Below are 54,825 nucleotides of genomic sequence, written 5' to 3'. Positions count from 1 at the left end.
GCCTCCCGTCCGCCGCACGGTGCGGACTCCGACACCCGGTGCGCCGTTGCACGCCCCGTGCCGACACACAAACACGCACCAAGCGGGCAAGCCCGCACCAGACGACCATGCACGCACGGTGCGCAGCCCGCGCGCCACGGGCCGGCGAGCTTCGCCCGGACGGACGGGAGGCCCGTGGCGGTGTCGCCACGGGCCTCCCGTCCGTCATCGGCTCACGATCGCGAGCCGCTGGTGTCAGCGGACGTCGCGGGTCGCTTCGGCGAAGTCGGCGTCGAGCGCGGTCGCCATCCGGGCCACGCCCTCGGCGAGCTGCGCGCGGACCGCGTCGCGGTCGGCGTCGAGCCGCTCCAGCTGCGCCGTCACGTCGTCGACGAACGTCGGCTCGAGTGCTGCTTCGATCGGCTTCGAGAACTCCTGCTGGCCCATCTGCTCGAAGAACAACCGGCCCTTGTCGACGTAGTAGAGCACCGCGGCGGGGACGCCGGCGATGGTCGCGACGATCGCGGAGTGCAGCCGGCTCGCCAGGAACAGGCGGCTGCAGGACATCAGGCCCGCGTACTCGGACGGTGAGAACTCGTCGGCCTCGACCACGTGGGTGCGGTCCGCGTGCCGCATGAGGGCGATGACCTCGCGGGCGAAGGCGGCGTCGCCCTCCGACGCCTCCATGTGCATCGGGTAGAACACGACGTCGGCGTCCCAACGGTCGATGACGCGGTCGGCCAGGTCGGCGACGGCCTGGCGGTAGGTGACGAGCTTGTCGCTGTCGACACCGGTCTGCCGGAAGCGCTTCGGCAGGAAGCGGAACGGGATCCAGCCGCTGCGCTTGTAGTGGAACCAGCGGCGGACGCCGAAGCCGATCGAGCCCTCGAGGCGCTCGGCGGTCAAGCCGGTGGTGCGCTCGAGCCGTTCGAGCACGTCGGCGTCGGGCGTCGTGACGGTCCCGACGACGGCCGGGTCGAACGACGACACGATCGGCGTGCGGACGCCCCACGCCAGGAGCTTCTCGCGGGACTCGTCGTCGCGGACGGCGAACGAGCGGCACAGGTCGACGGTGGCGCGGATCAGGCGCTTGCTGACGCCGGCGGTGGTCGGACCGATGCCCTGGAAGGCTCCGATCAGGTTCTTGTTCACCGCGCGGACGAGCAGCATCTTGCCGAACCAGTACACGAGGCCGAGCTTGTTCGTGTAGTCCTTGAGGATCTCGCCGCCGCCCCACAGGACGACGTCGGCACTGCGCGCGGCACGCAGCAGGGCGAACAGGTCGCCGATGCCGGTGCTGTACGGCGAGACCGGCAGGAACCGGATCCCGAACCACGCAGCGTCCCGCTCGGGGTACTGCGACAGGGAGACGATCTCGGCGTCCGGCCACCGCCTGCGGACCAGCTCGACGTTGCCGGCGAGGATCGCCCGGTCCCCGCGGTTGTGGGGCGAATCGCTATTGTGGATCAGAACGCGCACGGGTGGAGAGCCTACCGGACCGTCCCCCGCGACCCCCGGAAAGGCACGATGTCCCGCCCCACCCCCTCCGCCCGTCCCCGCCTGCTCGTCCTCGGCTCGACGTTCCCGGCCCGTCCGGACGACGGCGTGCCGGCGTTCGTGCTCGACCTCGCGCACCAAGAGGCACTCGAGTTCGACACGATGGTGCTCACGCCGCGGGTCCCGGGCGGTGCCACCACCGAACGCATCGGCGACGTCGGCGTCCGGCGGTTCCCGTACTTCCCGAAGGCGTTCGAGGACCTGGCCGACGGCGCGATCCTCGACAACCTCAAGGAACGCCGGTCGCGCATCGTGCAGGTGCCGGCCCTGGTGCTCGCGCAGTGGTTCGCGATCCGCCGCGTTGTCCGCTCCGCGAAGCCCGACGTCATCCACGCGCACTGGGCGATCCCGCAGGCACTCGTCGCGACGCTGGCGGCCCCAGGTGTCCCCATCGTCGTCACGACGCACGGCGGGGACATCTACGCGCTCCGTGCCGCTCCCCTGGTCCGCCTGAAGCGCTGGGTGTTCGGCCGCTCGGCGCACGTCACGACCGTGAACTCCGAGATGCGCGAGAGGCTGACCGAGTGGGGCGTGCCCGAGGCCCGGTCGACCGTGATCCCGATGGGCGTCGACCTCGGCCCGGCCCGTGACACCCGCGCCCGCGTCCCCGCACAGGAGCACCACGTCGTGGCGGTCGGCCGCCTCGTCGAGAAGAAGGGCTTCGGCAACCTGATCGAGGCGCTGCGGGGACTCGGCGAGGACGTGCCGTGGCGACTCACCGTCGTCGGTGACGGTCCGTACCGGGCACAGCTCGAGCAGCAGGCCGCCGGACTGCCCGTGACGTTCCTGGGCCAGCGCGGGCGCACCGAGGTGCTCGAGACCCTGGCTGCGGCCACCGTCGTGGCGGTGCCGTCGATCCCCGCGGCGAACGGCGACCAAGAGGGGCTGCCCGTCACCCTGCTCGAGGCCGCTGCCGTCGGTGCCGCGATCGTCGCGAGCGACCTGCCCGGCATCCGCGACGTCGTGCAGGACGACGTGTCCGGGGTCCTCGTGCCCCCCGGTGACGTCCCCGCGCTGCGGACAGCACTGCAGCGCGTGCTCACCGACGACGCCGCACGGGCGCGCTACCAGGAGCAGGCCGTGGTGTCGGCGGCGGAGTTCTCCACCGAACGGATCGGCGAGCGCTACCGGGCGGTGCTGCGCGCGGCCATCGCGTAGGCCACCAGCATCCCGGCGGCGCACACGACCGCCGCTGCGAACGCGACCACCACGACGGCGCCGGAGTGCCCGACGAGCTCGGAGCCCTCGAACCGGACGAGCGACCACGTCGGCACGACGGCCGCGGCACCCCACACCAGCACGAGCCACGTCGCCGCACGACGCCAGGCGAGGAAGCCCGCCGCCATCGCGAACGCGATCGGCAGCAGCACCGTGAGCGTGTACCGGTTGAGCGGTGCGCCGCCCCCCGCGGTGTAACGGATCTCGACGACGACGAACAGCAGCGTGACCACGACGAGCATCGCGACGACGAGGCGGCGCGGCCACCGGTCGTCGTCGGCGGGTGCCCAGGGGCGCAGGCGCCGCAGCACGAGGGCCGCGACGAACAGCAGCACCGGGACGAGCAGGAGCACCCACGGCAGCGGGCTCGCGATCGGCAACGAGCCGCGGAACAGGGCGAAGAGCTGCCGCCAGAAGCCGAGCATCGAGACGACCTCGGCCTCGGAGTAGTGCGGCCTCGGGGTGTACCCGGGCCAGGCGGTCGGCCGACCGCTGAACGAGCCGGTCAGGGCCTGGTTCCGCAGCCAGAACCACCCGGAGGCGGCTGCGGCGGCGAGCACCGGGACCGCCGCGACGACGACGCGGGCCCAGACACCGCGGAGCCGGCCGAACCGGACCGTGCGAGCCAGTGCGAACGCGACGACGATCGCCACGAGCCACAGGGCGAACGACAGGCGGGTGGTCGTGCCGGCCGCCGCCACGAGCGCTCCCCCGACGGCGAGCCCCGGTCCCACGCCGGACCGCAGCGCTGCTCCGGCGACGCCGCACGCCAGCGCACAGGTCAACGCTGCGAGCGAGTCGTTGTACACGACACCGCCCTGCACCACGAGGACGCTCGTCGACGCGGTCACGACGGCCACGGTGCCCGGGAGCCGCACGACCCCGGGGAAGCACCTGGCCGCAGCCCACGCGGCGACCGGCACGATCGCGGCGACGAACACGGCGTTCGCCAGACGGCCGAGCACCACGGCCTGCACCGGGTGCCCGGCGTCGACGAGCGGGCCCATCACCGGGGCGAGCAGCAGGTAGTAGAGCGGCGGGTGCTGTGCGACCCACTGGACGGGCGGTGTCCCACCGAAGCCCGGACGGAACCGGATGCCGTCGGACAGGACCGGCAGCTGGCCGTGCCAGACGCGCAGGACGTAGTCGACGTGGGCCGACTCGTCGACGCTCGCGAGCGGCATCGACGAGAACGTCCGCGCCACCGACGCCGTCAGGACGAGCAGGGTGGCGGCGAGCACGACCGGGGTCGCCCAGTCGCGCCCGCGGAGTCTCCCGGCGGGACGCAGCACGCCGGAGGACAGCCGCCGGAGCCGGTCCGCGACGATCGGCGTCAGCGCCCCATGCCGCGGTACGTGAAGCCGGCGGCGGTCCAGGCGTCCCGGTCGAGGCAGTTGCGGCCGTCGATGACGACCGGGCTCGACACCAGGGACGCCACCGTGGTCGCGTCGATCTCGCGGAACTCGGTCCACTCGGTCAGCACCAGGACCAGGTCGGCGCCGGACAGCGCGTCCGCCGCCGTCTCGACGAAGTCGAGCTCCGGGTGCACGCGACGTGCGGTGACGACGGCCTCGGGGTCGTAGGCGGACACCGTGGCACCGAGCTCGTGCAGGCGCGCAGCGATGTCGAGGGCGGGCGAGTCACGGACGTCGTCCGAGTTCGGCTTGAAGGCCAGACCGAGGACCGCGACGCGCTTGCCGCCGACGACCCCGCCGAGCAGCTCCTGCGCCAGCTCGACGACGTGCGCACGACGACGCAGGTTCGTGGCGTCGACGTCCGCCAGGAACGCCAGGGACTCCCCGACGCCGAGCTCGTTCGCCCGGGCCTGGAACGCCCGGATGTCCTTGGGCAGGCACCCGCCGCCGAACCCGAGGCCGGCGTTGAGGAACTTGCGGCCGATGCGGGCGTCGTGGCCGATGGCGTCGGCGAGCGCGGTGACGTCGGCGCCGGCGACCTCGGCGATCTCGGCCATCGAGTTGATGAACGAGATCTTCGTGGCGAGGAACGCGTTCGCGCTGATCTTGACGAGCTCGGCGGTGGGCAGGTTGACGACGAGCCGGGGGGTGCCGGACGCGAGCGCCTCGGCGTAGACCTCGTCGAGGGCGTCGACGGCGGCCTGCCCGGCGTCACCGTCCGGCACACCGTAGACGAAGCGGTCCGGGCTGATGGTGTCCTGCACGGCGAAGCCCTCTCGCAGGAACTCAGGGTTCCAGACGAGCGTCGCCCCGGGCACGGCCTCGGACACCTCGGCGGCGAGGCGTGCGGCGGTGCCGACCGGGACGGTCGACTTGCCGACGACGAACTCATCGGCCGACAGGTACGGGGTGAGCGCGGCGACCGCGGCGTTCACGTAGGTCATGTCCGCGGCACCGGTCGGGCTCTGCGGGGTTCCGACGGCGAGGAAGTGCACGCGGGCACCGGCGACCTCGGCCATGTCGGTGGTGAAGCGGATCCGGCCGGACGCGAGCGCCTCGGTCAGGATCTCCGGGAGCCCGGGTTCGAAGAAGGGGGCTTCGCCGGCAGCGAGCCGCTCGATCTTCGCCGGGTCGACGTCGACGGCGACGACCTCGTGTCCGAGCTTGGCCATGGAGGCGGCGTGCACGGCACCGAGGTACCCGCAGCCGATGACAGAGATACGCACGACGAAGAAGGTACCGGTTTCTCGTGGGAGTTCCAGCACCGCGGTACCCAGGGTGTCGCGGCGGCGTCAGGCGCGGACGTCGCCCCACGGCGGTCGGTCCGGGCCGCCGACGATCTCGTCCCAGTCCGGCTCGCGGTGCCGCCGCCGGGCCTCGTACGCCTCGACCAGGTCGTGCAGGACGGCCACCACGAGGTCGGCGTGCGGGACATCCGCGAGCACCACGGCGGGGTCGTCGCCCGGGAACACCAGGACGTCACCGGAGCGGAACACGCCCTGGAGCCCGCGCCGGCGCACCGTCACGTCGTACCCGCGGGAGTGCAGGAGTTCCTGCCGGGTACGGGTGCCGAGCCCGTGCACGACGACGAGCCGCCGGGTCGTGACGACGTACCGCTCGGACATCCAGCGGAAGAGCGGCACGGCGCCGCCGAACACCACGAGCACCACGACGAGTCCTGCGACGACGGCGTTCAGCCACGCCAGCTGCGCCTGGAACACCCCGAACCCGAACCCGCCGGCGACCACGACCAGCACGACGAACACCGCCGGGCGCACGAGCCGACGAGCGTGCGGTCGCAGGCGAGCGACGACGCGTTCGGGCGGCGGCTCGGCGGTCATGCCGTCATGCATACCGCAGGTGGGTGACGTCCCCCACGGCGACGCCCCTGGAGTCACCCGCTCGATCCCGGATCGTGATGCGGCCCTCGTCGTCGATGCCGGTGGCGTCGGCCTCCTCCACGGTGCCGTCGGGCAGCTCGAGGCGGATGCGGCGACCGATCGTGCCGCACGCGGCGCGGACGTGGGACCGGACCGACTCGGCGGCGGGACCACCGGCGACCAGGCCGGCCACGGCCTCCAGGACGGCTGCCAGGAAGGCGGACAGGACCGCGTCGGCCAACGCGGGGGCGTCGTCGACCGCGCCGGCCACGAGCAGCGACGTCGACGTCGGGGTCGGCAGGCGGTCGGCGGGGATCGTGAGGTTCACGCCGGCGCCGACGACGATGCTGCCGTCGGAGGCGACCTGGCAGAGGATGCCGCACACCTTGTCGCCCGCGACCTGGACGTCGTTCGGCCACTTGACGGCGACGTCGGCGCCGGCGGGCAGCACCCGTGCGATCGCGTCACGCATGGCGGCGCCGGCGACCAGGGGCAGCCATCCACGGTCGTGGTCGGCGAGGTCGGCGCGCACGAGCAGGCTCGCGGCCAGCGCCTCGCCCGCCGGTGCACTCCACGTGCGGTCGAGTCGCCCCCGACCCGCGGTCTGGTGGAGCGTCGCGACCACGCTGCCGTGCTGCTGCTCGGGTGCCACGGCGAGCAGGTCGGCGTTGGTGGAGCCGGTCTCGTCGGGGACGGTGAGGGTCGCGCCCGCCGACCGGACCGCCTCGCTGGTGGCGGGGAACGACGACGACGGGGATGTGGACATGCACGCAAATGTACGGGCAGGAACCGTGGGGGTCCTCCAACCGGCCCCGACCCCGCCGCCGGTAGGGTGAGCGGGTGACTTCAGGAGACACCCCCGATCTCTCGACGACGGCAGGCCGGCTGGCCGACCTCCGCGAGCGGTACCACGAGGCCGTGACCGCTGCGGGCGAGTCCGCGATCGCCAAGCAGCACGCCAAGGGCAAGGGCACCGCGCGCGAACGCATCGAGCAGCTGCTCGACGAGAACTCCTTCGTGGAGTTCGACGAGTTCGTCCGCCACCGCACCACCTCGTTCGGGATGGACGCCAAGCGCCCCTACGGCGACGCGGTCGTCACCGGCGTCGGCACGATCCACGGCCGCAACGTTGCCGTGTACGCGCAGGACTTCACCGTCTTCGGCGGTTCGCTCGGCGAGGTCGCCGGCGAGAAGATCATCAAGGTGATGCAGCACGCGCTGAAGACGGGCGTGCCGATCATCGGCATCCTCGACTCCGGCGGGGCCCGGATCCAAGAAGGCGTGGTCGCGCTCGGCAAGTACGGCGAGATCTTCCGCCTCAACACCCAGGCGTCCGGCGTCATCCCGCAGCTGTCTATCATCATGGGCCCGGCGGCCGGCGGCGCGGTGTACTCCCCCGCGCTCACCGACTTCGTGATCATGGTCGACAAGACCAGCCACATGTTCGTCACCGGCCCCGACGTCATCAAGACCGTCACCGGCGAGGACGTCGGCTTCGAGGAGCTCGGCGGCGCACAGACCCACAACGCGGTCTCCGGCGTGGCCCACTACCTGGCCGAGGACGAGACCGACGCGCTCGACTACGCCCGCTCGCTCATCGGGTTCCTGCCGGACAACAACCTGTCCGACGCCCCCGCCTACGACGTCGCCCCGGAGCTCGAGACCACCGACGCCGACCACGAGCTCGACCTCGTGATCCCGGACTCGACGAACCAGCCGTACGACGTCACGACGATCATCGAGCACGTCGTCGACGACGGCGAGTTCCTCGAGGTCCAGCCGCTCTTCGCGCCGAACATCCTGATCGGCTTCGGCCGGGTCGAGGGCCGCACCGTCGGCATCATCGCGAACCAGCCGCAGGCCATGGCCGGCACGCTGAACATCGACGCCGGTGAGAAGGCAGCCCGCTTCGTGCGGTTCTGCGACGCGTTCGGCATCCCGATCCTGACCCTGGTCGACGTGCCCGGCTACCTGCCCGGCACCGACCAGGAGTGGACCGGGGTCATCCGCCGCGGCGCGAAGCTGCTGTACGCCTACGCCGAGGCCACCGTCCCGCTCGTCACCGTCATCACGCGCAAGGCCTACGGCGGCGCGTACATCGTGATGGGGTCGAAGCAGCTCGGCGCCGACATCAACCTGGCATGGCCGACCGCCGAGATCGCGGTCATGGGCGGTCAGGGCGCCGTCAACATCCTGTACCGCGCCGAGATCAAGCGCGCCGAGGAGTCCGGCGAGGACGTCGCTGCGGTCCGCACGAAGCTCGCGAACGAGTACACCTACAACGTCGCGTCGCCGTACCTGGCGGCCGAGCGCGGTGAGCTCGACGGCATCATCCAGCCGCACGCCACCCGCGTCTCGGTCATCAAGGCCCTGCGTGCCCTGCGCGGCAAGCGTGCGACGCTGCCGCCCAAGAAGCACGGGAACATCCCCCTCTGATGGGTGCGCACTGATGGGTCGTCACGCAGCACCGGTCCCCTCGGACGAGCCCGCCTCGGTGGCCGACGTCCGGGTGGTCTCCGGTGAGCCCACCCCCGAGGAGCTCGCAGCGGTCGTCGCCGTGCTGCAGCGCCAGGCCGACGAGGCCGCAGCAGCCGGTCGCGCCGAGGTCGTCGACGAGCCGCGCACCGGGTGGCAGGCCTCGGCCCGCGGCCTGCGTCGCCCGCTCGACCACGGCCCCGGCGCCTGGGGCCGTTCGCTCCGCTGACGGACCTTGGCCTCCCTGTACCCCTGGTGTCCCCGACCCGGCGGACGTTGCAGGCTGCACTTCCCGGTCGGTATCCCCTCGCACGGGGGACACGAAACGCCGAAGAGGACCGGAAATGCCGAATTTGTCCCCCATAATGACGACTGACACAGGGGTTGTGGGTTGGCATAGTTACTGGTGTTCGGTGTCCTTCAACGAAGAACATCGCAGGTCGGTGGCCGACTAGGGTACGACGCCACCGCCCGCTGCGAGGCAGGGCGACATTCGGGTTGTCGCTCAGCCTCGGGTCGTGAACGGGCCGGTCGGATACGACCGGCCCGTTCCCCGTTTCCGGGGCGTGCGCGCGCACCCCGTTCGCGACGCTCCACGCGTCGAACGACTCGTGTGTTGTCGGAATGGTCGCGTCAGCCGTCGGCGCCAGCCCGGCGCGACCACGGTGCGGCCGGGAGGCCCGTGGCGGCGCCGCCCCGTGCCTCCCGGCCGGCACGCCCCGCGTCCACCGCCGCGCGCGCCACTTTCGCGACACTCCACGCGTCGATCACCTCGTGGTCCGTCGGAACATGCGTACGCACCGGGCGCAGCGCGCCTCAGGCGGGCTCGTGCCGCGGGATCTCGAGCCAGAGGGCCACGGAGTCGTCCTCGTCGCCGTCGTCGTCCTCCATGCCCGCTCCGAGGGCGGCGGACTCGCTCGCGGCCGTGTCGAGCTTGAGCCCGACGACCGTCACCGCGGCGTCGGACCCCTCGCTGACTGTGCGGACGATGACGTTGTCGGCCTCGCGGGCCTGGCGGAGCGCCTCGGCGATGCGGGCGTGGATGCGGCGGACGTCGTCGACCTCGAGCTCGTCGAGACCGCCGTCGTCGTGCAGCTGCACCGTCGCACCCCGGCGGCGCAGGCGCATGACCTCGTCGCGGACGTCCTCGGACAGCAGGGAGCGACCGCGGATCTCGTCGCGGATGGCCTGCTCCAGGTGCAGGCACTCGGCCCGGTCCGCGTCGTCGAGGTCGCCGCACGAGTCGATGATCCGCTGCAGCATCGGCAGGGCCATCCGCGTGGTCTGGCTCAGGCGGAACTGCCGCTCGAAGACGTGGGCGTCCTGCGCCGCCTGCCAGTCGGCGGTCTCCTGTTCAGCGCGCATGAGCTCGCGGGTGTTCCGGATGGCGCGGTTCATGGCGATGGCGAACACCGTGGCGATCGCGACCCAGGCCACGCTGCCGAGCACCCCGAGTGTGCCGAGCGCATCGAGACCGGCCCAGGCGACCGTGTACACGGCGAGGAACAGGACCCCGGCCCAGGCGAACGGGCCGCGTCCCCGCACGACGAGCACGACCATCAGGGTGCCGACGGCGGCGATCCACCACGTGGCGGACCCCGGGCCCTTCGCCAGGTCGACGACCGGCGCCGCGACGAGCGGCATCATGATCGCGGTTGCGAGTGAGAAGCACGCCGTCCAGACCGGCAGGACCTTGCCGGGCACGAACAGCGCGGTGCCGGTGGCCGCGGCGTAGAGGACCATGCAGGCGATCACGGGGCCGACGTCGTGCACGCGCTGCAGCGACGCGACGGCGAGGACCAGGTGGTAGACGGAGAACAGCGACGCCAGGCCGAGCGCGATGCTCGCGGGCAGGGAGACCTTCACGCTGCGGCTCCCGTCGTCGTGGGCGTGGACGGCGTGGTCGGCGACCAGCTCAGCTCTATTCGCGTGCCCTCGCCCGGGGCGGTGTGCACCTCGGCACGGCCGTCGACGGAGGCGACGCGCTCGATGATCGACCGCCGCACCCCGAGTCGTTCGGACGGGATCGTCGCGACCTCGAACCCGCGACCGTCGTCACCGACCTCGATGTGCACGCCGTCGTCGTGCTGCTCGACGCGGACCCACCGGGCGACGTCGGGCCCACCGGCGTGCTGGACGCTGTTGACGGCCGCCTGCAGTGCTGCTGACGCGAGGGCGTCGGCGACCGACGCCGGCAGCCGGACCGACCCGGACGGGGCAGGGACGAGCCGGACGGGCGCCGCGAGGGCACCGATCGCCTCGCCGATGCGGGTGCGGAGGTCGGCGAGCGTGACCGGGGTGTCGTCGTCCGGGCCGTCGGCCGCTGCGGCCTCGAGGTGGTCGATGGCGTTCCGTGCCATGCGGGCGGCGAGGGTCTTCGCCTCGAGCGTGTCGGCCCGTGCGGCAGAGAGCAGCGTCGTCAGCACGCTGTCGTGCACGATCGCGTCGACCTGCACGCGCTCCACCTCGACCGCGTGCTCGCGGATGGCGAGCGAGTACCGGCGGACCGCGGTCGACTGCGCCGTGTCGACCGACGAAGCGGCACGGCGCAGGACCACGGCGATGACGAGCACCGCACCGCTGAGCAGCGCCGTGTAGACGCCGTCGAGCAGCGCACGGACGAGCCCGGCGTCGCCACCGACCGGGGTGAGGCGGAGGACGACGTAGATCGCCGGCACGAGTGCGGTGTAGATCGTGGCCCGCCAGGTGGCGAAGCCCATGGCCGCCGCGGTCGAGCCGACGGTGCAGAACCACCACGGCCACGGCTGCTGCGTGGACGGGATCGAGTCCTGCACCGTGAGCGGCCACGTGGTCAATGCGACCAGGAAGAGCAGGGCGCACAGGATCTGCGCGAACTGCGCCACCCGCGGCACGAACGCCGAGACCCCGACCAGGACGAACGACGCCCCGAGCGCGATCGCGACGACCGGGCCCCAGAACGGATCGAGGTACGGCAGCTGGGCGAGGACCGCCGGGGTGTCGACGATGCCGAGGCCGACCGCGGTCATCGCCAGCAGGATCGCGAAGGCACGCTCCACCGACGCCTGCGTGATCGACGCGCGGACGCTGCGCGACGGGTCGGCGCCGAACGGCGCGCCGTCACCGAAGCCGACCGGGTCGCCACCGGGAGCACGGCCCGAGCCTGCTGAGACGCGGCCGGCATGGCCAGACGCCGCACCAGTGCCGCCCGACCCACGGCCGAACCACCGACCGGTCCCCCGACCGGTCCCCGGGCCGCTCCCCCGGCGCGACGCCGGCTCAGCCGCGCTCGCCATCGTGTTCAGCGACCGTCACCGTCGGGGTCGATGCCCGAGTCGAGCCCGGGGAGGATGCCGTCCTCGACCGCCCGCCGCAGGAGGTCGACCTTCGTCGGGGCCGGGCGACCGACCTCGACGTACTTCACGCGGATGCGGTCGAGGTACTCACGAGCCGTGGAGTACCCGATGCCGAGTTGCTGCGCCGCCAGCTTGAGCGGCAGGCCCGAGGCGTACAGGTGCAGGATCTCGCGCTCGCGCCGGCCGAGCTGGGCCTTCGCGAAGTCGCGGTCGGCGTCGATGGCGCTCGCCCACTCGAGGTTGTTCAGCACGTCGCCGCGGGCGACGGTGGCGACCGCTGCCATCACCGTCTTCGTGGCGGACGACTTCGGGATGACACCGGCAGCCCCTGCTGCGAGTGCCTCACGGACGTTGGCGACGCGGTCCGCGATGGAGTGCACGAGCACGGCGGAGCCGGTCCCCTGCACGCCCTTGACGTTCTCGGTGACGGTCGAGCCGTCACCGAGGGACAGGTCGAGGACGACGACGTCGACCTCGCGCCCGTCGAGGTTCTGGACGTACTCGGGCACGCTCGCGGCGGTGAGCACCACCTCGAAGCCCTCGTTCTGGCACGCCGCCTGGATCCCGAGTCGCACGGACTCGTGGTCGTCCACGATCGCGACCCGGACCGGCCTGGTGGCCGTGCCCGACGTCTCGGCTGCGGTTGTCGTTCCTGCTCCCACTGTGGCCTCTCGTTCCGATGTGCGTCCCCGGCCCCTGAAACCGGATCGCCATCAGCGCCCAGGATACCCAGGCTGGACTCAGGTCCGGGGAAACCGGACGCGCCACGCGGACGAAACCGCCCGGTTGCCCGTCAGCGCGCGGGCGTCAGGCGCGCCACGGCCTCCATGTGGTGGGTGTGCGGGAACAGGTCGAACGCCCGCAGCGCCTCGAGCTTGTACCCCAGGTCGGCGAACGTCGCGACGTCGCGGGCGAGCGCGACCGGGTCACAGGCGACGTAGACGACCTGCGACGGGTGCAGGGCCGCGATCTGCTCGACGACCTGACGACCGGCACCGGCGCGCGGCGGGTCGAGGACGATCGTGCCGGCGCGGAACCGGTCCTTCTCGGCGCGCGAGGCGTTCGCCACCGTGTTCGCGAGCCAGCGGTCGACCCGGCCGGTCTCGGCGCGCGCCCCGAGCCACTCGGCGAGGTTCTCCTGCGCGTGCTCGGTCGCGCGTGCGGCGCTCTCGACGCTCGTGAGGCGCGCCTTCGGGCCGACGAGGTCGCCGAGTGCGGCGGCGAGCAGGCCGACGCCGCCGTACAGGTCCAGGTGGGTGCCCTCGGGGTCGAGTCGGTCGCGGTCGACCAGGTCCTGCACGGCCTCGGTGAGCACCGACGCCGCGGCACGGTGCACCTGCCAGAAGCCGTTGTCGTCCACAGCGAAGGTGCGCTCCCCCACGACCTCGGTCACCACGGTGGGCTTCTGCTCGTCGATGACGAGGCGCGCCCCCTCGGAGCCGCTCGGTGCCAGCACGTCGATGACCGACGAGCCGGGCATCACGCCACGGCCGAGCGGCGCGCTCTCCTGCACGGCGTCGTTCGCGAGCGGCAGGCTGGTGACGGGGATGACGGAGTGCGAGCGCGCGGCGAACGGGCCGGCGGTGCCGTGCTCGTCGACGTGCAGCCGGACCCGGGTGCGCCAGCCGAGGCCGTTCGCGGCGTCGTCACCGGGTGCGGCCTCGACGACGACGTCCGAGCCGAGCACCGATGCCAGGTCCGTGTGCGCGAACCGTGAGAACGAGTCGACGAGCACGTCGTGCTTCAGCGTGCGCTGGTGTGCGAGGGCGATGTGGCCGAACTCGGCACCGCCCGGGCGCGTCTCGGGGTCGCGGTCGAGCGCGGCCTCGGCCCAGACGTGGTCGACGCGGTGCTCGCTCGGGGTGACGACACTGACGGTGTCGGCGCGCCAGAACGACTTCTTCCGGTCCTCGGTCACCCGGGCGACGACGCGCTCCCCGGGGATCGCGTCCGTGACGAAGACCACCCGGCCTTCGTGCCGTGCCACCGAGATGCCGCCGTGGGCGATCCCGGTGACGTCGAGTTCGAGCAGCGTTCCGACGGATTCACCCATGGTTCGATGGTCCCATGCGTCTGTACCTCGCGAGTACATCCCCCGCCCGCCGAGCACTCCTCGCCCAGTCCGGGATCGAGCCCGTGCTCGTGTCGCCCGGGGTCGACGAGGACGCCGCGGCGTCCGCGGCCGCCGCCGCGCTCGGCCGTGACCTGACCGGCCCGGAGCTCGTGTCGCTGCTGGCCGTCGCCAAGGCGTCGGCCGTCGCGGACGCCGACGTCGCCGGGTCGCCGGTCGACGGCTTCGTGTTCGGCGGCGACTCCGCCTTCGAGGTCGACGGGCGCCTGTACGGCAAGCCGCACGACCCGTCGGTGGCCCGGGAGCGCTGGCGGCAGATGCTCGCCGCCGGCGGCGGGACGCTGTGGAGCGGACACTGCGTGATCGATCGACGACGCGACGACCGGCGCCGCGACCTGGACCCGGCCACGGGACGGACGGGAGGCCCGGATGCGGCCCGCCCCGCGCCTCCCGTCCGCAGCCTGGTGACGTCTCCTGCCGGCGTGCCGGAGCTGGGGGACGTCGCGCCCGGCGGCTCGGCCCTGGCCGCCGGTGGCGACCGCGTGGTCGCCGTGGACAGCGCCGTGCTGACGTTCGCCGACGACCTGTCCGCCGAGGAGATCGACGCGTACGTGGCGACGGGCGAGCCGCTCGAGGTCGCGGGGGCGTTCACCATCGACGGGCGGGCGGCGGCGTACATCTCGCGCATCGACGGGGCACCGTCGGCGGTGGTCGGGCTGTCCCTGCCGGTGCTGCGGTCGATGCTGCTCCACGGCTTCGGCGTCCGCTGGCACGAGTTCTGGTCACTGTAGACATCCGCACTTGTTCGGCACGGTTCTTTGTGGGTGCCAGTCAATTCGTGCTCCCGTTGCACGAATACGCTGATGTCTCATGCCCCGTATCAGCAAGGTCCTCATCGCGAACCGCGGCGAGATCGCCGTCCGCATCATCCGCGCGGCCCGCGACGCAGGCAAGGCATCGGTCGCCGTCTACGCCGACCAGGACCGTGACGCCCTGCACGCCCGCCTCGCCGACGAGGCCTACGCGCTGAACGGCACCACGAGCGCCGACACCTACCTCGTCATCGACAAGATCATCTCGGTCGCCCGACGGTCCGGCGCAGACGCCGTGCACCCGGGCTACGGGTTCCTTGCCGAGAACGCCGACTTCGCCCGTGCCGTCATCGACGCCGGACTGACCTGGATCGGCCCGTCGCCCGACTCGATCGAGCGCCTCGGTGACAAGGTCTCCGCGCGCCACGTGGCCGAGAAGGTCGGCGCGCCGCTCGCGCCCGGCACCATCGAGCCCGTCAAGGACGCCTCCGAGGTCATCGCGTTCGCCGACGAGGTCGGCCTGCCGGTCGCCATCAAGGCGGCCTTCGGCGGCGGTGGCCGTGGCCTGAAGGTCGCACGGACGCGCGACGAGGTCGCCTCGCAGTTCGAGTCGGCGACGCGCGAAGCCATCGCTGCGTTCGGTCGGGGCGAGTGCTTCGTCGAGAAGTACCTCGACAAGCCGCGCCACGTCGAGACCCAGTGCCTGGCGGACGAGCACGGCAACGTCGTCGTCGTGTCGACGCGTGACTGCTCGCTGCAGCGCCGGCACCAGAAGCTCGTCGAGGAAGCACCCGCGCCCTACCTGACGGACGCGCAGCAGGAGCGACTGTACGAGTCGTCGAAGGCGATCCTGCGGGAGGTCGGCTACGTCGGTGCCGGCACGTGCGAGTTCCTGATCGGCGCCGACGGCACGGTGTCGTTCCTCGAGGTCAACACCCGCCTGCAGGTCGAGCACTGCGTGTCCGAAGAGGTCACCGGCATCGACCTGGTGCGCGAGCAGTTCCGCATCGCCGAGGGCGGCGTGCTCGACTACTCCGACCCGACGCCCCGCGGGCACTCGTTCGAGTTCCGCATCAACGGCGAGGACCCGGGCCGCAACTTCTTCCCCGCGCCAGGCCCCGTACACGCGTTCAACGCACCGTCCGGCCCCGGCGTCCGCGTCGACTCCGGCGTCGTGAGCGGCGACGTCGTGTCCGGTTCGTTCGACTCCATGCTCGCGAAGCTCATCGTCACCGGCGCCACCCGTGCCGAGGCGTTGGAGCGCTCGCGTCGTGCACTGGCCGAGTTCGAGGTCACCGGCCTGCCGACCGTGCTCCCCTTCCACCGTGCGGTCGTGTCGGACCCGGCGTTCGCGACGGACGACTCCTCGCCGTTCTCCGTGTACACGCAGTGGATCGAGACCGACTTCGTCAACGAGATCCCGGCGTGGAGCGGTTCTCCTGAAGAACTGCCGGCGCCGGCTTCGCGCGACTCGGTGGTCGTCGAGGTGCAGGGCAAGCGCATCGAGGTCACCATGCCGTCGATCGTCGGTGGCGGTGCCGCCGCCGGTGTCGCCGGTCGTCGTCCGGCCGGTCCCTCCGCTCCCCCGAAGCGCCGCTCGTCGGCGGTCAAGGGCGGCATCGCGAAGTCCGGCGGGTCCGTCGCATCGCCGATGCAGGCGACCGTCGTGAAGCTCGCGGTCGCCGAGGGCGACACCGTGGTGAAGGGCGATCTGCTCGTCGTGCTCGAGGCCATGAAGATGGAGCAGCCCGTGCAGGCCCACAAGGACGGCGTCGTCACCGGCCTGAACGCCCCGGTCGGCCAGACGGTGTCCTCCGGTCACGTGCTGCTCGAGCTGGCGTAGGGCGCGCGCGGCGGGGTTCGCCCCGCTCGGGTTGCGCCCCGCTGTGGTCATCGCACCCCGACTCTTCGGGGCGCGATGACCGTCAGAGGGCGCGGCTCGCAGCATGACGCCAGGCAGTACCCCAGTTCGGACCGAGCGGCACCCCGGCGTCGTGCAGGATCCGTGGGAGCTGCCCCGCGGGCATCGCGTCCGACCACATCACCCGTGCGAAGCCGTTGACCCCACGGCGGCGGCGGAGACGGTCCTCACGGCGCTTCTCGTCGACCAGGGCGTCTGCCGCTGTGCGTCCTCGCCGCGGGTCGTCGTACTTCACCCGGCCGTCGAACTCGACGATCACCCCGGCTTCCGCGAACCACAGGTCCACCCGGTCGTGCAGCAGGCCGTCGTGCCGGAACTCCTGCTGCAGTACCGGGTCCGGTGCGCCGAGCACGTGCGCACCCCACCGTGTGATGCTCTCCCCCGGTGACTCGGCGAGCGGATCCGCGTACTCGACCAGTTCCCGTGCGCGTCGATGCCCGCGAGCACGGCGACTGCCGAGCGCTTCGAGGATCGTCGCCCGCTCGACGCCGCGCCGCAGGACCGCGTCGAGCACGACGATGGCACGCCACGGGTGTTCGCGAAGGGCGACGTCGACCGCGGTCTCGGTCAACGTCGTGACGGGTACACCGTCGACCTCGACGGAGGACGGTCGCCTGCCGGCGCTGCCGATGCGCTGGATGCTCCGCTTGACCTGGCCCCGGTCCCGGGACGGGTCGGTCACGGTGACACGCTCGCCGAACGCCCCGATCCACGGCAGTCCGAGCATGGCGACCGCTGACCGGTGCGACACCACGACGGAGCCCGTCCCGCCGGCGAGCACACTCCGCACGAGCATGAGATGTCGTTCGCGTTCCGTCATCGACGCCCACTCGCCCGACCCGATGTACGTGCCACGGTGCACCCGGACGAGGGCGCCGGCATCCGCTGCGCGACGGATCACCGACGCACGACCGGGGTCCTGCGCGAGGCCGACGGTCGAGATGGGTTCGTGTTCCATGCTCCGATGATCGCGACGCCCGGTCCGTCGCGAGCGGGGTCTGCGCGATCTGTGGACAGGCCACGGGGCAGCGCACCCGCTTGCGGGCATCGCGCCCCGAAGAGTCGGGGCGCGATGCCCGCAGCGGGGCGCAACACGAACGAGCGCTACCGGGGCGCGACGCGAACGAGGGGGGCGGCGGGCGGCGGCGCTACGAGACCAAGGGGCGGACGGACTCCGCGAGGGCGTCGACGAGGCGCTGGGCCTCGGCGGGGGTCTCGGCGACGGTGTCGATGTAGACCTTGACCTTGGGCTCGGTGCCGCTCGGGCGGACGATCACCCGCGCGTCACCGGTCAGGTCGTACCGCAGGATGTCCGACGGCGGGAAGCCCTCCACCCCGTCGACGTAGTCCGTCACGGCGAGGACGTCCAGGCCGCCGAGCGACGACGGCGGCGCGGACCGGAGCGAGGCCATGATCTCGCCGATGCGGGACAGGTCGTCAACGCGGGTCGCGACCTGCCCCGACGCGAACGCCCCGAACTGGGCAGCGAAGGCGTCGAGCTGCCCGGCGATCGACGATCCGGCAGCGGCCAGGTCCGACGCCAACGACAGCAGCGACAGTGCCGCCGAGATGCCGTCCTTGTCGCGCACGACCGACGGGTCCACCAGGTAGCCGAGAGCTTCTTCGTACCCGAAGAGCAGCCCGGGGACCCGGGAGACCCACTTGAAGCCGGTCAGGGTGTCGCGGTACTCCAGGCCGTGGCGGGCGGCGACGCGGGCCAGCGCCGGCGACGAGACGATCGACGCCGCGAGGGTGCCCGTGGCGCCGGTCTCCGACGCACGGACGGCAGCCTGCCACCCGAGCAGCCACCCGACCTCGTTGCCCGACAGGCGGCGGTAGGTCGGAGCCCCGGAGTCGGACACCGTTGGGATCGCGAGCGCGAGCCGGTCGGCGTCGGGGTCGTTCGCGATGACGAGGTCAGCGCCGACGGCGAGCCCGCGGGCGATCGCCAGGTCCATCGCGCCGGGCTCTTCGGGGTTCGGGAACGACACGGTCGGGAACGCACCGTCCGGCTCGATCTGCTCCGGGACGACCGCGGGCGACGCGAACCCGGCGGCGGCGAACACCGCGCGTGCGGTCTCCCACCCGACACCGTGCATCGCCGTGTACACGACCTTCGGCTGCTCCTGCGGCGCCAGGGTCGGGGCTGGCACGATGGCGGCCGTCGCGGCCACGTAGGCATCGAGCAGCGCGGACGACGCGACGGTGTAGTCGGTGCCCCGGGGCAGGTCCGTGATCGACCCCGCCGCGACGGCGTCGATGGCGTCCGCGATTCGGCCGTCGACCGGCGGCACGATCTGCGACCCGTCGTCGTCCTGTCCGAGGTAGACCTTGTACCCGTTGTCGCGGGGCGGGTTGTGGCTCGCGGTGACCATCACCCCGGCGCCGACGTCGAGGTGCCGCACGGCGAACGCGAGCACCGGCGTGGGCAGGGCGACCGGCAGCAGCGTGACCTCGAGCCCGAGGCCGCGCATGACCTCGGCGGAGTCGCGTGCGAAGACGTCGGAGTTCACCCGGCCGTCGTAGCCGATCACGACGCTGCGCGACCGGCCCGTGTCGATCAGGAAGCGTGCGAGACCGGCAGCGGCCTGCGACACGACGACCCGGTTCATGCGGAGCGGGCCGTAGCCGAGCTCGGCGCGGAGTCCGGCGGTGCCGAACTGCAGCCGGCCGCCGAACCGCGCGGCCAGGGCCTGCACGGCCGGACCGGAGCCGTCGGACGCGGCCTCGATCGCGGCGGTCAGCTCGTCGCGGGTCTGCGGATCCGGGTCCTGCGCGAGCCAGGACCGAGCGGTCCCGAGCACGTGGTCGAGGTCGATCTTCACGACGCCGGCTGCCCGAGGGCGGTCACCACGCGGGCGAGCAGGTCCGCGATCACGGGCTCGGCCTGCTTGCCGGCCTCGAGCACCTCGGTGTGCGACAGCGGCGTCTTCTGGATGCCGGCGGCGAGGTTCGTGATGAGCGAGAACCCGAGGACCTCCATGCCGGCCTGTCGGGCGGCGATGGCCTCGAGCGCGGTGGACATGCCGACGATGTGTCCGCCGATGGCCTTGGCCATCTGGACCTCTGCTGGGGTCTCGTAGTGCGGGCCGCGGAACTGCGTGTAGACGCCCTCGTCCAGGGACGGGTCGACCGACCGCGCCACGTCACGCAGCCGGGACGAGTACAGGTCGGTGAGGTCGATGAACGTCGCGCCCTCGAGCGGGCTGTCGGCGGTCAGGTTGATGTGGTCGCTGATGAGCACGGGCGTGCCGGGCGTCCAGTGCTCCTTGATGCCACCGGCACCGTTCGTCAGCACCATGACCGTGGCGCCCGTGGCCGCGGCGGTGCGGACGCTGTGCACGACCCGGCGGACACCGTGGCCCTCGTAGTAGTGCGTGCGTGCGCCGATGACGAGCGCGTGGCGGCCGTCGGCGAGGCGGATCGACCGGATGGTGCCGGAGTGTCCGGGCACGGCCGAGGCGCTGAACCCGGGGACCTGGTCCGCCGGGATCTCGGACACGGTCTCACCGATGATGTCGGCGGCCTTGCCCCAGCCCGAGCCGAGGGTCAGGGCGATGTCGTGCCGCTCGATGCCGGACTTCGCGGCGATGACGGCGGCGGCGTCCCGCGCGACCTCGAACGGGTCGGCAGCGGGGTCGTTCAGCGGGTTCTCGGTGCTCATGCCCCAACTCTAAAGGGCCGACGCCCGCCGCAGCGGCCGCCGCCGCGGCCGCCGCCGCTCCCGCCCCAGCGGCCGCCGGCGCACCCGCCTCAGTGCTCGCCGAGCGCCCGGTCCACCGCCGCCGTGATCTCGCCCTGGTCGAAGTGGTTCCGGATCACGATGACCTCGGCGTAGGTGTCGCCGATCGCCTCGACGAACTCCTGGCTGGTGAGGATCACGTTGGCGTCGTCGGACACGTCGCGCACCGAGGCCACGTCGGCTGCGACGACCGATGCCTGCAGGCCGAGGGCCGACAACGCCTTCTCGGCGTTCACCTTGAGGATCCCGCTCGAGCCGATGCCCGCGCCGCAGATGGTCACGATCTTCACGCGGACACCCCCATGATCGTGCGGACCTCGTCCGCCGTCGTCGCGTCGGCGATCCGCCCCGTGACGGCCTGGTCGTTGAACAGGTTCGCGATCTCGCCGATGGACTCGAGGTGCGTGCCGACCCCGGCGACCGCGAGCCCCAGGACCACGCGGACCGGGTCGTTGTGCGGGTGGCCGAACGCGACCGGTGTCTCGAGGGTCACCACGGCGAGCCCGTCGCGCAGGACCGCGCCACCCGGTCGGGCGTGCGCGAACGCCAGACCCGGGGAGATCACGATGTACGGCCCGTGTTCCTCGACCATGCCGATCATGGCGTCCGTGTACTCGTCGGTCGCGGCTCCGGACGCGACGAGCGCGCCGCCGGCCAGGCGCATCGCGTCACGCCAGGTGGGCGCGGTGGCCCCGAGGAGCACGGCGGCGTCCGGCAGCGGCGGCAGTCCCATGCGTCAGGCCTCCGAGTACCCGGAGGTGATGGTCGCGATGATCTCCTCGCGGTCCTCGAGCGGCAGGAAGGAGCCGAGCGCCGCGTTGATCTGGAACGCCGCCAGGTCGTCGAGGTCGTAGCCGAACGTGCCGGCGAGCAGTGCGAGCTCCTTCGACAGCGACGTCCCGCTCATCAGGCGGTTGTCGGTGTTCACCGTGACCCGGAAGCCGAGCTGGTAGAGCACGTCGAAGGGGTGGCCGGCGAGGTCGTCGCCCCAGGCCGCGATCGCACCGGTCTGGAGGTTGGAGGACGGCGAGACCTCGAGCGGGATCTCGCGGTCGCGGACCCACGACGCGACCTCGCCGAGGGAGGCCAGCGTCGAGCCGTCACCGGCGTCGGAGAGGGTGACGTCCTCGAAGATCCGGACGCCGTGCCCGAGGCGCAGCGCGCGGCCGTCGACGAGCGCGGACCGGATCGAGGCGAGCCCGTCGGCTTCGCCCGCGTGGACGGTGACGGGGAACAGCTCGGATGCGAGGTAGTCGAACGCGGCACGGTGGTTCGACGCCGGGAACCCGGCTTCGGCACCGGCGATGTCGAAGCCGACCACCCCGTTGTCGCGGTGCCGGACGGCGAGCTCGGCGATCTCGAGCGAGCGGTCGGCGTGGCGCATCGCGGTGACGAGCTGGCCGACCCGGATGCTGCCGCCGGCGGCGTCGACCGCTTCCTCGATGCCGGCCTGCACGGCCTCGACCGTCTCGTCGAGCGTCAGCCCGCCCTGCAGGTGCTGTTCCGGGGCCCACCGGACCTCGCCGTAGACGACGCCGTCGGCGACCAGGTCCTCGACGAACTCACGGGCGATGCGCGTCAGCTGCGGTGCCGTCTGCATGACCGAGGTGGTGACGTCGAACGTCTTCAGGTACTCGACGAGCGAGCCCGAGTTCGACTGGTCGGCGAACCACTGCCCGAGCTCGGACGGGTCGGTGGTCGGCAGCGTCACACCCGAAGCAGCAGCCAGCTCGACGATCGTCGCGGGGCGCAGGCCGCCGTCGAGGTGGTCGTGCAGCGAGACCTTCGGCAGGTCGTTGATGACCGCTCCGGCGTCGGGCAGGCGGTAGGTCGGGGCGTCGGCGCTCATGCGACCAGGCTATCGGTGGTCACCGACCACGCGCAGGCACCTGTGCACAACAGACGGACGAACCGACTGGAGGCTCTCCACACGTGTGCAGAGAGCCTCCAGTCGGTCGGACGGTCGCGTTCAGCCCGCGATGCGCTCCCGCACGATCGGCCCGCGGGCCGCCACGGCAGCATCGGACGAGCCGATCGACCACGCACCCTCGAGCGACTCGAGCGCGCGCGGGATCCGCGACGCGTCGTCGGTGTGCAGCGTCCAGAGCGGCTGCCCCTCGGTCACGGTGTCACCGGGCTTGACGTGCAGCTCGATGCCCGCCCCGGCCTGCACCGGGTCCTGCGCGCGGGCACGACCGGCACCGAGGCGCCAGGCCGAGACGCCGAACGGCAGGGCGTCCTGCTGCGCCAGCACACCGGACGACGGCGCCGTGACGACGTGCTGCTCGCGGGCGACCGGCAGCGCGGCGGAGGGGTCCCCACCCTGCGCGGAGATCATCCGACGCCAGGTGTCCATCGCCCGGCCGTCGGCCAGTGCAGCCGCAGGATCGGCGTCCGGCATCCCGGCGAGCGTCAGCATCTCCGAGGCCAGTGCCAGGGTCAGCGAGACGACGTCGGCAGGTCCGCCACCCTCCAGTACCTCGATGGACTCCCGCACCTCGAGTGCGTTGCCGATCGTCAGGCCGAGCGGGACCTCCATGTCGGTCAGCAGCGCCGAGGTCTTCACCCCGGCGTCGTTCCCGAGGTCGACCATCGTCTGCGCGAGCTCGCGCGACGCCTCGTACGTCGGCATGAACGCACCGGAGCCGAACTTCACGTCGAGCACGAGCGCACCGGTGCCCTCGGCGATCTTCTTCGACATGATGCTCGACGCGATGAGCGGGATGCACTCGACGGTGCCGGTGATGTCGCGCAGGGCGTACAGCTTCTTGTCGGCCGGTGCGAGACCCGAGCCGGCGGCGCAGATGACCGCACCGACGTCGGACAGGATCTCCATCATCCGGTCGTTCGACAGCGCAGCCTGCCACCCGGGGATCGACTCGAGCTTGTCGAGCGTCCCGCCGGTGTGACCGAGGCCACGACCGGACAGCTGCGGCACCGCGACGCCGAACGACGCCACCAGCGGTGCGAGCGGCAGCGTGATCTTGTCGCCGACCCCACCGGTGGAGTGCTTGTCGACGGTCGTCTTGCCGAGCGACCCGAACGACATCCGCTCCCCCGACGCGATCATCGCGAGCGTGAGGTCCTTGACCTCGCGCCGCTCCATCCCGTTCAGGAAGATCGCCATCGCCATCGCGGCCATCTGCGGGTCCTCGACGTAGCCGCGCGTGTACGCGTCGACGAGCCAGTCGACCTCGGCGGTGCTCAGGGCGCCGCCGGATCGCTTCGTGCGGATGAGGTCGACGGTGTCGAACGGCTCGACGGCCATGGGGATCAGTGCTCCTGCTGGTAGGTGGCGAGGGTGCGCGGCCCGAACGCGTCGGGCAGGACCTCGTCGATGGTGCGGATGCCCGAGACCGTCTCGAGGAGCATGCCCTCGGTCGAGTGCTCGAACAGCAGCTGGCGGCAGCGGCCGCACGGCATGAGGGTCGCCCCGTCGCCGTCGACGCACGTGAACGCGACGAGCTTGCCGCCGCCGGTCATGTGCAGCTGCGACACGAGCGAGCACTCCGCGCAGAGCGTCACCCCGTAGCTCGCGTTCTCGACGTTGCAGCCGGAGACGATCCGACCGTCGTCGGTGAGCGCCGCGGCGCCCACCGGGAACGACGAGTACGGCGCGTAGGCGCGCCGCATCGCGGCTGTGGCGGCGTCGCGGAGAGCGCCCCAGTCCACGTCGTCGACCGGGAGGCCCGTGGCTGCGTCCGCCCCGTCGGCGGCGGTGTCGCCGCCTCCCGCGCGCAGGGCCGTGGCCGGGTCCGTCCAGGCGATCGCGTCGGTGGACGCGGCCGTGCCGTCGTCCGCAGCGTGCGTGTCGGTCATGTGCCGTGCCTCCTGGCCGTCAGCTCTTGATGTACGGCTTGCCGGACGCGGCGGGACCGCGCGACTGCCCGACCAGGCCGGCCACCGCGAAGATCGTCACCACGTACGGCAACATCAGCAAGAACTCGCTCGGCACGGGCGAGTCGATCGCCCCGAGCGTGTTCTGCAAGTTCGACGCGAAGCCGAACAGCAGCGCCGCCAGCGTGGCCTTGATCGGGTCCCAGCGACCGAAGATGACGGCGGCCAGGGCGATGTAGCCGGCGCCCGCGGTCATGTCCTTCGTGAACGGTCCGACCGCGTCGAGCGTGAAGTACGCGCCACCGAGGCCGGCGATCGCGCCGGCGAGCGACACGTTCCAGAACCGGGTGCTCGTGACGTTGATGCCCACCGTGTCGGCCGCCTGCGGGTGCTCGCCGACCGCGCGGAGGCGCAGGCCCCAGCGGGTCTTGAACAGGCCGAAGGTGACGACCGCGACGGCCACGTACGCCAGGTAGACGATGACGCTCTGCTCGAAGAACACCGGACCGATGACCGGGATCTGGTGGAGCAGCGGGATCTCGAACTTCGGGAACCGGACGCCGACGTTGAGCGTGGTCTCGTTCGGGGACAGCACCTGCGAGTACAGGAAGCCGGTCAGCCCCGAGATGAGGGCGTTGATGACGACACCGACGATGACCTGGTCGACGAGGTACTTGATGCTGAACGCGGCCAGGATGAACGAGACGAGCACACCGGCGACGAGCGCGCCGACGAGCCCGACCCACGCGGAGCCGGTGAGCGACGCGATGAGCGCCGAGGTGAACGCACCCGCGAGGAACTGGCCCTCGATGGCGATGTTGACCACGCCGACCCGCTCGGAGATGACGCCGCCGAGGGCACCGAACACGAGCGGGACGCTCAGCCCGAGTGCGCCGACCAGCAGGCCGGGCAGCGGGATCGTGGCGCCGGCCGCTGCCCACGTCAGGAAGCCGACGACGAAGACGATCGCGAAGACCGACGTGACCCAGAGCGGGACGTGCCGGTAGGCGCGGACCTCGACGAAGGCGTAGACCGTGGCGATCGCCAGGAGCACGACCACGACGTAGCCGGTCGGCGCCGCCGACAGCGGGACGTTCGGCAGCGCGACGAAGTCGCCGGCGTTCGCGAGCCGGAAGGTGGTCGTGCCGGCGCGGCTGAGCAGGACGAAGAACACGACCGCGAGCAGCGTGAACACCGCGTACCCGATCGGGAGCTTCCAGCTGCGGGTCGTCTCGACCGGACGGTCGGACAGGGGCGACGCGGGCGCCGCGGTGGGGCTGAGGGTGCTCACGCGGCGACCGCCTTCTTGCTGTTCTTGCTCGTCTTCGTGCGCTGGCGGGCTCCCGGCTGCGGGATCCGGAAGATCGCGCGGACGAGCGGCGGCGCCGCGATGAACAGGACGATGAGGGCCTGGATGACACCGACGATGTCGATCGGGATACCGTTGGCGGCCTGCATGGCGTAGCCGCCGTTCTTCAGCACGCCGAACAGGATCGCGGCCCAGAACACGCCCCACGGCTTCGAGCGGCCGAGCAGCGCGACGGTGATCGCGTCGAAGCCGATGCCGGCGTCGATGCCCGAGGTGAAGCCCGTCGTGACCGCACCCTGCACCTGGTAGGCACCGGCGATGCCGACGAGGGCACCGGAGATGACCATCACCCAGATCGTCAGTGCCGGCACGCTCATGCCGGCGACACGGGCGGCACGGGGGTTCTCACCGATGGTGCGGAACCGGAAGCCGAGCGACGACTTGTTGACGAGCCACCAGACCACGACGACGGCGATGATCGCGACGATGAAGCCGAGGTCCACGCCGTACCGCACGCCGAACAGCTGCGGCAGCAGGGCGCTGTCCTTCGTGGCCGGGGAGATCGGGTTGCTGCTGCCCGGAGCCTGGAGCAGACCGGGAGTCCGGAGCAGGTAGCTGACCAGGTAGAGCGCGACGTAGTTGAGCATGATCGTGACGACCACCTCGTTCGCACCCGTGCGCGCCTTGAGGACACCGACGATTCCTCCCCAGACCGCACCGCCGACGATGCCGGCGACGATCGTGAGCGGGATGTGGATCGCGGCAGGGCCGTCGAACGAGAACCCGACCCAGCCGGCGGCCGCGGCCCCCATCAGGATCTGGCCCTGGCCGCCGATGTTGAACAGCCCGGCGCGGAAGGACAACGCGATCCCGAGTCCGGCGACGACGAGCGGCACCGCGTAGTCGATCGACCGGGTGAGCGGGGCGATCGCCTGCTGGAAGCTGGTGGCGCCGAAGTTGACCACCGAGCCCTGGAACAGCGAGGCGTAGGCGCCGCCGACCGCGGTGCCGATGGCCTGGAGCATGTCAGCGGGACGGGCGAAGAAGTAGCCGGCCGTGGCGCGGACGTTCTCGTCGGTCAGCGCGATGAGGATGCCGCAGGCGACGAGGGCGAGCACGACCGCGAGGACCGTGACGAGTACGGAGCCGTTCAGGATGCTCTGCATCGCGGCGTGCCAGCGATCGGTGCCGGGGGCGCCGTTGCGGCGCTCGGTGTCGTCCGCCGAGTCCGTCATCAGGTGCGGGGTCTCCGGGGCCTCCTGCAGACGGTCGTCGGTGAGCGGGGCGTCTGCCTCGGTGCCGGCAGTGGGCTGCGTGTTGTCTGGGTCCTGCGCGGTCACGCTGCCAGCTCCGTTCCGGTCGTGGATGTGGCTTGGATCTCGCCGGCCGAACCGGTCATGCGGCCAACTCCGTTCCTTCTGGGATCTCGCCGGCCATCATGAGGCCGAGGACGTCTCGCGGGGTGGTCGCCGGCACGATCCCGACGATGCCGCCGCGGTACATGACGGCGATGCGGTCGGCCAGTGCCACGACCTCGTCGAGCTCGGTGGAGACGACGATGACGGGCACACCGGTGTCGCGGGTGGCGACGATGCGCTTGTGCACGAACTCGATCGACCCGACGTCGATGCCGCGCGTGGGCTGCGCGGCGACGAACAGCCGGAGCTCGCGGCTGAGCTCCCGGGCGAGGACGATCTTCTGCTGGTTGCCGCCGGACAGCCGACCGGCAGCGGTCGCGCGGCCCGGCGTGCGGATGTCGAACTCGGCGATCTTCTCGTCGGCGAAGGCGTCGCGCTCGGCGGCGCGGATGGTGCCGGCGCGGACGAACGCGTCGTGGTCGGACCGGTCGAGCATGAGGTTCTCCGCGATCGTGAACTCGCCGACCAGGCCGTCCTCCTTGCGGTCCTCGGGCACGAAGCCGACGCCGGCGTCGAGCACCTGCTTGACGCTGCGGCCGGTGAGCTCCTTGCCGTCCAGCGTGATGCGGCCGGCGTGGACGGGCTCGAGACCGAGGATCGCCTCGGTCAACTCGGTCTGTCCGTTGCCCTGCACCCCGGCGATCGCCAGGACCTCGCCACGACGGACCGAGAACGACACGTCGTCGACGAGCACGATGCCGGACGGGTCGGTGACGGTGAGGCCCTCGACGACCAGGGCGTCCTCGCCACCGGTCGACGGCGTCTTGTCGACGACGAGGGAGACGGCGCGGCCGACCATCATCGCGGCCAGCTCGTTGTTGGTCGCCGCGGGCGAGGCCTCGCCGACGACCTTGCCGAGCCGGATCACCGTGATGCGGTCGGCGACCTCGCGGACCTCGCGGAGCTTGTGGGTGATGAAGACGATCGCGGTGCCGGCCTCGCGGAGCTGCCGCATGATGCCCATCAGCTCGTCGGTCTCCTGCGGGGTGAGGACGGCCGTCGGCTCGTCGAACACCAGCACGGAGGCGTCGCGGGAGAGCGCCTTGATGATCTCCACACGCTGCTGGACGCCGACGGGCAGGTCCTCGATCTTGGCGTCGGGGTCGACGTCGAACCCGAAGCGGTCGGAGATCTCCTTGACCCGCTTGCGGGCGCCGGCCAGGTCGAGCCGCCCACCGAAGGTGGTCTGCTCCTGACCGAGCATGACGTTCTCGGCGACGGTGAAGACGGGGACGAGCATGAAGTGCTGGTGCACCATGCCGATGCCGGCGCGCATGGCGTCACCGGGGCCGTCGAAGTCCTGGACCACGTCGTCGAGCAGGATCTCGCCCTCGTCGGCGTCGTACAAGCCGTAGAGGACGTTCATCAGGGTGGACTTGCCGGCGCCGTTCTCACCCAGGAGGCAGTGGACCTCACCCGGCTCGACGGTGAGCGAGATGTGGTCGTTGGCGACCAGGGCGCCGAACCGCTTGGTGATGCCGCGGAGTTCGAGCTTCATGTTCGGGAGTCTATTTCTGTCTCGAGTGCGCCACGCGGGCGCACGGTCGCGTGCACCGCTCGGGCGCACGGTATCGCGTGCACCGCTCGGGCGCACGAGAACGCGGGCGAGGGAAGCCCCTCGCCCGCGTTCGTCGGGTCAGGACTGGGTCTTGACCTTGATCGAGCCGTCGATGATGCCGGCCTTGATGTCGTCCAGTTCGCCCTGCAGGCCCTTGTCGACCTTGGACTCGTAGTCGTGGAACGGCGCGATGCCGACGCCCTCGTTCTCGAGCGTGCCCACGTACGGGGTCTTCGAGAACTTCTTGTCGGCAGCCTGCTCGACGACGTCCTTCACGGCCGGGCGCATGCCCTTCTCGACCGAGGTGAAGGCGATGTCCTTGTAGCGCGGGTCGGCCTCGTAGAGGTCGCTGTCCGCACCGATCAGGACGGAGCCGTTGTCGGCGTCCTTGATGGCCTCGGCAGCCGACTGGTAGATCGGACCGCCGACGGGCAGGATCACGTCGGCGTCCTGGTCGAGGAGCGTCTGCGCGACCGACTTGGCCTGCGTGCCGGCCTCGAAGCCACCGGTGAAGGAGCCCTTGCCGGTGTCGACGTTCCAGCCCTTGACCTGGACGTCCTTGTCCTTCTGCTCGTTGTAGTACTTCACGCCGTCCGCGAAGCCGTCCATGAAGATGGTGACGGTCGGGATCTGCATGCCGCCGAAGGTGCCGACGACGCCGGTCTTCGAGTAGGACGCCGCTGCGTAGCCGGCGAGGAACGCGGCCTGCGAGGTGTCGAACGTGATCGGCTTGACGTTCTTCGCGTCGATCGAGCTGTCGTCGATGATCGCGAAGTCGGTGTCGGGGTTCGCCGCGGCCTGCTTCTTCGTGGCGTCGGCGAGGTTGAAGCCGACGGTCACGACGAGGTTGCAGTTCTGGCCGATGAGCTGCTGGATGTTCGAGTCGTAGACGGTGGCGTCCTTCGACTCGGCTTCCTTGTAGGTGGCACCGAGGTCCTTGGCGGCGTCCTTCATGCCCTCGTAGCCGAGCTGGTTGAACGACTTGTCGTCGAAGCCACCGGCGTCGGAGACCATGCAGGGGCGGAAGTCGGTCTTCTTGGCGGTCGTCGTGTCGGACGGCGCCGAGGCGCAGCCTGCGAGGACGGCGGCGGTGCCGAGGAGCGCGAAGCCGCTGAGGACGACGCGTCGGGTACGAGATGTCACGGGTGGGTTCCTCCGGGGAGCGTGCCCGGACCACGTGCGTTCCGGGCGATCGTGGCGACAGTACACGACCGCCCGGCCGGTACAGGACCCGTTCTGAGCACCGGACGGATCAGTTACGGGATCGCGACCGCGCCGAAACGCGCCCGTAACGCGAGGTCACGCTCGGACCCCCAGTTCGAGGGGTTTGTCGGTGGAGCGCTACAGGACGTCGCCGCGGCCGCTGATCTTGAGAGCATCCACGACGCCCTTGACCCGCTGTGCGTTCGCGCTGGTCGTCACGAGCAGCGCGTCGGGGGTGTCCACGACGACGATGTCCTCGACCCCGATGAGCGAGATGAGCCGCTGGCTGTGCGAGATCACGATGCCGCTCGACGAGTCGGCGAGGATCCGGGCGCCGTCACCGAGCACGGCGAGGTTGTTCGGGCGACCACCGGACTGCAGCTTGGCGAGCGAGGCGAAGTCGCCGACGTCGTCCCAGTCGAAGTCACCGGGGACGACCGCCATGCGGCCGGCCGCGGCGGCTGGCTCGGCGACGGTGTAGTCGATCGCGATCTTCTCGAGCGTGGGCCACACCGCGTCGACGACCGCACCGCGGGCCGAGGTGTCCCAGGCGTCCGCGAGCTCGTTGATGCCGGCCAGCAGCGTCGGGTTGTTCCGGCCGATCTCCTCGAGCAGCACGTCGGCGCGGGCGATGAACATGCCCGCGTTCCACAGGTACGTGCCCTGTTCGACGTAGGAGCGTGCGGTGTCCAGGTCGGGCTTCTCGACGAACGACCGGACGGCGTGCGCGGTCGGTGCGCCCTCGATGTCCAGGGTGTCGCCGTGCGCGTGGATGTACCCGAAGCCGATCGCGGGCTCGGTCGGCGTGATGCCGATGGTGGTGATGTACCCGGCGCGGGCGACGGCGACGGCCTCGCGCACCGAACGGCGGAAGCCGCGGGCGTCACCGATGACGTGGTCGGCGGCGAAGGAGCCGATGACGACGTCGGGTTCGCGGCGCACGAGGATCGCCGCGGCGAGGCCGATGGCCGCCGTGGAGTCCTTCGGCTCGCTCTCGAGCACCACGTTGTGGTCCTCGACCCCCGGCAGTTGCGACTCGACGGCGACGCGGTGCGCCCGTCCGGTCACGACCATGATCCGCTGCTCGCCCGCGAGCGGGGCGAGCCGGTCCCAGGTCTGCCGGAGCAGCGAGGTGCCGGACCCGGTCAGGTCGTGCAGGAACTTGGGTGCGTCCGCGCGCGACAGCGGCCACAGGCGCGATCCGATGCCCCCTGCGGGGATGATCGCGTAGAAGTCTTCGAGAGCGTCAGCCACGCGCTCACCGTACCGGTCCTGCCGCGCGGATCCTGGGTGGTCTCCGCACGATTCCCGCATGCGGGCTCCCGCAGGGCATCGTCGGCGTGCGCGCGGCGACGGCGTCGCGTTGTTCACCCGTCGCCTCCGCCCCGTTCACGTCGTCGGCCCCGCGGGGTCACGTGACGCCCGGAGCATGGGCAGCACCATGAGCGCACGCAGCGTGGAGCGCGGCACGTCCCCCCGGACCGTCGCCGTCGTGACCGAGAGCTTCCTGCCCACCCTCAACGGCGTGACCACCAGCGTCCTGGCGGTCCTCGACCACCTGGAACGCCGAGGCCACCGCGCGGTCGTGATCGCACCGGACACCCCGGGGCTCGCGCAGTTCCGGTCCCGCAGCAGTGTCGAGCGCTACCGCTCCTTCGACGTGCACCGGATCCCCGCCGTCGCGTACCGGCAGTTCCCCGTCGCACTCCCCCACCCCGTCCTCGACACGATCCTCGCCGCCTCCGGCGCCGACGTGCTCCACGCCGCGAGTCCGTTCCTGTTGGGCGGGCGCGCGATCACGGCAGCCGGGAGGCTCGGCATCCCCTCCGTCGCCGTCTTCCAGACCGACGTGGCCGGTTTCGCCCGCCGCAACGGCTTGACGGCGACCGTCCCGTTGGTCCGCAGGATCCTCGGCCGCATCCACGCCGGCGCCTCGCTGACGCTCGCGCCGTCGAGCGCGACCGCCGCGATGCTCGCCGAGGACGGGGTCCCCCGCGTCGCCCGCTGGGGGCGCGGGGTCGACACCGAGCTCTTCCACCCGGCCCGACGGGAGTCCGCCCACGTCCGAGCGCTCCGACGCCGGATCGCGCCGCACGGCGAGACGATCGTCGGCTACGTCGGACGGCTGGCCCCGGAGAAGGAGGTCGAACGGCTCGCCGAGCTCGGCGGGATCCCCGGCATCCGCGTCGTCGTGGCCGGCGGTGGACCGTCCCGCGCGCTGCTCGAACGGCGACTGCGGCACCTCGACGTCACCTTCACCGGACCGTTGCGCGGCGACGCCCTCGCCGACGCGTACGCCTCGCTCGACCTCTTCGTGCACACCGGTCCGGCCGAGACCTTCGGGCAGACCCTCCAGGAAGCGCACGCCTCGGGGCTGCCGGTGATCGCGCCGGCGTCGGGTGGTCCGCTCGACCTCGTCGCCCCCGGACTCGACGGCGAGCTCTACGACACCGACGCACCACAGGCCCTGCGACAGGCGGTCCTGCGGCTCCACCACGACCGCGCACTCGCGGAACGGATGGGATCGGCGGGCCGTCTCCGGGTCGAGGGCACCACGTGGGAGGCCGTCGGCGACCAGCTCCTGGGGCACCACGACACGGCCAGGAACATCGGCGCGCCGCCCGTGGGTCGGGGCCTGCGGGCCGGTCGGGACGAGAAGGTCAGCACCCGCGCATAGGATGGGACGTGTTCCACACGAACACGAACGGCAAGGGCTCGCCGATCGGGCGAGCCCGTCCTATGGAAGGACGAGCTCATGGCTGAGCCCACCGGCGGCGGTACGGCGACCGCCGTCCCCGACGTCACGATCGAGGCGCCCCGCGCCTCTCGGAAGCTCGAGGGCACGCTGTACCGCGGATCGACCGGCATGTGGTCGTGGGTCCTGCACCGGATCACCGGTGTCGCGATCTACTTCTTCCTGCTCGTGCACATCCTCGACACGGCACTCGTGCGCCTCTCACCCGAGGCGTACAACGCGGTCATCGGCACGTACAAGACCCCGATCATGAACATCGGCGAGATCGCCCTGGTGATGGCCATCGTGTTCCACGCGTTCAACGGGCTCCGGATCATCCTCGTCGACTTCTGGTCCAAGGGGCCGAAGTACCAGCGGGCCATGTTCTGGGTCGTCATCGTCCTGTGGGCGATCGCGATCGCGGGCTTCCTGCCCCGCCAGCTCATGAACCTCTTCGCGGACTTCAACTAGAGGGGCACCTGATGACCACGCAGATCGTCGAACCTCCCCGTTCCGCCTCGGCCGCCCGCCGCTCCACCAACTGGGAGAAGTGGGGCTGGATTTACATGCGCGGCTCGGGCGTCCTGCTCGTCGTGCTGATCTTCGGCCACCTCTTCGTCAACATGGTTGCGGGCGAGGGCGTCAAGCAGATCGACTTCGCCTTCGTCGCCGGCAAGTGGGCCAACCCGTTCTGGCAGGTGTGGGACTCCCTCATGCTCGTCCTGGCGCTCATCCACGGCTCGAACGGCATGCGCACGATCGTCAACGACTACGTGTCGAAGCCGGGCATCCGGAAGACGCTCCTCGCCGCGATCCTCATCGCGTGCGTCGTGCTGATCGTCCTCGGCCTGCTCGTCTGCTGGACGTTCGACCCGTGCCCCGCCGGCGCAGCCGCCGCGGACCTGCCCTCCTTCTGCCCGGCGCAGTAGCACCATCCCCGCTGCCGACCGCCTTCCCACCGTCTACGGAAAGACCCCTGTGACCGAGACCACCGTGCACCACCACCAGTTCGACATCGTCATCATCGGCGCAGGAGGCGCGGGCATGCGTGCCGCGATCGAGGCCGGCCCGAAGGCGAAGACGGCCGTCATCTCGAAGCTCTACCCGACCCGCTCGCACACCGGTGCGGCGCAGGGCGGGATGGCCGCGGCCCTCGCGAACGTCGAAGAGGACTCGTGGGAGTGGCACACCTTCGACACGATCAAGGGCGGCGACTACCTGGTCGACCAGGACGCCGCCGAGATCCTGGCGAAGGAAGCCATCGACGCCGTCATCGACCTCGAGAACATGGGCTTGCCGTTCAACCGCACGCCCGAGGGCAAGATCGACCAGCGTCGCTTCGGCGGCCACACCCGCGACCACGGCAAGGCACCGGTCCGTCGCGCTTGCTACGCGGCTGACCGCACGGGCCACATGATCCTGCAGACGCTGTTCCAGAACTGCGTCAAGCTCGGCGTCGAGTTCTACAACGAGTTCTACGCGCTCGACCTCATCATGGTCGACGTCGTGGGCGAGGACGGCGTCACGCGCAAGCAGCCGGCCGGCGTCGTCGCGTTCGAGCTCGCCACGGGTGAGCTGCACGTGTTCCACGCCAAGGCGATGATCTTCGCGACCGGTGGCTTCGGCAAGATGTACAAGACCACCTCGAACGCGCACACCCTGACCGGCGACGGCGTCGGCATCGTGTGGCGCACGGGTCTGCCGCTCGAGGACATGGAGTTCTTCCAGTTCCACCCGACCGGCCTCGCAGGCCTCGGCATCCTGTTGACCGAGGGTGCTCGTGGCGAGGGTGCGATCCTGCGCAACGCCTCCGGTGAACGCTTCATGGAGCGCTACGCCCCCACCATCAAGGACCTCGCCCCACGCGACATCGTCGCCCGGTGCATGGTGCAAGAGGTTGCAGAGGGCCGCGGTGCCGGCCCGAACAAGGACTACGTCCTGCTCGACTGCACGCACCTCGGTGCGGAGGTCCTCGAGACCAAGCTCCCGGACATCACGGAGTTCGCCCGCACCTACCTCGGCGTCGACCCCGTCGTCGAGCCGGTGCCCGTGATGCCGACCGCGCACTACGCGATGGGTGGCATCCCGACGAACACCGACGCACAGGTGCTCTACGACAACACCACCGTCGTCCCCGGTCTCTACGCCGCCGGCGAGTGCGCCTGCGTCTCGGTGCACGGCTCGAACCGTCTCGGCACGAACTCGCTCCTCGACATCAACGTCTTCGGCAAGCGCTCGGGCAACAACGCCGCCGAGTGGGTCAAGACCGCCGAGTTCCTCCCGCTGCCCGAAGACCCCGCTGCCGGCGTCCGGGCGATGCTCGACCAGCTGCGCGCCTCGACCGGCACCGAGCGCATCGCCGTCCTGCGCAAGGAGCTGCAGGACGAGATGGACAAGAACGCCCAGGTGTTCCGCACCGACGAGTCCCTCGCCCGCGTCACCGAGACCATCCACACGCTCCGGAACCGCTTCATGCAGGTCTCCGTGCAGGACAAGGGCAAGCGGTTCAACACCGACCTGCTCGAGGCCGTCGAGCTCGGGTTCCTGCTCGACCTGGCCGAGGTGGTCGTCTACTCGGCCCGCAACCGCAAGGAGAGCCGCGGCGGCCACATGCGCGACGACTACCCGAAGCGCGACGACGAGAACTACATGCAGCACACGATGGCGTACCTGACGGGCGACCCGCACTCGTCACTCGCCGACGACCACATCACGCTGGACTGGAAGCCGGTCGTCGTGACCCGGTACCAGCCGATGGAGAGGAAGTACTGAGATGACCGACACCCTGGTCTCCGACGCACCCCGGACCGACACCACCGACGCGCCTCCCGGGTCCTTCTCCGTCACGCTCATCATCCGGCGCTTCGACCCGGACGTCGACGACGAGCCGCGCTGGCAGGACTTCGACGTCATGATGCTGCCGACCGACCGCATCCTCGACGCCCTGCACAAGATCAAGTGGGACCAAGACGGCTCCCTGACGTTCCGACGTTCCTGCGCCCACGGGGTCTGCGGCTCGGACGCGATGCGCATCAACGGCCGGAACCGGCTGGCGTGCAAGACCCTGATCAAGGACCTCGACGTCTCGAAGCCGATCTACGTCGAGGCGATCAAGGGCCTGCCGCTCGAGAAGGACCTCGTCGTCGACATGGAGCCCTTCTTCAAGTCCTTCCGCGAGGTCCAGCCGTTCCTGCAGCCGAAGACGGCGCCCACCCCGGGCAAGGAGCGCATCCAGTCGGTGGCCGACCGCGCACGCTTCGACGACACCACGAAGTGCATCCTCTGCGCTGCGTGCACCTCGTCGTGCCCGGTGTTCTGGACCGACGGGCAGTACTTCGGCCCGGCCGCGATCGTGAACGCGCACCGCTTCATCTTCGACTCGCGTGACGACGCCGCCGAGGTCCGCCTCGACATCCTCAACGACAAGGAAGGGGTCTGGCGCTGCCGGACCACCTTCAACTGCACCGACGCCTGCCCCCGTGGCATCCAGGTGACGAAGGCGATCTCCGAGGTCAAGCAGGCCGTCATGCGGGGCCGCGCCTGACACTCGGGGTCGTCCAAGACTCGACATCGACTCCACCGATAGGCTCCGCTCCATGACGTTCGCGGCCACCCGCCCCATCCTCGACCAGCTCGGCTACACGATCCGCTACGTGCAGCTCCCCGGAGAGACCCTGCACGAGCCGCCGGTCGAGGGTGCGCTCCGCGTTGTCCCGGCCGAGGCGTCCGACGAGTTCGCGCTCGAGGTCGTCGACTACGGCACGGCTCGTCGCCTCGCCACCGCGCGCGGTGAGGAGGACGCGGTCGAGATGCTCCGTCGGTTCCTGAACCGGCCGTTCCCGGCTCCGCGCGACATCGCCCGGCACGAGCTCGACGGGCTCCGTGACCGTGCGGCGTCGACGTACCCGCAGCTGGCGCAGCAGGTGTCGCAGGTCGGAGAACAGGGGTTGACCATCCAGATCCCCGCGGGCGTCCCCGTCGACCGCATCGGTGGTCCGGACGGCTACCTGCTGCACCCGCTCGACACTCCGCTGCCGAGCCGGTCGCTGCCGCCGCACGTCGCCGGCGTCCCGGAGACCCACCGCTACCTGGTCGAGCGTCCGTTCATGGTGAACGTCCGCTTCGTGCAGCCGTGGTTCGAGCAACCGGGTGGCGCGCTCCGCTTCCAGATCGCCGACCCCACGGTCACCGTGCGCGACCTCGTCGTCGATGGTGCACTGGCTCGACTCCGCGTGGTCTGACACCCCGCACGACGAAAGTCGGCCCGCACCGCGCTTTCGCGCAGTGCGGGCCGATTGCCGTTCAGTGTTGCTACGCCTGGTCCGGGCGGTCGTACTGCGCACCAGCCGGGTTCGGCGGCAGGCAGCCGAACACGATCGCGGCGATGCCGACGAACATCCCGATGAGCCAGAGCGGACCGGCGAGGTTCGCGTCGTGCACGCGGCGCCACCCCAGTGCGATGTTCGGGATGAGGGTCGCGAGCCACCAGAGGCCGTACAGGACGAGCAGGATGAAGATCCACGCCGGGGGTGCACCCTCGGTCTGGGTGTAGCCGTACTCGTCGGTGGTCGAGGCCGAGACGCTCCACGAGATGATGCCGGCGATGAACCCGCCGTACAGAACGAGGGTCACGATCGCGTTCGCCAGGATCCAGTACCAGTACTCACTGCGGCTGGCGCGCCCGTCGAACCGGGCGTACTTCTTGAAGAAGCGCGTGAAGGCGTCGAGGAAGCCGGCACCGTAGAAGGGTGCCCACAGCGGTGGAGCTCCGTCGGGCCCGACCGGGATCGGCGGACCGGCCTGCGGGTACGGGTCGGCGTACTGCTGGCCGTACCCGGGCTGCTGGCCGTACTGGGCAGGCTGCTGGCCGTACTGGGCAGGCTGCTGGCCGTACTGGGCAGGCTGCTGGCCGTACTGGGGCTGCTGACCGTACGGACCAGGCTGCTGTCCGTAGGGTCCGGGCTGCTGCCCGTAGGCACCAGGCTGCTGCCCGTACCCCGGCTGCTGCTGCCCAGGGTCAGGCTGCCCCGACGGCTGGTCGCCGCCGGGCTGGCCCCACTGCGGTGTGTCGTTGCTCATCGAGCGCCGGTCGGTCGGTCGTAGCGCTCGCCCTGCGGGTTCGAGGGCAGCAGGCCGAACACGATGCCGACGATGCCGACGAAGATCGCGATGATCCACAGGGCACCGGGCAGGTTCGCGTCGTGCAGGCGTCGCCAGCCGAGGGCGAGCGTCGGGATGATGATCGCGAGACCCCAGAGCCCGATCAGGATGCCGGCGATCACGAAGAGCGCTGACGGGCTGGTGACGGTCGACTGCACGCTCGCCGAGGTCGCGGTCGACATCGACACCGTCGAACGCTCCGACGTGGCGATGCCGATGCCGTACAGGATGCCGAGGACGATGCCGACGATCGCGTTCGCCAGGTACCACCACCAGAACTCGCTGCGGCTCGCGCGGCCGCTGAAGGTCGCGTACTTCTTGAAGAAGCGTCCGACGGCCTTGCCGAAGGAGATCCCGTACCAGGGGGCCCAGATCGGCGGCTCGCCGTTCGGGCCGGTCGCCGGCTGCTGGCCGTACTGCGGCGTTCCGTTGTACGGGTTCGGCTGGCCGCCCGGCTGCTGGCCGGACGGGTTCTGCGGGTACTGGTCACTCACGGTGTCCCCCTCGATCGTTGGCTGGTAGTCGGGTCCGAGTCAACCAGAACCGTCGCGCGGCCGTCGCTCGCTACCCGCGGTGGGGTTCGTCGTACCGCTGCCCCTGCGGGTTCGAGCCCATCAGACCGACGATGAGCGAGAACAGGACGCCGAGCGGCGGGATGATGAAGAGGAAGGCGAAGTACCCGCTCAGGTTCACGTCGTGCAGTCGTCGCACCGTCAGGGCGATGAAGCCGAGGGCGCAGGCCAGGGCCCAGAGCCCGCTCAACCCGTTCGACGCGTCGTCGAAGAACGGCAGCACGTTGAAGAACCCACCGACGATCCCGGTGGCCGCCGAGCCGATGACGTACCAGAGGGCCCAGAACCAGAACTCCGACTGGCTCGCGCGGCCGTCGAACCGGACGTACTTCTTCCAGAAGCGCGGGAACGCCTGCACGAACGGGATCCCGTACCAGGGCGCCCACAGCGGGGGCTGGCGCGGGCCGGTCGGCTGCTGGCCGTACGGTCCGGGCTGCTGGCCGTACGGTCCGGGCTGCTGGCCGTACGGGTTCTGCGGCGGGTACTGGTCACTCACTGGTTCGTTCCTTCCGAGGCCGACTGCGATCACCGTCGAGTCTGGCAGCGGCGGCGGCAGGACGCGTCCCCCCAGCGGAGGACAGCGCAGCGACTGCGCTCCCACAGCGCTCCGACCGGCGCTCCGACCGACTCAGGGCAGCAGCGCCAGCTTGCCGCCGGGGTGCCCGGACTCCAGCAGCTCCGCGGCCGCCTTCGCCTCGGCGAGCGGGAACGTCCGCGCCACCGGGACCTCGAGCTGTCCGGCCCCGGCCAGGTCGATCAGTCGCTGCCGCACCGAGTCGCGGAACGCCTTGCTCGCGGGCTGCGCCCCACCGACGGCGGCGAACCCCGCCGCGGCGGCGCGCGCCTGCGCGGCGATCGTGACGATCCGGTCCCGGTCCGCGACCACCGCGAGCGAGACGTCGACGGCCTCGTCGGTGCCCACGCAGTCCAGTGCCACGTCGATGTCGGAGGGTGCGAGCGACCGGACCCGTGCCTCCAGGCCGTCGCCGTACGCGACCCACTCGCCGCCGAAGCGTCGCACGACGTCCGCACCCCGCTCGGAGGCGGTGCCGATGACGCGCGTGCCGAGCAGGCGGAGCTGCTGCAGCAGGCTGACGCCGACTGCTCCGGAGGCGCCGTGCACCAGCACGGTGTCGCGCCCCGCGGCACGGGTGACGCGCAGCATGTCGGCTGCGGTGGTGCCTGCGAGCAACAGGTTCGCCGCCTCGGGGAAGCCGAGCCCGGCGGGCTTCGCGAAGACGTCCGCGGCCGGCACGGTGAGGGACGACGTCCAACCGCCGGCGACCCGGAACGCCAGGACCTCGTCGCCGACCGCTCCCCCGCCGGACGCGATCGTGGTGTCCGGTCCGACCGCGGTGAGCACGCCGGCGACCTCGTAGCCGACGGGCACGGGCAGGTCGGCCGGGTCGCCCTGCCGCGTGTGCTTCGTGTCGGCGGGGTTCATACCGGCGGCGCGGACCGCGATGGTGACCTCACCGGGTCCGGGTGCGGCGACCTCGGTGTCCGCGAACTCGAGGACCTCGCTGCCGCCGAACCGCGGTGCCACCCAGTGCTTCGTCATGCGGCCGACGCTACGCCCCGATCCGCCGGCGGCGTGCGTGGAGGGTCCGTGCACGGAGCACCATCACGGCGATGCCGCCGAGCAGCATCGCTCCTGCCGCGGCGAGCGGGATCGTCGGGTCGCTGCCGGTGAAGGCCAGTTCCGTCGTGCCGCCGCCGGTGTCGCCTCCACCGATGACCGGGACCGCGGGTGCTGTCGACGTGGGAGCGGTGGGCACGGGAGCCGTTGCGGTCGGCGTCGCCGTGGGCGTCGGTGCCGGCGCACGGACGGTCACGACGTAGGTCTCGGTGTCCGGCGGTGCCGTGCCGTTGTCCACCGTGATCGTCACCGTCGTGGTGCCGGGCGTGGTCGGCGTGCCGGAGATGACGCCCGTGTCCGGGTTGATCGTGAGTCCGGGCGGGAGGGTTCCGCCATCGGAGTACGTCGGTGCCGGGTTGCCCGTCGCGGTGACGGGGAACGAGTACGGCGTGCCGGCGGTCGCGTCGGTCGGGGTGCCCGAGGTGATCGTCGGTGCGACGCTCTCGGACGGCGTCCCCGCAGCCGGGCAGTTCGTCGGCCGGGTGATGGTGTTGTCGTCGAGCGTCACCGCTGCGTTCCGGGCGAGCAGTCGGCCCACGACCGTCGCACCCGTCGTGGCGGTCACGGACTGGTCGGCGAGGACGGTGCCCTGGAACTGGGCGGCGCTGCCGATGGTCGCTGAGCTGCCGACCTGCCAGAACACGTTGCACGAACTCGCGCCACCGGTGATGACGATCCTCGTGCCGGACCCGATGGTCAGGGTCGACGCGGCCTGGAACACCCAGACGGAGTCCGCGCTGCCGGCCAGGGTGAGCTGGCCGGTGTTCGCGAGCTGCAGCGTGTCGCCGTTGTAGACGCCCGGGCTGAGGCTGAGCCCGTTGAGCTCCTGGAGGCCGGTCTGCGTCGGCGTCAGCGAAGCGGCCACGTTGTAGGCGGTCGTGGTGTCCGACTGGGCCTGCGCGGCCGCCGCGTCGGTCTGGTGCACGGTGCCGTTCACGGTCCCGTTGCCGGTGCCGCCGAAGCCGGTGATCGAGGTACCGGGCGAGACGCCGAGGTCACCGTTGACCACGGTCGGCCCGGTGTTCGTCACGGTCTGCGCGCCGAGGACGCCGTAGCTCGCTGCGGTCCCGAGACCGACGGGGCCGTCGATGATGGTGGCGGCGGACGCGGCTGAGGAGGCGCCGAGGGCGAGCGCTGCGGCCAACCCGATCCCGGTGCTGACGACGATGAGCGGACGGAGGATGGGCGTTCTGGCCACGGAGGCCCCTGCCTGAGATGGCGAAGAGCCGATCGGGCATCGGAGACACCCGGCGTTCACCGTGTCCCGAGTGTGTCCGGATCGCATGTGTTCCGAGGTCCTGACTCCCAGGTTCGCCCGGATCAGCCGATACCGGACAGGACCCGTCCGTTCCGGTCGACGACGGCTGTTCGGTATCGTCCTCACATGCCGCGCGCCGCGATCGTCGTCAACCCGTCCAAGGTCGACCTGCGGGTGCTCCGCAACACCGTCGCGGCTGAGGAGGATCGGACCGGTTGGGCTCCCACGACCTGGTTCGAGACCGCGGCGTCCGACGACGGCCGTGCCGCTGCGGTCGACGCACTCGCCACCGCGCCGGACGTCGTCCTGGTCGTCGGCGGCGACGGCACGCTGCGCGTCGCAGCCGAGGTGCTGCACGGCTCCGGTGTGCCCCTCGCCGTGCTCCCCGTCGGCACCGGGAACCTGTACGCCCGGAACCTGCGCATCCCGCTGAACGACGTCGCCGGCTCGGTCCGTGCCGCCTTCACCGGGACGGATCGACGGGTCGACCTCGCGTTCGCCGAGCTCACCGACCCGCAGGGCACGACGACGCGCCACGCCTTCCTGGTGATGGCGGGCATCGGCCTCGACGCGAACATGGCGGCCAACACCAACGCACGCCTCAAGAAGCGGTTCGGGTGGCTCGCGTACTCCGACCCGATCATGCGGTCCGTGATCGGCAACCGGCAGATCGACCTGCGGTACCGCCTCGACGACGGTGACACCCGGACGATGCGGGCGCACACCGTCATCGTCGGGAACTGCGGCACCCTGACCGCCGGCGTCCTGCTGCTGCCCGCCGCGAAGCCGGACGACGGCGTGCTCGACGCGGTCGCGTTCCGCCCCGGTCGGACGGTCGGCTGGGCCGGCGTCGGCTACGGCCTGTCGCTGAACCGCTTCTTCCACCGGACCGGGTTCGGCCGGTTCCTGTCGTGGCTCATCCCGGCCACCCGGACGCTGCGGTACACGAGCGCACGGGTCCTCGACCTCGAGCTGGACCAGCCCGAGCAGGTCCAGCTCGACGGCGACCCCTTCGGCACCGTGGTGGCGGTGCGGCTGACGGTGGACCACGGCGGGCTCACCATCCGGGTGGGGCCGTCGCGGTGACCACGTGAAGACGGGAGGCCCGGTGCCAGCTGGCACCGGGCCTCCCGTCTTCACCGGGCCACGTCGAGAGCGTCAGCCGCGCGCGACACGCACCCGGTCCGCGAACGCTGCGTGCAGCGGGTGCTCCGCGGCCAGGCCGGTGATCTGCGTCACCACGTCGGCATCGGACGCGTCCGAGGCCAGGAGCGCCTGCAGCTCGACGCTCTGCTCGTCGTCGGCGACGTCGAAGCGGAGTGCCGCGCCCATCGCGTCGAGCAGTGCGGTCGGCTCGGTGCCGTCCTCGGCCAGCGCCGCGGCGGGCGAGACGAAGCGCTCGTCGCGCGACAGCTTGCGGAGCGGCTGCCGGCCGACGCGCGTCACCGTGTCGGGCAGGTGCGGGTTCTCGAACCGGGCGATGATCGCCTGGACGTAGGCGCGGTGCACCTCGGGGTCGAGTTCGTGGCGGCGGACGAGCAGGTCGCTCGTCTCGGCCAGGACGGACTCCAGCTCGGAGCGCACCGCGGGGATCGCGATGGCGTCGGAGATCTTGTCGGCCCCGGCGACGAAGCCGTGGTACGCGACGGTGGCGTGCCCGGTGTTCACCGTGAAGAGCTTGCGCTCGATCGAGGCAGCGAGGCCGTCGACGTAGTGCGCGCCGGGGATCTCCGGCTCGTTGCCGCCGAACGGCGTGCGGTCGATGGCCCACTCGAAGTAGGTCTCGACGGTGACGTCGAGGCCGGCGCCCTCGGGCTGGGCCGGCACGATGCGGTCGACGGCGGTGTTCGCGAAGACGGCCTTCGCGAGTGCCGCGTCACGGCCCTCGGCCGGGAGCGCGTCGACGATGAACTCGCGAAGACGGTCCGTGGCGTTCAGGGCGTTCTCGCACGCCATCACGGCGATGGGCGCAGCGTCCGCGTCGCGCTGCTGCAGCGCCCGCGCGATCACCGGGGCGATGAACTTCAGGACGTTCGGGCCCACCGCGCAGGTGACGATCGCGGCAGTGGCGATCTCGGCGACGACGCCATCCTCGTCCTGCGCGCTGTTCAGGGCGCGGAAGTTCGTGACCTCGTGGTCCTGCGCTCCGGTGCCGACCTCGTGCACGGTGTACGAGTCGGCGGCGGCGAGGGCGTCGATGAGCGGCGCGGCGACGTCGGCGAAGACGACCTCGTAGCCCGCTTCGTGCAGGAGGAGCCCGACGAAGCCGCGGCCGATGTTGCCGGCACCGAAGTGGACGGCGGTGCCCCGGTCGGTGGTGCTCACTCGTTGACCTCGCCGAGGATCGACAGGATCGCGCTGGTGTCGGCCGCGTCGGTGAGCTTCTGGACCTCGTCCTCGTCGGAGAACACGATCGCGATCTTGGACAGGATGTCGAGGTGCTCGTTGTTCACGCCGGCGATGCCGACGACGAAGCGCACGGGGTTGCCGTCCCAGTCGATCGGGCTGGCGTAGCGGATGAACGACAGCGCGGACGACTTGATGGCGTCCTTCGCGTCGTTCGTGCCGTGCGGGATGGCGAGGAAGTTGCCCATGTACGTGGACACGCTCTTCTCACGCTCGAGCATCGCCGGGTAGTAGTCAGCGGTGACCGCGCCCGCAGCTTCGAGGATCTCGGCCGCCTCCTTCATCGCCTCCGACTTGGTCGGCGCGGTGTCCTCGGTGTGGATCCGGATCTGGCTCTCCTGCAGGACGGGCATCGTGGTTCTCCTTGGTGTTCGAGGACGTGACGGAGGGGACGGGGATGTCCCCGTCCCCTCCGATACTGCACTTCGTTACTGGTGGTGGCGTTACTGGTTCTTGAGCTGGTCGACGACCTGGTCGTACTGCGGCGCGTTCATGAAGTTGCCGACCGACACGTGCTGCGCGTTCGGGTTCTTCTGCTTGGCGCGGTCCGTCAGTTCTTCCTGCGTGATGATCAGGTCCTCGTCACCGGACAGGTTCGCGATCGCCTTGTTGGTGACCGTGACCCCTTCGATGCCCGCCTTCTTGATCTTGTTGCGCAGGACGCTGGCGCCCATGGCGCTCGACCCCATGCCGGCGTCGCAGGCGAACACGAGGTTCTGGACCTTCGTCGCGGTGGCGGTGGTGCCGGCGGCGGCTGCCTCTTCCGAGTTGGCCGGGGCGGTGCCGCCGAAGAGCCCTGCGGTCGCGGCGTTCGCGTCGCGGCCCTTGGTGGCCTGCATCTTGTCGAACGCTGCGGTCATGTCGCCGCCGCCGTTGGCGAGGTCGCGCTTGCGGCTGGCCAGCAGGAAGAACGACGCGACTGCGAAGGTGACCGCTGCGGACAGGATGACCGACAGGATGACGCCGACGTAGCTGTCCTTCGCCGTCGCCGTCAGCACGGCGAAGATCGATCCGGGCGAAGCCGGGGCGACCAGGCCGGAGCCGAACAGGACGTTCGTGCCGACGCCCGTCGCACCACCGAGGATGACGGCGATGAACAGGACCGGCTTCTGCAGCACGTACGGGAAGTAGATCTCGTGGATGCCACCGAAGAACTGGATGAGGATCGCACCGGGAGCGGTCGAGCGGGCGATGCCGACACCGAAGAAGGTGAAGGCGAGCAGGATGCCCAGACCGGGGCCGGGGTTCGCCTCGAGCAGGAACAGGATCGACTTGCCGGAGTCCTGCACCTGCTGGGCGCCGAGCTGGTCGAGCACACCGTGGTTGATGGCGTTGTTCAGGAAGAACACCTTGGCCGGCTCGATGATGACGCTGGCGAGCGGCAGCAGCGAGTGCTGGACGAGGAAGTTCACCGCGTCGCCGAGGCCCTCGGCGATGAGCTTGAACAGCGGGGCGAGCCAGAAGAACCCGACCATCGCCAGCCCGAAGCCGAGGATGCCGGCCGCGTAGTTGTTGACGAGCATCTCGAAGCCCGGCTTGATCTTGCCGTCCCAGATCTTGTCGATCTGCTTGATGAGGTACGCGCCGAGCGGCCCGCAGATCATCGCGCCGAGGATCATGATCGTGCCGTTGGCGCCGAGGATGACACCCATCGCCATGATCGAGCCGACGACGGCGCCGCGGGTCTCGTAGATCATCCGGCCGCCCTGGAAGGCGATCGCGAGCGGGATCAGGTACGTCAGGATCGGGCCGACGAGACCGATGTTGGCCACACCGTCCGTCTCACCGAACCCGCCGAGGATCCCGACGGGGGTCCATCCGGTCTCGATGAAGAAGGCGGTGATCAGGCCCCACGCGATGAAGATCGCGATGTTGGGCATGACCATGCCGGAGAGGAACGTGCCGAACTTCTGAACGGCGACGCGTGCGCCGCCCCGCGACTTCGCGGGTGCGTCGGGCGCTGCAACGGACGACGTTGTCATGTGCGGTGACTTTCTGTGTGGTGGAGCTGCTGCTGGTGCGGACGGGGTGTTGGGGATGGTGCGGCTCAGACGGCGTGCGCGGCCGCTGCGGCGGACTTCGCGGCCGCCGCCGTGGACGCGGCGAGTGCCGCCTGGGCCATCTCGCGGGCCTGCTCGAGCGTGTGCTGACCGAGTTCGGCGCGCACGTCGGCCAGGGCCGCGGGGGTCATGGAGAGGGTGGTGGCGCCGAGGCCGACGAGCACGACGGCGAGCAGCGGGTCGGCTGCGGCCTCACCGCAGATGCCGACGGGCTTGCCCGCGTCGGCACCGGCCGCACCGAGCTGCGCGACGAGGCGCAGGACGGCGGGGTGCCACGGGTCCTGGTAGGACGCGACGGTGCCGAGCATGCGGTCGGCGGCCATCGTGTACTGGGTCAGGTCGTTCGTGCCGATCGACACGAAGTCCGCGTTCTGGAACACCTGTTCGGCCATCAGGGCGAGCGACGGCACCTCGGCCATCACGCCGGCGGTGCGGATGCCGAGCTCGCGAGCCAGGGTGACGAAGTACTCGGTCTCCTCGGCGTCGGCGACCATCGGGGCCATGACCCAGAGGTCGGCCTCGGTCGCGGCGTCCGCCTGGGCCAGTGCGACGAGCTGGTCGCGCAGCACCTCGGGGTGGTTGCGCAGCGCACGGAGCCCGCGACGGCCGAGCGCCGGGTTCTCCTCGTCCTTGTCGGTGAGGAACGGCAGCGGCTTGTCGGCACCGGCGTCGAGCGCACGGACGACGACCTTCTTGCCCGGGAACGCGGCGAGGAGCTGACGGTAGGACTCGGTCTGCTCGTCGACGGTCGGCGCCTTCGGCGAGTCGAGGAAGAGGAACTCGGTGCGGAAGAGCCCCACGCCCTCCGCACCGAGAGCAACGGCGCCCGCGGCGTCGGCGGGGCTGCCGAGGTTCGCGAGCAGGGGCACGACGTGGCCGTCGGCCAGGGCACCGGCGGTGAGCGGTGCGGCCGCCGCGGCGAGCCGGTCGGCGATGCGCTGCTCGACGTCGGCCACCAGGGCCTCGGACGGCTCGGTCACGACGGTGCCGGCGACGGCGTCGACGACGATCGGCTGCCCGTCGGCCAGGTCGTCGGCACCGGTGACGCCGACGATCGCGGTGATGCCCTTGGCGCGGGCGAGGATCGCGGTGTGCGAGGTCGGGCCGCCGTCACGGGTGACCAGCGCGAGGACCTTGTCGAGGTCCAGCAGTGCGGTGTCGGCCGGAGCGAGGTCACGGGCGACGAGGACGAACGGGGTGTCCGACTCGGGGACACCGGGGGCGTGCACGCCGCGGAGCTTCGCGATGATGCGCTGGGCGACGTCGTCGAGGTCGGCTGCGCGCTCCCCCATGTAGCCGCCCATGCCGACGAGCAGGTCGCGGAACTGCGCGAACGCCTCGTACACGGCACGCTCGGCGTTGGTGCCGCCGTCGATGCGCGTGTGCACGTCGTCGAGGAGGGTCGGGTCCTGCGCCATGAGCGCCTGCGCCTCGAGCACGGCCTGGGCGTCGCCGCCGGCGAGCTGTCCGCGCTTGTTGAGGTCCTCGGCCACCGCGGCCAGTGCGTCGTGCACGGCCTGCTTCGCGTCGTCCGCCGAACCGGTCAGGGCGTCCTTCGACGGTTCGCCGAGCGGGTCCGCCATGCGGAGCACGGGGCCGTGGGCGACGCCGCGGCCGACGCCGGTGCCGAGCAGTTCGGACATTCGAGACTCCTTCATCTCACACGCGCTTGCGGTGGGGTGTTCGTTCGGTGCGCGCACGGCTGAGACGGGACCTCGCCGGTGCGGCTGAGCAGCACACTACCCCGATCCGCGTTGACAAACAAACACATCCGGGGATAAAAATACAGAAACAGATGCCCGTTTGCGTCTGGCGGCCAGCCGCTCCGGCTCGGTTCCGTCAGGTTCGTGTCCGGTCATGTCCGTTCCGTTCCGACCAGGAGACGACGAGGTCCGATGTACGCACCAGAACGCCACCAGCGCATCGTCGAGCAGGCGCGCGCGCAGGGGCGGGTCGACGTCAAGGACCTCGCCGAGCTGCTCGAGGTCACGCCCGAGACCATCCGCCGCGACCTCACCTCGCTGGAGCGACGGGGACTGGTCCGACGCGCCCACGGCGGCGCCATCCCGGTCGAACGCATCACGATCCACCCCGGTGTCGGCGACCGGGGCGGCATCAACCAGGCCGAGAAGATGGTCATCGCCGAGGCCGCGCTCGAGGAGCTGCCGGAGAACGGCTCGATCATGATCGACGCCGGCACCTCCACCATCTGCCTCGCCGAGATGCTGCCGACCGACCGCGGACTCACCGTCGTCACCCACTCGCTCCCCGTCGCGATGGCCGTCGCGAACCGGCCGGGCATCGACCTGCACCTGCTCGGCGGCAACATCCGCAGCGACTCCCTGGCCGGCGTCGGCACGTGGACGCACCAGCTCATCGGCATGGTGAGCGTCGACGTCGCCTTCGTGAGCATCAACGGGATCACCCCGGAGCGCGGCCTGACGACCCACAACATGGCCGAGGCCGCGGTGAAGTCGGCGATGATCAAGTCCGCCCGCCGGAGCATCCTGCTCGCCGACCACACCAAGTTCGGCCGTGAGGAGTTCGGCCGCGTCGCACCCCTCGCCGCCATCGACACGATCATCACCGACCCCGCCGTCAACCTCGACCTGGTCCGCGAGGTCGAAGCCGCCGGCACCGAGGTGTTCTGGCCCGGTCGACCCTGACCGCTCGCCCGACCCGCCCATCCGGCGCTCGCTAGCATGAGCGCACCACCCATCGACAGGAGTACATCGATGTCCGAAGCCACCCGCACCGTGACCGTCGCCAGCGCGTCCGGCCTGCACGCGCGCCCCGCGTCCCTCTTCGTCCAGACCGTGACGGCCTCCGGCCACCAGGTCACGATCGCCAAGGGCGACAAGTCCGGCAACGCCGGCAGCATCCTCGCCCTGCTCGGCCTGGGCATCGAGAACGGTGATGAGGTCAGCCTCACCGTGACCGGCGACGACGCCGAGACCACCGCCGACAGCCTGGTCGAGTTCCTGCAGACGGACCACGACGCGGCCTGACGCCGCACTGCGACGGACGGGAGGCACGGTGCCAGCTGGCACCGTGCCTCCCGTCCGTCGTGCGGTCCCCCGCACTGCCGGGCCCGCGCCCGCCCCGTCCGTCCGGCCCGTCCGGCCCCGCCGGGGTTCCGAAATCTCGTCATCTCGGCGTCCCCCACGTCGGTCCGTGGAACCCCGGCGAACGGCACGCGGCGAGTCGTGGAACCTCGAACCGGTGCGGTCCGGGGCTGTCGGCGCCCGCCGATAAGGTGGTCGGCATGACACGCCTGCGCCTCGCATCCGTCAACGTGAACGGCGTCCGCGCCGCCTTCCGCAAGGGCATGGGCGACTGGCTCGCCACCCGCGACGTCGACGTGCTCGCCCTGCAGGAAGTCCGTGCGTCGAGCGAGGACCTGGCCGGTCTGCTCGGCGACGAGTGGGACATCGTGCACGACCCCGCGACCGCCAAGGGCCGGGCGGGTGTCGCGATCGCGTCCAGGCACTCGGCCCAGATCCACCGCGTCGCCCTCGGACCGGACGAGTTCGACTCCGCCGGCCGCTGGCTCGAGGCCGACTACGAGATCGGCGGCACCACGGTCACGGTCGTGTCCACCTACGTCCACTCGGGCGAGGTCGACACCCCCAAGCAGGACGAGAAGTGGAAGTTCCTCGACGCCATGACCGAGCGGCTGCCCGCCCTCCGCGCGCACAACCCGCTCGCCGTCGTCGTCGGTGACCTGAACGTCGGGCACGACCAGCGCGACATCAAGAACTGGAAGGGCAACGTCAAGCGAGCGGGCTTCCTGCCGCGCGAGCGTGCCTACTTCTCGCGCTTCTTCGGTGCCGACGGCGAACCGGTCGAGGGCGCTGACGGCTCGACGGGCCCGGGGCTCGGCTGGGTGGACGTCGGGCGTGCGCAGGCCGGCGACGTCGAGGGGCCGTACACGTGGTGGTCCTGGCGCGGCCAGGCGTTCGACAACGACACCGGCTGGCGCATCGACTACCAGATGGCCACGCCCGACCTCGCGGCGAAGGTCACGGAGTACACGGTCGACCGCGCCGCGGCGTACGACCAGCGATGGTCCGACCACGCCCCCGTGGTCGTCGACTACGAACTCTGATCCCCACTCGTTGCGCTCCACCTGACCCACAGGAACACCACCATGACCAAGACCCGCATCTTCTCGGGCATCCAGCCGTCCGCCGGTTCGCTGCACCTCGGCAACTACGTCGGGGCGCTCATGCAGTGGCGCGACCTGCAGGACGACTTCGACGCCATCTACTGCGTCGTCGACATGCACGCGATCACCTCGCCGCAGGACCCGGCCGAGCTCCGCGCGAGCACCCGGGCGACGGCCGCGCAGTACATCGCGTCGGGCATCGACCCGACGAAGTCGACGCTGTTCGTGCAGTCGCACGTGCCGGCCCACGCCGAGCTCGCCTGGGTGCTCAACACCCTCACTGGTTTCGGTGAGGCGAGCCGGATGACCCAGTTCAAGGACAAGTCGGCGCGGCAGGGGTCCGAGGCCGCGTCGGTCGGGCTCTTCACGTACCCGGTCCTGATGGCCGCCGACATCCTGCTGTACGACACCAAGGTCGTGCCGGTCGGCGACGACCAGCGCCAGCACGTCGAGCTCACCCGCGACCTCGCCGGACGCTTCAACTCGCGGTTCGGCGACACGTTCGTCGTGCCCGAGGCCCGGATCGGCACCGAGACGGCGCGCATCTACGACCTGCAGGACCCGACGAGCAAGATGAGCAAGTCGGCGGCGTCCGACAGCGGCTTGATCCGGCTGCTCGACGACCCGAAGCGCACCGCGAAGAAGATCAAGTCGGCGGTCACCGACGACGAGCGCGAGATCCGCTCCGACCGGCAGGCGAAGCCGGGCGTGACGAACCTGCTCGCGATCCTGTCCGCCTTCAGCCGGACCCCCGTCGCCGAACTCGAGGCATCGTTCGCGGGCAAGGGCTACGGAGACCTCAAGGGCGCGGTCGCCGACGCCGTCGTCGCCGAGCTCGAGCCGGTGCGCACCCGCACGCTCGAGCTGCTCGACGACCCCGCGGAGCTCGACCGGCTGCTCGCCGTCGGCGCGGACCGTGCCGAGTCCATCGCGCAGGAGACCCTGGCGCGCGTGTACGACCGGATCGGGTTCGTCCCGCGCTCGCGCGGCTGACCGTGCTGCCGGTCACGCTGGAGTCCGCCCGGGTCCGACTCGACGTCCCGACCCGGGCGGACACCGCGGCGATCACCGACGCCTGTCAGGACCCGGACATCATCCGCTGGACGACCATCCCCACGCCGTACCGCGAACAGGACGCACGGACCTTCGTCGACGCCCTGGTCGGCCCCGGCTGGGCATCGGACCGCGAGTACACCTGGGCGATCCGCCGCAGTGGGTCCTCCTGGCTCGAGGGGATCATCGGGTACCGCACGGCCGGCCGCGACCTCGGCTTCTGGCTGGCGCCCTCGGCCCGCGGCGCCGGCTTGATGCACGATGCGGTCGAGCTCGTCGTCGAATGGGCGTTCGCCGACGGGGCTCCGGACGTCTACTGGGAGTGCTACGAGGGCAACACGGCGTCGGCCGCGGTCGCCCGCAGCGCCGGGTTCTCGTTCACCGGCGTCGGGCCCGCCCGGATCCCCGGACGCGACGGCGGACCGACGACCGCCTGGACCGCCCTGCGCCGGGCCGACGGTGCGCCCGCATCGGACCTCCCGTGGCCCGACGCTCCGTCACGCAGCGCTCCGTGACCCGGTCCCGCATGACGCCGCGTTCCCGACGATGACGCGTCACCGATCCACCGCCGGTAGGCTCGGTCCGTGAGCGACACGGCACGACCCACCGAGGTCCGGGCGATGCGCCGCGGGCTCGAACTCGCGGCCCTCGGGCCCGTCGTGGGCGACCACGCTCGGGTCGGCGCGGTGATCCTCTCCCCCGCCGGCGACGTCCTCGCCGAGGGGTGGCACAAGGGTGCCGGAACCCCGCACGCCGAGGTCGACGCGATGGCGAAGGTCGATCCGACTCAGCTCCGCGGCGCGACGGCCGTCGTCACCCTCGAACCCTGCAACCACACCGGCCGCACCGGCCCCTGCGCCGTCGCCCTGATCGAGGCCGGGGTCGCCCGTGTCGTGTACGCGATCGACGACCCGGGTACGGACGTGCACGGCGGCGCCGACCGTCTCCGCGCCGCCGGGGTCGACGTCGTGTCCGGTGTGCTCGCCGACGAGGCCGAGGCGTTCCTCGAACGGTGGCTCCTGTCGGTCCGCCTCGGACGCCCGTGGGTGACCGTGAAGTGGGCCTCGAGCCTGGACGGCCGCGCCGCGGCTGCCGACGGGACGAGCAAGTGGATCACCGGCGCCGCAGCCCGGCAACACGTGCACGAGCAGCGTGCCGCGCACGACGCGATCCTGGTCGGCACCGGCACCGTGCTCGCCGACGACCCGAGCCTGACCGCTCGGGGTGACGCGGGCGAACTCCTCGCCGACCAGCCGCTCGCAGTCGTGCTCGGTGACCGCGCCGTCCCCGACGACGCCGCGGTCCGGCGACACCCCCGCGGGCTCGTGACGCTGCCGGGGCACGACCTCGCCGCGTCGCTCACCGCCCTGCGTGAGCACGGCGTGCACTCGGTGTTCGTCGAGGGCGGCCCCACCGTCGCGTCCGCGCTCATCGCCGCCGGGCTCGTCGACGAGTACCTCGTGTACGTCGCCCCGATCCTGCTCGGCGGACCCCGGGTCGCCCTCGACGACCTCGGGGTGGGAAGCATGTCCGGGCGTCGGCGGTTGGACGTACTATCGACCACCAGCCTGGGCCCTGACCTGCTGGTCCGAGCCCGACCGCAACGCAGCGCGACAGCGCAGCAGCACGACGCAGCACCCGGGTTCGGAGACGACGGGCCCACGAACGACCGGAGCACCCCATGACCGACGCGCTGACCTCCTCCACCCCGGGCAGCCCCGTCCAGTTCGAGGTGTCGACGAACGTCCCCACCACCCACGGCACGTTCCAGATGCGCGCCTACCGCGACCTCGTGACCGGCGCGGAGCACGTCGCGATCATCGGCGCGCTGCCCGACGGGTCCGCCCCGTCCGACGGCGCCCTGGTCCGCGTGCACTCCGAGTGCCTGACCGGCGAGGCGTTCGGCTCGCTGAAGTGCGAGTGCGGGCCCCAGCTCGACGCCGCCCTCGACACCATCGCTGCCGAGGGCGGCGTGGTGGTCTACCTGCGCGGGCAGGAAGGCCGCGGCATCGGGCTCATCAACAAGCTCAAGGCCTACCGACTGCAGGAAGACGGCCTCGACACGCTCGACGCCAACCTGGCGCTCGGGCTGCCGGCCGACTCCCGTGCGTACGGGGGCGCCGCGGGCATCCTCGCCGAACTCGGCATCACCCGCGTGCGACTGCTCTCGAACAACCCCGAGAAGCGTCGCCAGCTGGAGGAGCACGGCATCACCGTCGAGTCGCTCGTGCCGCTGGTCGTCGGTGTCTCGGCGCAGAACGCCGGCTACCTCGACACCAAGCGCGACCGGATGGGGCACCAGCTGCCCGCGCACCTCGAGGCCGGCGCCAGCGCCGGGGCGGGCGCCGGCGCAGGAGCCGCCAGCTGACTCTGGGCTGATTCGCAGGTGGGCGACATCTGTCGTACGATGTTGTCTTCCGTCACAAGCGGTCCCCCACCAACCGAACGCACCCCATCGGTGCCCGCGCCACCCAGCGCGAACCGATCGGTGTCCGCCGTTTCGGGTATCCGTGCTCCCTGCCAGGAGTGCGCACCACGGAAGACCACACGACACCCATGACCGCCGCACCGGCACCAGCAACCCCGACCTCAGCTCCGGCACCAGCAGGCAACCCGCGCTCGCGCGTCGTCATCGCCAGCCTCGTCGGCACCTCGATCGAGTTCTACGACTTCTACGTCTACGCGACGGCCGCGGTCCTCGTCTTCCCGACGCTGTTCTTCCCGAACGAGGACCCCACGGCATCGCAGCTGTCGTCGTTCGTGACGTTCGCCCTCGCCTTCTTCGCGCGGCCGATCGGGTCGATCATCTTCGGGCACTTCGGTGACCGGGTGGGCCGCAAGACCACCCTCGTCGCGTCGCTGCTCGTCATGGGCACCGCGACGTTCCTGATCGGCTGCCTGCCGACCTTCAGCACCATCGGCGTGTGGGCGCCGGTCCTGCTCGCCGTGATGCGCTTCGCCCAGGGCGTCGGCCTCGGCGGCGAGTGGTCCGGTGCGGCACTGCTCGCCACCGAGAACGCCCCCAAGGGCAAGCGCGGCGTCTTCGGCTCGATGCCGCAGCTCGGCGCACCGATCGGCTTCCTGCTCGCGAACGGCCTGTTCATCGCGATCAACGCCGCGATGCCCGCCGGTGCCGACGGCACCCCGAACGCCGACTTCCAGGCGTGGGGCTGGCGCATCCCGTTCCTGCTCTCCTCGGTCCTGGTCATCGTGGGGCTCTACGTGCGCTTCAAGCTCGTCGAGTCGCCGGTGTTCCGCGGCGTGCAGGAGTCCGGCACGGTCGCGAAGATCCCACTGGGCCGGGTGTTCCGCACCTCGTGGAAGGCGCTCATCGTCGGCACGTTCGGCATGGTCGCGACGTACGTCCTCTTCTACTTCATGACCACGTTCACCCTGTCGTACGGCACCACCGGTGCCGAGGCCGGTCCGCTCGTCCCGAAGGTCGGCCTCGGCTACAGCCGCGGTGAGTTCCTGACGCTGCTCATGATCGGCGTCGTGTTCTTCGGCATCTTCACCCCGATCGCCGGCATCCTGGCCGACAAGTTCGGGCGCCGGAAGACACTCATCCCGACCACGATCGGCATCGCGCTGTTCGGTCTGACGTTCCAGTTCTGGTTCGCGGCGTCGCAGGGCCCGATCACGGTGGTGACGTTCCTGATCGTCGGACTGTCCCTGATGGGGCTGACCTTCGGGCCGATGGGTGCGCTGCTGCCGGAGCTGTTCCCGACGAACGTCCGGTACACCGGTTCGGCGATCGCGTACAACGTCGCGTCGATCCTCGGTGCCTCGCTCGCGCCGACGATCGCCCTGGCGCTGTGGCAGGCCGACGGCAACATCTTCCTGGTCGGGCTGTACCTGACGATCGCCGCCGTCGTGACGCTCGTCGCGCTGCTCTTCGTCCGCGAGACGAAGAGCAAGGACTTCACGGACGCCTGAGACGTCACCACAGACGGACGGGAGGCCCGGTGCCAGTGGACTGGTCCCCGGTTCTTGGACTGATTAGTCGGTTCGAGATCCGGGGATGGTTCGTGTGGGTGGTACCGCG

Annotated in this window: 50 protein-coding genes and 1 pseudogene; 20 read left to right on the top strand and 31 right to left on the bottom strand. The window is 71.1% G+C overall.

The genetic code is table 11. The annotated features are described in order from the left end of the window. Window positions 1-234: 234 nt before the first annotated feature. The gene (locus tag EDF48_RS16725; RefSeq protein ID WP_165932442.1) at window positions 235-1,458 is read right to left on the bottom strand and encodes a polysaccharide pyruvyl transferase family protein; all 1,224 of its coding nucleotides are present in this window, start codon (window positions 1,456-1,458) and stop codon (window positions 235-237) included. 48 nt (window positions 1,459-1,506) lie between these two features. Between EDF48_RS16725 and EDF48_RS16720 the strand changes: the two genes are divergently transcribed. Continuing rightward, window positions 1,507-2,694, top strand: a complete 1,188-nt coding sequence (locus EDF48_RS16720; RefSeq protein WP_131881405.1) for a glycosyltransferase — start codon at window positions 1,507-1,509, stop codon at window positions 2,692-2,694. On the opposite strand, the gene EDF48_RS16715 is transcribed toward EDF48_RS16720, so the two are convergent. The 4 genes from EDF48_RS16715 to EDF48_RS16700 form a co-directional block, all read right to left on the bottom strand. Beyond that, on the bottom strand, window positions 2,661-4,046 hold the full coding sequence (locus tag EDF48_RS16715; protein WP_131881403.1) for a hypothetical protein: 1,386 nt from the start codon (window positions 4,044-4,046) through the stop codon (window positions 2,661-2,663). The genes EDF48_RS16720 and EDF48_RS16715 overlap by 34 nt on opposite strands. A 41-nt stretch (window positions 4,047-4,087) precedes the next feature. Next, window positions 4,088-5,395 (bottom strand): UDP-glucose/GDP-mannose dehydrogenase family protein, encoded by a 1,308-nt coding sequence (locus EDF48_RS16710; RefSeq protein ID WP_131881402.1) that lies wholly within the window; start codon window positions 5,393-5,395, stop codon window positions 4,088-4,090. A 66-nt stretch (window positions 5,396-5,461) separates the two neighbouring features. Continuing rightward, window positions 5,462-6,010: a PH domain-containing protein gene (locus EDF48_RS16705; RefSeq protein WP_123292200.1), complete on the bottom strand. Its 549-nt coding sequence runs from the start codon at window positions 6,008-6,010 to the stop codon at window positions 5,462-5,464. Between the two features lie 4 nt (window positions 6,011-6,014). Further along, entirely contained in the window at window positions 6,015-6,815 is an 801-nt protein-coding gene (locus EDF48_RS16700) for a biotin--[acetyl-CoA-carboxylase] ligase (protein WP_131881400.1), read from the bottom strand. Window positions 6,816-6,889: 74 nt separating this feature from the next. Between EDF48_RS16700 and EDF48_RS16695 the strand changes: the two genes are divergently transcribed. After that, window positions 6,890-8,485 carry an acyl-CoA carboxylase subunit beta gene (locus EDF48_RS16695; protein ID WP_123292198.1) on the top strand — a complete coding sequence of 532 codons (1,596 nt, stop codon included), beginning with the start codon at window positions 6,890-6,892 and terminating at the stop codon, window positions 8,483-8,485. 13 nt (window positions 8,486-8,498) lie between these two features. Continuing rightward, window positions 8,499-8,753 carry an acyl-CoA carboxylase subunit epsilon gene (locus tag EDF48_RS16690; protein WP_123292197.1) on the top strand — a complete coding sequence of 85 codons (255 nt, stop codon included), beginning with the start codon at window positions 8,499-8,501 and terminating at the stop codon, window positions 8,751-8,753. A 587-nt stretch (window positions 8,754-9,340) separates the two neighbouring features. Here EDF48_RS16690 and EDF48_RS16685 read toward each other — a convergent pair. The 4 genes from EDF48_RS16685 to EDF48_RS16670 form a co-directional block, all read right to left on the bottom strand. Continuing rightward, entirely contained in the window at window positions 9,341-10,390 is a 1,050-nt protein-coding gene (locus EDF48_RS16685) for a hypothetical protein (protein ID WP_131881398.1), read from the bottom strand. Beyond that, entirely contained in the window at window positions 10,387-11,799 is a 1,413-nt protein-coding gene (locus EDF48_RS16680) for an ATP-binding protein (protein ID WP_131881396.1), read from the bottom strand. Before EDF48_RS16680 ends, EDF48_RS16685 begins: the two co-directional genes overlap by 4 nt. A 5-nt stretch (window positions 11,800-11,804) precedes the next feature. Beyond that, window positions 11,805-12,521, bottom strand: a complete 717-nt coding sequence (locus EDF48_RS16675; protein WP_111086608.1) for a response regulator transcription factor — start codon at window positions 12,519-12,521, stop codon at window positions 11,805-11,807. Between the two features lie 131 nt (window positions 12,522-12,652). Next, a complete protein-coding gene (locus EDF48_RS16670; RefSeq protein WP_131845634.1) occupies window positions 12,653-13,912 on the bottom strand; it encodes a TRAM domain-containing protein in 1,260 nt (419 codons plus the stop codon). A 14-nt stretch (window positions 13,913-13,926) separates the two neighbouring features. Here EDF48_RS16670 and EDF48_RS16665 point away from each other — a divergent pair, with 14 nt between their 5' ends. Further along, window positions 13,927-14,721, top strand: a complete 795-nt coding sequence (locus EDF48_RS16665; RefSeq protein WP_131881394.1) for a Maf family protein — start codon at window positions 13,927-13,929, stop codon at window positions 14,719-14,721. A gap of 79 nt (window positions 14,722-14,800) precedes the next feature. Continuing rightward, on the top strand, window positions 14,801-16,585 hold the full coding sequence (locus EDF48_RS16660; protein ID WP_111086611.1) for a biotin carboxylase N-terminal domain-containing protein: 1,785 nt from the start codon (window positions 14,801-14,803) through the stop codon (window positions 16,583-16,585). Between the two features lie 82 nt (window positions 16,586-16,667). Here the strand turns inward: EDF48_RS16660 and EDF48_RS16655 are convergent, their stop codons facing one another. The 13 genes from EDF48_RS16655 to EDF48_RS16595 form a co-directional block, all read right to left on the bottom strand. Beyond that, a complete protein-coding gene (locus EDF48_RS16655; protein ID WP_131881392.1) occupies window positions 16,668-17,621 on the bottom strand; it encodes a hypothetical protein in 954 nt (317 codons plus the stop codon). Between the two features lie 190 nt (window positions 17,622-17,811). After that, the gene (locus EDF48_RS16650; RefSeq protein ID WP_131881390.1) at window positions 17,812-19,488 is read right to left on the bottom strand and encodes a phospho-sugar mutase; all 1,677 of its coding nucleotides are present in this window, start codon (window positions 19,486-19,488) and stop codon (window positions 17,812-17,814) included. Beyond that, window positions 19,485-20,327 carry a purine-nucleoside phosphorylase gene (locus tag EDF48_RS16645; protein ID WP_123292190.1) on the bottom strand — a complete coding sequence of 281 codons (843 nt, stop codon included), beginning with the start codon at window positions 20,325-20,327 and terminating at the stop codon, window positions 19,485-19,487. Before EDF48_RS16645 ends, EDF48_RS16650 begins: the two co-directional genes overlap by 4 nt. A gap of 89 nt (window positions 20,328-20,416) precedes the next feature. Continuing rightward, a complete protein-coding gene (locus tag EDF48_RS16640) occupies window positions 20,417-20,695 on the bottom strand; it encodes a PTS sugar transporter subunit IIB (RefSeq protein WP_123292189.1) in 279 nt (92 codons plus the stop codon). After that, the gene (locus EDF48_RS16635) at window positions 20,692-21,138 is read right to left on the bottom strand and encodes a PTS sugar transporter subunit IIA (RefSeq protein ID WP_123938688.1); all 447 of its coding nucleotides are present in this window, start codon (window positions 21,136-21,138) and stop codon (window positions 20,692-20,694) included. The genes EDF48_RS16640 and EDF48_RS16635 overlap by 4 nt, the downstream gene beginning before the upstream one ends. 3 nt (window positions 21,139-21,141) lie before the next feature. Then, the gene (locus EDF48_RS16630) at window positions 21,142-22,254 is read right to left on the bottom strand and encodes an adenosine deaminase (RefSeq protein WP_131881388.1); all 1,113 of its coding nucleotides are present in this window, start codon (window positions 22,252-22,254) and stop codon (window positions 21,142-21,144) included. A gap of 120 nt (window positions 22,255-22,374) precedes the next feature. Continuing rightward, window positions 22,375-23,673 carry a thymidine phosphorylase gene (locus tag EDF48_RS16625; protein WP_131881386.1) on the bottom strand — a complete coding sequence of 433 codons (1,299 nt, stop codon included), beginning with the start codon at window positions 23,671-23,673 and terminating at the stop codon, window positions 22,375-22,377. 5 nt (window positions 23,674-23,678) lie between these two features. Next, window positions 23,679-24,077 (bottom strand): cytidine deaminase, encoded by a 399-nt coding sequence (locus EDF48_RS16620; RefSeq protein WP_123339066.1) that lies wholly within the window; start codon window positions 24,075-24,077, stop codon window positions 23,679-23,681. A 166-nt stretch (window positions 24,078-24,243) separates the two neighbouring features. Further along, on the bottom strand, window positions 24,244-25,533 hold the full coding sequence (locus tag EDF48_RS16615; protein ID WP_123338926.1) for an ABC transporter permease: 1,290 nt from the start codon (window positions 25,531-25,533) through the stop codon (window positions 24,244-24,246). Continuing rightward, complete coding sequence (locus EDF48_RS16610; RefSeq protein ID WP_173169379.1) at window positions 25,530-26,891, bottom strand: ABC transporter permease; 1,362 nt, start codon at window positions 26,889-26,891, stop codon at window positions 25,530-25,532. The genes EDF48_RS16615 and EDF48_RS16610 overlap by 4 nt, the downstream gene beginning before the upstream one ends. A gap of 55 nt (window positions 26,892-26,946) precedes the next feature. After that, window positions 26,947-28,467: an ABC transporter ATP-binding protein gene (locus EDF48_RS16605; RefSeq protein WP_123292184.1), complete on the bottom strand. Its 1,521-nt coding sequence runs from the start codon at window positions 28,465-28,467 to the stop codon at window positions 26,947-26,949. A 138-nt stretch (window positions 28,468-28,605) separates the two neighbouring features. After that, entirely contained in the window at window positions 28,606-29,670 is a 1,065-nt protein-coding gene (locus EDF48_RS16600) for a BMP family ABC transporter substrate-binding protein (RefSeq protein WP_123292183.1), read from the bottom strand. A 198-nt stretch (window positions 29,671-29,868) separates the two neighbouring features. Next, complete coding sequence (locus EDF48_RS16595) at window positions 29,869-30,984, bottom strand: mannose-1-phosphate guanylyltransferase (protein ID WP_123672266.1); 1,116 nt, start codon at window positions 30,982-30,984, stop codon at window positions 29,869-29,871. Between the two features lie 187 nt (window positions 30,985-31,171). Here EDF48_RS16595 and EDF48_RS16590 point away from each other — a divergent pair, with 187 nt between their 5' ends. The 6 genes from EDF48_RS16590 to EDF48_RS16565 all read left to right on the top strand — a co-directional run bounded on the left by EDF48_RS16590 (window position 31,172) and on the right by EDF48_RS16565 (window position 36,705). After that, on the top strand, window positions 31,172-32,407 hold the full coding sequence (locus EDF48_RS16590; RefSeq protein ID WP_235035928.1) for a glycosyltransferase family 1 protein: 1,236 nt from the start codon (window positions 31,172-31,174) through the stop codon (window positions 32,405-32,407). 78 nt (window positions 32,408-32,485) lie between these two features. Further along, window positions 32,486-32,935 carry a succinate dehydrogenase, cytochrome b556 subunit gene (gene sdhC / locus EDF48_RS16585; RefSeq protein ID WP_131881384.1) on the top strand — a complete coding sequence of 150 codons (450 nt, stop codon included), beginning with the start codon at window positions 32,486-32,488 and terminating at the stop codon, window positions 32,933-32,935. Between the two features lie 11 nt (window positions 32,936-32,946). Then, window positions 32,947-33,393, top strand: a complete 447-nt coding sequence (sdhD, locus tag EDF48_RS16580) for a succinate dehydrogenase, hydrophobic membrane anchor protein (RefSeq protein ID WP_111086628.1) — start codon at window positions 32,947-32,949, stop codon at window positions 33,391-33,393. A 49-nt stretch (window positions 33,394-33,442) separates the two neighbouring features. Beyond that, window positions 33,443-35,236 carry a succinate dehydrogenase flavoprotein subunit gene (sdhA, locus tag EDF48_RS16575; protein ID WP_123338916.1) on the top strand — a complete coding sequence of 598 codons (1,794 nt, stop codon included), beginning with the start codon at window positions 33,443-33,445 and terminating at the stop codon, window positions 35,234-35,236. A 1-nt stretch (window position 35,237) separates the two neighbouring features. Next, complete coding sequence (locus tag EDF48_RS16570; RefSeq protein WP_123292177.1) at window positions 35,238-36,008, top strand: succinate dehydrogenase iron-sulfur subunit; 771 nt, start codon at window positions 35,238-35,240, stop codon at window positions 36,006-36,008. Window positions 36,009-36,060: 52 nt separating this feature from the next. Further along, window positions 36,061-36,705 (top strand): TNT domain-containing protein, encoded by a 645-nt coding sequence (locus tag EDF48_RS16565; protein WP_131881382.1) that lies wholly within the window; start codon window positions 36,061-36,063, stop codon window positions 36,703-36,705. Between the two features lie 70 nt (window positions 36,706-36,775). On the opposite strand, the gene EDF48_RS19330 is transcribed toward EDF48_RS16565, so the two are convergent. The 5 genes from EDF48_RS19330 to EDF48_RS16540 all read right to left on the bottom strand — a co-directional run bounded on the left by EDF48_RS19330 (window position 36,776) and on the right by EDF48_RS16540 (window position 41,033). Continuing rightward, entirely contained in the window at window positions 36,776-37,543 is a 768-nt protein-coding gene (locus tag EDF48_RS19330; protein WP_207895524.1) for a DUF805 domain-containing protein, read from the bottom strand. Beyond that, entirely contained in the window at window positions 37,540-38,118 is a 579-nt protein-coding gene (locus tag EDF48_RS16555; RefSeq protein ID WP_111086632.1) for a DUF805 domain-containing protein, read from the bottom strand. Before EDF48_RS16555 ends, EDF48_RS19330 begins: the two co-directional genes overlap by 4 nt. Window positions 38,119-38,188: 70 nt before the next feature. Next, window positions 38,189-38,692 carry a DUF805 domain-containing protein gene (locus EDF48_RS16550; protein ID WP_131881380.1) on the bottom strand — a complete coding sequence of 168 codons (504 nt, stop codon included), beginning with the start codon at window positions 38,690-38,692 and terminating at the stop codon, window positions 38,189-38,191. Between the two features lie 132 nt (window positions 38,693-38,824). Then, window positions 38,825-39,757, bottom strand: coding sequence for an NADP-dependent oxidoreductase (locus EDF48_RS16545; protein WP_131881378.1), 933 nt, complete (start codon window positions 39,755-39,757; stop codon window positions 38,825-38,827). 10 nt (window positions 39,758-39,767) lie between these two features. Next, window positions 39,768-41,033 (bottom strand): ice-binding family protein, encoded by a 1,266-nt coding sequence (locus tag EDF48_RS16540; RefSeq protein ID WP_165932441.1) that lies wholly within the window; start codon window positions 41,031-41,033, stop codon window positions 39,768-39,770. 186 nt (window positions 41,034-41,219) lie between these two features. Between EDF48_RS16540 and EDF48_RS16535 the strand changes: the two genes are divergently transcribed. Then, window positions 41,220-42,179, top strand: coding sequence for a diacylglycerol kinase family protein (locus tag EDF48_RS16535; protein ID WP_131881374.1), 960 nt, complete (start codon window positions 41,220-41,222; stop codon window positions 42,177-42,179). A gap of 72 nt (window positions 42,180-42,251) precedes the next feature. Here the strand turns inward: EDF48_RS16535 and EDF48_RS16530 are convergent, their stop codons facing one another. The 4 genes from EDF48_RS16530 to ptsP all read right to left on the bottom strand — a co-directional run bounded on the left by EDF48_RS16530 (window position 42,252) and on the right by ptsP (window position 47,202). Next, on the bottom strand, window positions 42,252-43,418 hold the full coding sequence (locus EDF48_RS16530; RefSeq protein WP_123938677.1) for a mannitol-1-phosphate 5-dehydrogenase: 1,167 nt from the start codon (window positions 43,416-43,418) through the stop codon (window positions 42,252-42,254). Next, window positions 43,415-43,852: a PTS sugar transporter subunit IIA gene (locus EDF48_RS16525; RefSeq protein WP_027466426.1), complete on the bottom strand. Its 438-nt coding sequence runs from the start codon at window positions 43,850-43,852 to the stop codon at window positions 43,415-43,417. Before EDF48_RS16525 ends, EDF48_RS16530 begins: the two co-directional genes overlap by 4 nt. A 90-nt stretch (window positions 43,853-43,942) precedes the next feature. Continuing rightward, window positions 43,943-45,481: a PTS mannitol transporter subunit IICB gene (locus EDF48_RS16520; RefSeq protein WP_165903544.1), complete on the bottom strand. Its 1,539-nt coding sequence runs from the start codon at window positions 45,479-45,481 to the stop codon at window positions 43,943-43,945. A gap of 65 nt (window positions 45,482-45,546) precedes the next feature. Beyond that, complete coding sequence (gene ptsP, locus EDF48_RS16515; RefSeq protein WP_123292171.1) at window positions 45,547-47,202, bottom strand: phosphoenolpyruvate--protein phosphotransferase; 1,656 nt, start codon at window positions 47,200-47,202, stop codon at window positions 45,547-45,549. A gap of 252 nt (window positions 47,203-47,454) precedes the next feature. Between ptsP and EDF48_RS16510 the strand changes: the two genes are divergently transcribed. The 8 genes and pseudogenes from EDF48_RS16510 (at window position 47,455) to EDF48_RS16475 (ending at window position 54,716) form a co-directional block, all read left to right on the top strand. Further along, window positions 47,455-48,225, top strand: a complete 771-nt coding sequence (locus tag EDF48_RS16510) for a DeoR/GlpR family DNA-binding transcription regulator (protein ID WP_111086639.1) — start codon at window positions 47,455-47,457, stop codon at window positions 48,223-48,225. Window positions 48,226-48,294: 69 nt separating this feature from the next. After that, window positions 48,295-48,567: an HPr family phosphocarrier protein gene (locus tag EDF48_RS16505; protein ID WP_111086640.1), complete on the top strand. Its 273-nt coding sequence runs from the start codon at window positions 48,295-48,297 to the stop codon at window positions 48,565-48,567. 257 nt (window positions 48,568-48,824) lie between these two features. Further along, on the top strand, window positions 48,825-49,667 hold the full coding sequence (locus EDF48_RS16500; RefSeq protein WP_123292347.1) for an exodeoxyribonuclease III: 843 nt from the start codon (window positions 48,825-48,827) through the stop codon (window positions 49,665-49,667). Between the two features lie 42 nt (window positions 49,668-49,709). Continuing rightward, window positions 49,710-50,720 (top strand): tryptophan--tRNA ligase, encoded by a 1,011-nt coding sequence (gene trpS / locus EDF48_RS16495; RefSeq protein ID WP_111084195.1) that lies wholly within the window; start codon window positions 49,710-49,712, stop codon window positions 50,718-50,720. Window positions 50,721-50,722: 2 nt separating this feature from the next. Then, window positions 50,723-51,295 (top strand): GNAT family N-acetyltransferase, encoded by a 573-nt coding sequence (locus EDF48_RS16490; protein ID WP_165932440.1) that lies wholly within the window; start codon window positions 50,723-50,725, stop codon window positions 51,293-51,295. Between the two features lie 105 nt (window positions 51,296-51,400). Next, window positions 51,401-52,465 (top strand): bifunctional diaminohydroxyphosphoribosylaminopyrimidine deaminase/5-amino-6-(5-phosphoribosylamino)uracil reductase RibD, encoded by a 1,065-nt coding sequence (ribD, locus tag EDF48_RS16485; protein ID WP_131881494.1) that lies wholly within the window; start codon window positions 51,401-51,403, stop codon window positions 52,463-52,465. A gap of 29 nt (window positions 52,466-52,494) precedes the next feature. Continuing rightward, a pseudogene (gene ribA / locus EDF48_RS16480) lies at window positions 52,495-53,148 on the top strand (GTP cyclohydrolase II); the annotation flags it as partial. 188 nt (window positions 53,149-53,336) lie between these two features. Beyond that, entirely contained in the window at window positions 53,337-54,716 is a 1,380-nt protein-coding gene (locus EDF48_RS16475) for an MFS transporter (protein ID WP_131881370.1), read from the top strand. The last annotated feature ends 109 nt before the right edge of the window (window positions 54,717-54,825 follow it).

The sequence above is a fragment of the Curtobacterium sp. PhB191 genome, assembly GCF_004346515.1.
Taxonomy (GTDB): Bacteria; Actinomycetota; Actinomycetes; order Actinomycetales; family Microbacteriaceae; genus Curtobacterium.
The sequence above is the reverse complement of the archived record's forward strand: the minus strand, read 5'-3'. Positions and strand labels throughout refer to the sequence as shown.

Bases quoted from the DNA above. Each gene is read 5' to 3' on its own strand.
- EDF48_RS16570 (WP_123292177.1), top strand. From the start codon at position 35,238: ATGACCGACACCCTGGTCTCCGACGCACCCCGGACCGACACCACCGAC.
- EDF48_RS16635 (WP_123938688.1), bottom strand. From the start codon at position 21,138: ATGGGACTGCCGCCGCTGCCGGACGCCGCCGTGCTCCTCGGGGCCACC.
- EDF48_RS16670 (WP_131845634.1), bottom strand. From the start codon at position 13,912: ATGGGTGAATCCGTCGGAACGCTGCTCGAACTCGACGTCACCGGGATC.
- EDF48_RS16500 (WP_123292347.1), top strand. From the start codon at position 48,825: ATGACACGCCTGCGCCTCGCATCCGTCAACGTGAACGGCGTCCGCGCC.
- EDF48_RS16660 (WP_111086611.1), top strand. From the start codon at position 14,801: ATGCCCCGTATCAGCAAGGTCCTCATCGCGAACCGCGGCGAGATCGCC.
- EDF48_RS16680 (WP_131881396.1), bottom strand. From the start codon at position 11,799: ATGGCGAGCGCGGCTGAGCCGGCGTCGCGCCGGGGGAGCGGCCCGGGG.
- trpS (WP_111084195.1), top strand. From the start codon at position 49,710: ATGACCAAGACCCGCATCTTCTCGGGCATCCAGCCGTCCGCCGGTTCG.
- EDF48_RS16505 (WP_111086640.1), top strand. From the start codon at position 48,295: ATGTCCGAAGCCACCCGCACCGTGACCGTCGCCAGCGCGTCCGGCCTG.
- ptsP (WP_123292171.1), bottom strand. From the start codon at position 47,202: ATGTCCGAACTGCTCGGCACCGGCGTCGGCCGCGGCGTCGCCCACGGC.
- EDF48_RS16475 (WP_131881370.1), top strand. From the start codon at position 53,337: ATGACCGCCGCACCGGCACCAGCAACCCCGACCTCAGCTCCGGCACCA.
- EDF48_RS16625 (WP_131881386.1), bottom strand. From the start codon at position 23,673: ATGGCCGTCGAGCCGTTCGACACCGTCGACCTCATCCGCACGAAGCGA.
- EDF48_RS16630 (WP_131881388.1), bottom strand. From the start codon at position 22,254: ATGAGCGCCGACGCCCCGACCTACCGCCTGCCCGACGCCGGAGCGGTC.
- EDF48_RS16565 (WP_131881382.1), top strand. From the start codon at position 36,061: ATGACGTTCGCGGCCACCCGCCCCATCCTCGACCAGCTCGGCTACACG.
- EDF48_RS16535 (WP_131881374.1), top strand. From the start codon at position 41,220: ATGCCGCGCGCCGCGATCGTCGTCAACCCGTCCAAGGTCGACCTGCGG.
- EDF48_RS16665 (WP_131881394.1), top strand. From the start codon at position 13,927: ATGCGTCTGTACCTCGCGAGTACATCCCCCGCCCGCCGAGCACTCCTC.
- EDF48_RS16510 (WP_111086639.1), top strand. From the start codon at position 47,455: ATGTACGCACCAGAACGCCACCAGCGCATCGTCGAGCAGGCGCGCGCG.
- EDF48_RS19330 (WP_207895524.1), bottom strand. From the start codon at position 37,543: ATGAGCAACGACACACCGCAGTGGGGCCAGCCCGGCGGCGACCAGCCG.
- sdhD (WP_111086628.1), top strand. From the start codon at position 32,947: ATGACCACGCAGATCGTCGAACCTCCCCGTTCCGCCTCGGCCGCCCGC.
- EDF48_RS16520 (WP_165903544.1), bottom strand. From the start codon at position 45,481: ATGACAACGTCGTCCGTTGCAGCGCCCGACGCACCCGCGAAGTCGCGG.
- sdhC (WP_131881384.1), top strand. From the start codon at position 32,486: ATGGCTGAGCCCACCGGCGGCGGTACGGCGACCGCCGTCCCCGACGTC.
- EDF48_RS16655 (WP_131881392.1), bottom strand. From the start codon at position 17,621: ATGGAACACGAACCCATCTCGACCGTCGGCCTCGCGCAGGACCCCGGT.
- ribD (WP_131881494.1), top strand. From the start codon at position 51,401: ATGCGCCGCGGGCTCGAACTCGCGGCCCTCGGGCCCGTCGTGGGCGAC.
- EDF48_RS16605 (WP_123292184.1), bottom strand. From the start codon at position 28,467: ATGAAGCTCGAACTCCGCGGCATCACCAAGCGGTTCGGCGCCCTGGTC.
- EDF48_RS16545 (WP_131881378.1), bottom strand. From the start codon at position 39,757: ATGACGAAGCACTGGGTGGCACCGCGGTTCGGCGGCAGCGAGGTCCTC.
- EDF48_RS16590 (WP_235035928.1), top strand. From the start codon at position 31,172: ATGAGCGCACGCAGCGTGGAGCGCGGCACGTCCCCCCGGACCGTCGCC.
- EDF48_RS16690 (WP_123292197.1), top strand. From the start codon at position 8,499: ATGGGTCGTCACGCAGCACCGGTCCCCTCGGACGAGCCCGCCTCGGTG.
- EDF48_RS16645 (WP_123292190.1), bottom strand. From the start codon at position 20,327: ATGAGCACCGAGAACCCGCTGAACGACCCCGCTGCCGACCCGTTCGAG.
- EDF48_RS16705 (WP_123292200.1), bottom strand. From the start codon at position 6,010: ATGACCGCCGAGCCGCCGCCCGAACGCGTCGTCGCTCGCCTGCGACCG.
- EDF48_RS16720 (WP_131881405.1), top strand. From the start codon at position 1,507: ATGTCCCGCCCCACCCCCTCCGCCCGTCCCCGCCTGCTCGTCCTCGGC.
- EDF48_RS16525 (WP_027466426.1), bottom strand. From the start codon at position 43,852: ATGCCCGTCCTGCAGGAGAGCCAGATCCGGATCCACACCGAGGACACC.
- EDF48_RS16700 (WP_131881400.1), bottom strand. From the start codon at position 6,815: ATGTCCACATCCCCGTCGTCGTCGTTCCCCGCCACCAGCGAGGCGGTC.